Here is a 57,671-nt window from a genome sequence, read left to right on the forward strand (position 1 = left end):
GGACCTGCGCGTGTCATCGCTTATGATATGATGGCCATCAACTATGCCTTGAAGGTTATCAAAAAGCAAGGAATTGCACAGCCGATTTTTTATGTTTTGGGCAATACTATTGGGGCCTTTGTGGCACCCTTTGCGCGTAAGATTCATAAGATGGGTGGTCAATTCTATATCAATCCAGATGGACTGGAGTGGAAGCGGGCCAAGTGGGCTAAACCGATCCAAGCCTATCTCAAGTATTCTGAAAAGATCATGACGCGCCATGCAGATTTGGTGATTTCTGACAACCCAGGAATCGAGTCCTATATCAAAGAAGCCTACCCTTGGTCCAAGACGACCTATATTGCCTATGGGACGGACTTATCTCCGACCAGCCTGACCAGTCAGGATAGGAAGGTCAGAGAACTCTATCAGAAGTGGCAGACACAAGAGAAAAACTATTACTTGATCTTGGGTCGCTTTGTTCCAGAAAATAATTACGAGACTGCCATTCGTGAATTCCTGGCCTCTTCTACCAAGCGGGATTTGGTCATTATTTGTAACCATGAAGGCAATCCCTATTTTGAAGAGCTTCGAACTCGAACAGGCTTTGATCAGGATCCACGTGTAAAATTTGTAGGAACGGTCTATGACCAAGACCTGTTGAAGTATATCCGTAAAGAAGCCTTCGCCTATATTCATGGTCATGAAGTGGGAGGAACCAATCCGGGACTCCTAGAGGCTCTTGCTCAGACGGATCTGAATTTGGTTTTAGGTGTTTCCTTTAACCAAACGGTCGCAAAGGACACAGCTCAATATTGGACCAAAGAAACTGGGAATTTGGCGCATTTAATTGACCAGGTCGATTCTTTAGAAGATGTATCTAAATGGGGTCAATTAGCCAAAGCCAATATGAAACAAAACTTTACCTGGGAAAAAATTGTAGGTGAGTACGAGGAATTATTCTTATCATGAAAGTAAATATCTTGTTGTCCACCTATAATGGTGAACAGTATCTAAAAGAGCAGGTCAAAAGTATCCAAGACCAGACTTATCAAGACTGGCAACTCTTGATCCGGGATGATGGGTCAACAGATGGGACAGTGGAGATCATTCAAGAGCTGGTAGCTCAGGATGAGCGTATTCGCTTTATCAATCAAGGAGCCATCGAAAATCTGGGTGTCATCAAGAGTTTTCACACACTGTTAAAATATGAAAAGGCTGATCTTTATTGCTTTAGTGACCAAGACGATGTTTGGCTACCAGAAAAGATTGCCCTACAAGTGGAAGAAGCAGAGAAACATCTGCAAGAAGAACCTTTGCTGGTCTACACAGATTTAAAAGTGGTCGATGAGAACTTGAATGTGCAGCATGAAAGTATGATTCGCACCCAGTCTGATCATGCAAATACGGAACTCATTCAAGAATTGACGGAAAATACAGTAACTGGTGGAGTAGCCATGATTAACCATGCCCTGGCGGATTTATGGACAGGTCAGGAACAACATGCGCTTCTCATGCATGATTGGTACCTATCATTGTTGGCAACTGCCTTTGGGAAGCTCATCTATATCGATCAGCCGACAGAGTTGTACCGTCAGCACAGTAGCAACGTTCTAGGAGCTCGAACCCTAAGAAAACGGGTTAAAAACTGGGTTCGCCCTCATATTTTGTTTGCTAAATATTGGAATCTCATCGAGTCCAGTCAAGAACAAGCAAAAAATTTATTGGATCTGCCAATCAGTCCCCAAAATAAAGAAATTATTGAAAACTTTGTGACCATCATTGACGTTCCGCTAAGAGAACGTTTGAGACGGATTCGTCAGTATGGTTATCGCAAGAACCGAGCTTTTCATACCTTTGTGTTTACTAGCTTAATTCTGACAAAGTTTGCATATCGAGGTAAAAAATAATGTTTGACGTTTTTAGTCAGAAAAATCGAATTTTATTACGAGAGTTAATTAAAACAGACTTTAAATTACGCTACCAAGGTTCAGCGATCGGTTATCTTTGGTCGATTTTAAAGCCCTTGATGACTTTCACCATCATGTATATTGTCTTCATCCGATTCTTACGCTTGGGTGGAGATGTACCCCATTTCCCAGTTGCCCTCTTGTTGGCCAATGTAATCTGGGGCTTCTTCTCAGAAGCAACTTCTATGGGGATGGTGTCGATCGTTAGTCGAGGCGACCTATTACGGAAGTTGAACTTCTCCAAACACATCATTGTCTTGTCCGCAATTTCAGGAGCAGCGATTAACTTTGTCATTAACCTGATTGTGGTCTTGATTTTTTCATTCTTTAATGGGGTGACATTTTCTTGGACAGCCTTGATGGTGATTCCGCTATTCTTTGAGTTATTCTTGATGGCGACAGGATGTGCATTGATCTTAGCGACATTTTTTGTCCGTTTCCGTGACCTAGGTCAAGTTTGGGAAGTGCTCTTACAAGCAGGCTTGTATGCGACGCCAATTATCTATCCGATTACCTTTATCGCAGACCGCAATCCATGGGCTGCTAAGTTGGTCATGATGAATCCCTTGGCTCAAATTATTCAAGACATGCGTTATTTCTTGATTGATAAGGCCAACACCCCAGTCTGGCTTTTGGTGGAGAATAAGTTCTTGGTACTGATTCCTTATGTCTTGCCAATTCTTATTTTTATCGCTGGCTTTGCTTACTTTAACAAACATGCTAAGAAATTTGCGGAGATCCTCTAATGACAGATAAACAAATTGCAGTAAAAGTAGACCATGTCAGCAAGTACTTTAAGTTGCCAACAGAAGCAACCAATAGTCTTCGGACAGCTATGGTTAATCGCTTCAAAGGCATTAAAGGCTACAAAGAACAGCACGTTCTTAAGGATATTTCTTTTGAAGTAGAAAAAGGAGACTTTTTCGGGATCCTCGGAAGAAATGGTTCTGGAAAATCAACCCTCTTAAAAATTATTTCTGAAATCTATGTGCCGGAAAAAGGCACCGTCACCATCGATGGGAAGTTGGTATCCTTTATCGAGCTTGGAGTGGGCTTTAACCCTGAACTGACAGGTCGTGAAAATGTCTATATGAATGGGGCTATGCTGGGCTTCTCAACAGCTGAAATTGATGCCATGTATGATGACATCGTAGACTTTGCTGAGTTGCATGACTTCATGAACCAAAAACTCAAGAACTACTCATCAGGGATGCAGGTTCGTCTGGCCTTTTCGGTTGCCATCAAGGCCCAAGGTGATATCTTGATTTTGGACGAGGTCCTAGCAGTAGGAGATGAAGCCTTCCAACGCAAATGTAACGATTATTTCCAAGAACGCAAGAAATCAGGTAAAACCACGATTCTAGTTACCCACGATATGGGAGCCGTTAAGAAATATTGTAACAAGGCTGTTTTGATTGAAAATGGTTTGGTGAAAGCCATTGGTGATCCTTTTGACGTTTCTGATCAATATAGTTTTGACAATTTGGAATCGAGCTCCCATCCTAATGGAAATGAAGATGAGGACTTGGTCACAGCGGAAGTTAAAGATTTTACTGCTAGACTGCTTTCTCCTAAGAAAGTAACTCCTGATGATGAGGTTGTTATTGAGTTTTCATTTGATCTATTAGATGATTCTGTGAATCCTCATATAGCCTTTTCATTTGTTGATATTTCTACTGGGAATGGGCTTTATAATGATAATTCCATGGATATTCCATTATCTGGTGTCGGACCTAAAAAAATCACCTATAAGTGTAAACTACCGTACTTTAATCATGTGAAATTAAGATTAGTAGCATTTTTAAGAGACGAAAATCAAGAAAACTTAGCAATATTGTCGACAACGAACCCTCCAGTTTTTTCAATTGATCGGGTTGTGGATCGGACAAATCGTTCAGAGTTGGATTCTTCTACTGGATTGTTAATCCGTCAAGGCAAGTGGGAATAATTTCTTTGGTGTAGGCTATGAAAATTTTATTTGTATCTCCTGTTGGAGCCATGTTTAGTGGAGCGGAAGTATCGATTGTGAACCTAATGAAGTTGTTAGTTCAAGAAGGTCACGAAGTATATAATGTGATCCCGGATAATACTCCACACATCGATAAAGACTATCTCCGTCATATGGATGCAACTGGAATTAAACTATTTCAGTTAAAAACCAATCAGTGGTGGTGGCCTGAGTCTAAAACGCTGGATATTTCGGATTTAGAAATCCAAGCTTCTCAACAAAAGAATATTGATGAAGTAAGAGAAATCATTCAGAATGAACAGATTGAACTGGTTATTTCGAATACAGTAAATGTGTTTCAGGGAGCAATAGCTGCTGCATGTGAAAAGGTGAGACATTTTTATATTATTCATGAATTTCCTTTTGGCGAGTTTGGCTATTATAAAGAGTTAATTCCCTTAATTGATGATCTGTCTGATAAAATTTTTGTAGTCGAAGGGGAATTGTACCACACTCTTACGAATTATTTTACGACTGATAAATTGATTCCGTTTATTCCTTATACAGAAGTTCAAGAGCGTCCGCTCAAGAATTCTACTATTTCTCGTTTTGTATCCATTGGTGGGATTAATGAACGGAAAAATCAGCTTGAATTGCTCGCAGCTTATCATCAATTAGATCGGAAAGATATTGAACTGGTCTTTATCGGAGGATGGGATGAACAGTACAAAAGGTTGATGGATGACTATATTCAAACGCATCATCTAGATCGTGTGACGTTTGTTGGGTTTCACTCGGATCCATGGTCCTTGGTGACAGACAAAGATATCCTCGTTTTGCCTGCTACATTAGAAACATTTTCTTTGGTATTTGTGGAATCAGTCCTAAATGGTGTTCCCGCAATCATTTCCGATAATTTAGGTCATTTATCTTCGAGTAAATTTTTAGAATCTGGGAATTTATATTCACTAGGGGATAGAGATTTGCTAAGTCAACAAATGGCTACAGTGATTGAGAATTTTGATAGCTATAAAGAAAAACAATTACTGGATCAAGAACTTGCTCGAAAAAAATATAATCTAAAGACGATCTATGCCGTTTTTAAAGATAACATTGAAGTAGAAACACCAATTGTGAACCAAAAGCTATCCTCTAAGTATGCTCGATTTTTGGGGATGAAATTCAAGAATCGTGATATCGAAGTGATTGGTAAATCTCAAGTGGTAATTTCAGCTTCTAATGATGGGCTCCATTCAGCCTACCATGAAATAACAAAAGAGAGAATGGAAAATAAGGGCACCATTATCTTTCAGCTTGAAAATGAAAAAAGTCTAAAAATATTACTTTCAGAATTTCCTAGCTCCTATAAAAAATTGTCATTGATAGCATTGGAGGATCAGAGAGAAATTCCTCTTGTAACTTCAAATGGAATTGATTTCGAAGATGTTTTGGTTTTCTTTAATACCCATCCACATATTCTTTTTGATCTTTCGAATAGTTCAGGTAATCAATTTCAATTCTCCTATGAAAAAGAAAGTGACGAAGAATTTAGCAGGCACCTATTCAACTTACATGAGAAACATAAAAAATTATCTCATGAATACAATTCCGTCATCCATTCTCGCCGTTGGACGATTCCAACAAAGATCTTGAAATTCTTAAGAATAAGGAAATAATATGCAACGTTTACTTTTGTACGTTCACTTCAATAAATTTAACTTTATCAGTGGACATGTACTCTATCAATTAGAAAAAATTCGTCCCTTGTATTCACGGGTGGTCTTTATCTCTAATAGTCAACTACCAGAAGATGTGAAGGATCATTTGTCTTCCCAACAGTTGGTGGATGATATTCTTGAACGCCAAAATAGTGGCTTTGACTTCGCTGCTTGGCGGGATGGAATGAAGACAGTCGGCTTTGATCAACTGGCTCACTTTGATTCTGTTACCCTTATGAATGATACCTGCTTTGGACCTCTTTGGGATTTAGAACCCATTTATCAGCAGTTTGAAAATGACCCTGAAGTAGATTTCTGGGGAATGACCAATTACCGGAAAGACAAGGATTTTAACGAGCATATTCAAAGTTATTATCTTAGCTTTAAAAAACAGGTGCTGACATCGAGCGCCTTTCATGAGTTTTGGCAGGGCGTTCAAGACTTTACTAATGTCCAAGATGTAATTGATAACTACGAGACTAGGGTCACAACGAATTTTTTGGATGCTGGTTTTCGCTATAAAACTGTCTTTAATACCATCCATGAAGATACAACTGGGATGCTCTATCCAGACTTTTCTTATTACAATCCTACAGCGATTCTCAAACATAAGGTTCCTTTCATCAAAGTTAAAACCATTGCAAACAATGAAGGAATCATGCCTTATATTTTTGATGAATTGGAGCGTGTATCGGACTATCCATTGGATTTGATTCTTAACCACATGTCTATGATTGACCGTCCGGACTATCCTTATCTCTTATCCCGTAAGTATTTGAAGGATCAAGACTTAGGAGATACATTTGATAAAAAAATTGCGGTTCATCTCCATGTCTTTTATGTGGACCTCTTGGAAGAATTTCTAGATGCTTTCCAAGCTTTTCATTTCACCTATGACTTATGGATTACGACAGATGTAGAAGAGAAGAAGCAGGCTATTGAGGAGATTCTTTCTAATCGGGCCCAAGTTGCGACAGTTGTGGTGACTGGAAACATTGGACGAGATGTGTTACCAATGTTACTCTTAAAAGAGCAACTCTCTCACTATGATTATGTCGGCCATTTTCATACCAAGAAATCCAAAGAAGCAGATTTCTGGGCAGGTGAATCTTGGCGGAATGAATTGATTGAGATGCTGATCAAGCCAGCGGATCAAATCCTTGCCAACATGGAGGCCAATCCAAAAGTTGGAATCGCCATCGCAGATATTCCAACCTTCTTCCGATACAATCGAATAGTGGTTGCCTGGAATGAAGCCCTCATTTCACCAGAGATGAACAAGCTATGGGAACGGATGGGAGCGACCAAGTCGATTGATTTCAAGAATCTCAATACCTTTGTCATGAGTTATGGAACCTTTGTTTGGTTTAAATATGATGCTTTGAAACCACTCTTTGAGTTGAATTTGACAGCAGCAGATGTCCCGGCTGAACCTCTTCCTCAAAATTCGATCCTGCATGCGATTGAACGCTTATTAGTCTACATTGCCTGGGATCAAAAATATGACTTTAGGATCTCCCAAAATCCACACGTTCTCACACCATTTATCGATAATAAGCAGTTGAACAATCGTGAGGATCTCCAACCACATACCTTCGTGGACTTTAATCAAATCGGTGGGATTAAAGGAGCCTTGAAGTATATCGTGATCGGTCCAGCAAGAGCTGTGAAATATATACTAAAAAGAATGATAAAGAAAGTGAAATAATGAAACGGAAAAAAGAGTTTAATATTAAAGAATTTATCCTCTCAGCTTTATCGAAACTTTCAAGAACTCAGTGGTATTACATTGCAACTTTATTTTTATTCTATTTCATTAATGTTTTTCTTTTAAATTGTCGACTAATTGATACCTTAGGATCCACAACTTCTGTTAGGGAATTGAATAATAATTTTGGAATAATTTTTGGAATAGCAATTTTATTTATTGCTTATTTGAGTTCAAAATTTGATTTTAAGTGGTTCTTTCTGTTGAAATGTATTGTAGGGTATTTTATATATACAAGTTTATCGTATTTAGTAGATGTTACTACTAACATTAATAACCCTAAATTTAAATTATGGAATTTTAAAAATAATCCGTTTCTTCAAACAAATGGATTATGGACTTTGTTTTCAATTATTTTAATTTCTAGTCTTTGTTTCTTTTTTAGAAAATATTATGAAAATAAAACTCATCGTGGAAGAGTTACTGTTGCAATTAATAAAGAGTTTGAATATTTACTATTAGGACAATTTTTGACTTTATTAATATTTTTGGATAGTAAAATTCCATCATTTATTTCAAAAACAACTACTTTTATAAAGATTGGGGATAAATATAATTTAGGAAAGTATTCAGAAGCTCAATTTTGGTCTCTCTTTCCAACTACTTTTGGTTTGTTTATTTTATTAAGTTTTGTCACGTTTTTGTTTATGAAAGGTCAAAGTGATTTTATAAAAAACAAACCATCCTTCTCTTTATCTGTATTCTTTAGTGCTGTATTTGCTATAGTATTCAATTTTACTTTGCAAATTGGGATGGGAAATAGTGAAAAATTTTTAGGTTATTCATTTCTACCAGGAGCTTTGTTATTTCAATTTATAACACTATTTCTTTTATTTATTTCAGTTTTTTTGGTAACTAATAAGGTTGTTTTAAGTACTTTAATCATTCTTTCCTTTGGTACAGTCTTTTCTATTGCTAATGCAATTAAATTTTCAATGAGGAATGAACCAGTTTTGCCAAGTGATTTATCTTGGTTGTCATCTGTTGATCAATTATTTGGTTTTGTAGATCCGTCTATTGTATTTTACAGCATTTTATGTTTGGTATTATTACCATTGCTATATATTATTTTAAGAAAACTTTTCTTTCAAGGTCGAATCTTGAGAAGTTTCCTTTTTAGAATTCTGCTATTATTAACCATTATAATAGTTTATGTTAATGTTTTTGATATATTGAGTAATAAAGAACAAAATGGTCAAGTTAGAGATGGTGTTCCGATTGTTTCACAATTAAATAACTTTCAAAATATTGTTTGGATGGGAAATACTGTTAATGCTAGATATAAATCAATTTCATATGTTTGGTTTAATCAAATGGCGACGGAAGTGGTTCCTATCCCCGAGGGATACTCTAAAGCACGGATAAATAAAATAAAAGAAAAGTATGCATCAATAGCTTCGGAATTGAATAAGACAAGAAATTCAAATATACAAGATAATACAATTATTTATATTTTGAGTGAGAGCTTTTCAGATCCGTCACGAATTGATACTGTTAAGTTAAATAAAGATGTTATTCCGAATATAAGATCCATAAAGAATAATACAACAAGTGGTTTAATGCAATCAGATGGTTACGGGGGTGGAACTGCAAATATGGAGTTTCAGACTTTGTTTGGACTTCCATATTACAATATGTCTCAAAGTGTTGCTGTATTACATACAGAGGTATTTCCTAAGTTAATAGAAAAACCATCGATAAGCAACAGTTTTAATGAGAAAGATAGAATTGCTATTCATTTTAATGATCCTAGAAATTACTCTAGAAATGTTGTATATAAAGATTTAAAATTTAATAAATTTATTACTTCTCCTGCAAAAGGGGTAGAACATGAAAAACAAGGTGCGTATTTAAGTGATAGGACTCTTTATAATACGATTCTACGAAATATCTCAGCTAATAAAAATGAAAATCAATTTTTTTCAATTATTACAATGCAGAACCACGCTCCTTGGTCTGAGTCTACTCCAGAGGATTTAACTGCTATTGGAGAAAAATTTTCAGATGAAGAGAATGCAAAATTATTAAATTATTCTAGATTGTTAACACATACTGATAGTGATACCCAATCCTTCCTGGAAAGTCTTTCTAAAATAGATAAGAAGATTACAGTGGTCTTCTATGGAGATCACTTGCCTGGTCTCTATCCGGAGTCGGCCTTTAAGAACAACCCAGAAGGTCAGTACCAGACAGATTATTTCATTTGGAGTAATTTTGATGCACCGAAATTGAATTATCCTTTGGTCAATTCAAGTGATTTCTCTGCTATGGTCTTTGAACAGACCAATTCAAAAGTTTCACCTTACTATGCTTTGTTGACGGAAGTATTGAAAAAAGCAAGTGTCGATAAAAAGGCCTTAGAAGGGGAAGCACAAGAGATTGCAGAGGATTTGAAAATGGTTGAATACGACCTGATTAGTGGGAAAGGTTACCTTTCTAAAGACTTCTTTAAAGTCCCAACCAACAAATCCAATTAAAAGGAGAGCTAGCAGTTAAAAATCTTTGTGATTTTGGCTGTCTGGCTCCCTTTTTTTTGTTTTTTATGCTAAACTATTAGATGGGGGTACGCTCATGATTAAGATATTTGGAAAGGTCCATTATCATTGGCAACCGGACTTATCTGTTCTTGTGACTTATTGGTCCATTGCAGTGATTCCGGTCTTTATTGGACTGGCCTTGATGTATGAGAGCTCTAGTGTGCCAACGCTAGTTTTGTTTTCTTTCTTTTTATTTATGGCCTTGCTCGCGATTGGGGTCCATCGTTACTTCACGATTTATGAGGATGGGATCTTGCGGATTATTACTGCCAATCCTTTTACTCCAATCAAGGTGAAGATTGACTCGATCGAAAAGGTCGAAGTAAATAAGAAGTCGATCAAGCTCATTTTTAATGATGGTTCGCGCAGTCGGACATTCTGTATGCGCAAATGGCCGAAAAAATACTTTATCAATGCACTTGCCTTAAATCCCTATTTTAAGGGAGAAGTAATCTTGACGGATAATTTCATCCATGTGGATTACTATGAGATGTATTATGCAGACAAATAAAAAGCCCTCTTAATCTTTTAAGAGAGCATGAGTGGGGCATTCTTTAATAGCCTCGAGAACATCGTTTGTGACAGGGACTTCCTTTTCAAGGAGGTCGTCGTCTTCAGTAGCAAATTTAACGATGCCATTGTCATGGTAATCAAATAATTCAGAATAGGTCTGACAGAGACCACAAGCGATGCAACGATCTGGTATTAACGTAACTTTCATACTTCTATTGTAATGATTTTTACGAGAAAAAACAAGGAGGAAGTCATGGCAAAAGAACCATGGGAAGAAGATATTTACGATGATGGAGAAGAAACATTGAAAAGAACGAGTAAGTTAAACGGAATCAAGGCAGATCGTCTATTGACGATTTTAGCCATTATTTTCTTTGTAATAGTAGTGGCGATGGTTTGTTTGTTGATTTTCCTTTCAACAGGTGGCAGCAATAAATCCAAACAAATGTCTGGTTTCTACAATGGTGAGACCAAGGTTGAACAGAAATCATCGGCTCCTGCAGCACAAACTGACCAAGCAGCTACTGAAGATAGTTCAAAAGATGAGAAATCTGAAGAAGGTACGATCACTGTTCAAGCAGGTGAAGGGGAAGCAGCGATCGCTGCGCGTGCTGGTATTTCCATTGCCCAATTGGAACAGTTAAATCCTTCTCATATGTCTACAGGATCATGGTATGCGAATCCTGGAGATGTCGTTAAGATTCAGTAGGAGTTGAGGTTAGCATGAAACAAATTCAAATTGCCATTGATGGACCGGCTTCTAGTGGAAAGTCCACGGTTGCAAAGATCATTGCCAAGGATCTAGGCTATACGTATCTAGATACGGGGGCTATGTATCGAGCAGCGACCTATTTAGCGTTGCAAAACAACTTTTCTGCGGAGCAAGTGGAGGACTTGTTGGCTCTGTTGGATCAGTATCCGATCAGCTTTGGTCGTTCGGAAGAAGGAGAGCAGCTTGTTTTTGTAGCAGACGTGGATATTACCCATCCAATTCGTGATAACCAAGTGACCAACAATGTTTCATGGGTTGCGGCGCTTGCGCCTGTCCGTGAAAAGTTAGTGGCTCTTCAGCAAGTGATTGCAGAGAAGGGTGGAATCGTCATGGACGGTCGCGATATTGGGACAGTTGTCTTGCCAAATGCAGAGTTGAAGATCTTCTTAGTGGCATCCGTGGAAGAACGTGCAGAACGTCGCTACAAGGAAAATGTTGAAAAGGGCATCACAGCGGATCTTGAATTGTTAAAAAAAGAAATCGCTGAACGTGACTATAAGGACAGCCACCGTGCTGTGTCTCCTTTGAAACCTGCAGCAGATGCCATTCATTTTGACACAACGGGTGTTGGAATTGCAGACGTTGTGGCCTTTATTGAAGAAAAAGCGAAAAAACTTCTTGACAAAGAATAAAAAACTTGATATCATATAAAAGTTGAGAAAAGCAGAAGTGAGAACTTCTCGCCTTGTGACGCAAGTTGCCTGGCCCCTACGGATCAAGTTTCAGTAATGAAATACATCATGTAGTTCGGGCCTGTATTGCAGGTCCGTTCTTTGTTTTTCTCGAATAATAAAAAAGAGGTGAAAACCATAGCAAAGCAAGACTTATTCATCAATGATGAAATTCGTGTACGTGAAGTTCGCTTAATCGGTCTTGAAGGTGAGCAATTGGGTATCAAACCACTTAGCGAAGCGCAAGCACTTGCGGACGACGCTAATGTTGACTTGGTTCTCATTCAACCTCAAGCTAAACCTCCTGTTGCGAAAATTATGGACTACGGTAAGTTCAAATTTGAGTACCAGAAGAAGCAAAAAGAACAACGCAAAAAACAAAGCGTTGTGACCGTGAAAGAAGTTCGTTTGAGCCCAGTGATTGACAAGGGTGATTTCGATACAAAACTTCGCAATGCTCGCAAATTCCTTGAAAAAGGAAATAAAGTGAAGGTATCCATTCGCTTTAAGGGTCGTATGATTACCCACAAAGAGATTGGTGCTAAAGTTTTAGCCGACTTCGCTGAAGCGACACAAGATGTGGCGATCATCGAACAACGTGCTAAGATGGATGGACGTCAAATGTTCATGCAATTGGCGCCAGCAACTGACAAGAAATAATCTGTCAGAAAGTTAAAAAAAGGAGAAAATATCATGCCAAAACAAAAAACACACCGCGCATCAGCTAAACGTTTCAAACGTACAGGTTCTGGTGGACTTAAACGTTTCCGTGCTTACACTTCTCACCGTTTCCACGGAAAAACTAAGAAACAACGTCGTCATCTTCGTAAAGCATCTATGGTGCATGCAGGAGATTTCAAACGTATCAAAGCAATGCTTACTCGCTTGAAATAATCGCGTATTTGTAAGTAAAGAATTCTAGGAAATATTGGAGGAAATATAAATGGCACGTGTTAAAGGTGGCGTTGTATCACGCAAACGTCGTAAACGTATTCTTAAATTAGCTAAAGGTTACTATGGAGCTAAACATATCTTGTTCCGTACTGCAAAAGAACAAGTAATGAACTCTTACTACTATGCATACCGTGACCGTCGTCAAAAGAAACGTGACTTCCGTAAATTGTGGATCACACGTATCAATGCGGCAGCTCGTTTGAACGGACTTTCATACTCACAATTGATGCATGGTTTGAAATTGGCTGAAATCGAAGTGAACCGTAAAATGCTTGCTGACTTGGCTGTTAACGATGCAGCAGCTTTCACAGCTCTTGCAGATGCAGCGAAAGCAAAACTTGGTAAATAATGTTTATAAGACTGGGAAGATTTTCTCAGTCTTTTTTTCTTGCTGATTTCATGCTATAATGAAATCAATTATAGGAGTAATTATATTAGATGGAGGACCGAAAGGTGACACACAATCGACTAGCATGGGATGAGTATTTTGCAGCTCAGGCCTTACTGATTTCGAATCGGGCGACCTGTAATCGGGCGAAAGTAGGGGCTGTTCTGGTTAAGGATAATAAGGTCATTGCAACCGGCTATAATGGATCTGTTTCTGGAACAGATCATTGTTTAGAGGATGGTTGTTTGATGGTCGAGGGACACTGTGTCCGGACCATTCATGCAGAAGTTAATGCGATCTTGCAGGGAGCTGAAAGAGGAATTCCCAAAGGTTTCACAGCTTATGTCACGCATTTTCCTTGTCTCAATTGCACCAAGCAATTGCTTCAAGTCGGCTGTAAGCGGGTGGTATACATCCATCAATACCGCATCGATGAATATGCAGAATACCTCTACCGTGAAAAAGAGGTAGAACTGGTTCATCTGCCGATTGAAGAAGTCAAAAAGGCTATTGCAGAGGCAGACTTCATTTAAAAAAGAAATCCTGACCAACAACTTGATATAGAACTAATAGCAAGCTTGTTTTTGAAATCACGCTTGGCTGATTCGTGTAGAGGAAGGAGAGTGTGATGATACGTAAAATTTGTTATCTAATTTTCTTATTCGCTCAGAGACCTGGGCTTGTTGTTATATGAAAGGTAGGAAACCGTGATGACAGACCAAGAGAAACATTTTGAAGAAAATAAGGAACCTAGTAAGATCAGTGAAGATCATCCCAATTCTGTATTTGTTCAGAATCCTCCAAAAGAAAATAGCTTACATTCTATTCTTCTTTCAGTGACCTTTTACTTATCCATTATCTATCTTGTATTGTTTGTCTCTCTCTTTGCACTTTCGGGTTATGGATGGGGATTTGTCGTTTTGATTTTCCTTGGTCCAAACTTATTAAGTCTTGCGATTGGGGCCTTTCTAATTCGACTAGGGATGAAGAAGGGGAATAAAAGCCTTCTTTATGCGAGTATTGGACTCTATCTGCTGTCTATCATCTTGGCTTTTGATCCAGACTGGGAAATATTTCGAATTGCTCCCTTATGTTTAGGTGTTTTGGATTTAATTGGAACACTCCTTGTTAAAGAAGAGAAAAGCTTTTAATTAAAAGATAGGTATGGGCCACTTTACTTAATAAAAAGTATTCGCGTCGATCAAAGCGATAGTTAAATCAATTCTTTTTGTCGATTTTTGAGTACTATTATTTTAAAGGATAACTAAGAACTTTAGGAGGAAATGAAATATTAGATCAACCAAAACATTCTGAAGTAAAAAAAGAAAAAGAGGAAAGGATTACAGATGAAGTTCGTTCACCTGTTGGTGAATTTGATTCAGAAAAGAGAATTTGGAAATCTGGAATCCTTGCTTTTGCCTCGGTCCTAGCCATTGCTTATATCGTTTTGCTTTTATTAGGTCTCTTTTCACTAGGATCATGGGTTGGTGGTTTTTTGTACCTTTTGGGAATCCATATGATTAGCTTTATGATTGCAACTATATTACTCTTCATAGGTATGAGAAAAGGAAGTAAAGGACTCCTAAATGCGGCAGCTATCTTATTTATTATTTCCATTATAGGTACGCCAGATACTTATTGGATAGGTCCAAATAGTTTATCCTTTATTCTGGGAGTTTTAGTATTTATTGGAACTATATTATTTAAAAATGGAGACTGATCAAAGTAGATAGGGTTGAAAATTTTTAAAGATATATTATCATTTAAGTAGATGGTAGGTCATCGTGCACCCATAGGTGCGCGGTTACCTACCATTTGTGAAGATAAAAAAGCATCGTGTGAGGGTGCTAGATCTTACCTGCTGAACTCGTAAATTGATAGATACCCCACGGGGTATTTTTTTGTGAACTTTTTAGGAACTTTGAGGACTGTTTAAGTTTGTTTAATTGGGTAGTGCATAGCCCAAAAAACTGATCTAATGGGTTACTTGAAAAATAATTTTTCATATCATTGGTATTGTGTTATAATGAAGTGTTATATGGTCCCGATAAGATGATAGACTGTCTATCAGTACTTTGTAACTCTATAACAATATTTTTTTAAGGGGGGACATTTTTATGTCAGAACGTAAACTTTTCACGTCTGAATCAGTATCTGAGGGGCATCCAGATAAGATTGCAGACCAAATTTCAGATGCTATTTTAGATGCTATTTTAGAGCAAGATCCAGAAGCACACGTGGCTGCTGAAACAGCTGTTTATACAGGTTCAGTCCATGTTTTTGGTGAAATTTCAACAAATGCCTATGTCGATATTAACCGTGTTGTTCGCGATACCATTGCAGAAATTGGCTATACCAATACAGAATATGGTTTCTCTGCTGAAACTGTTGGAGTACACCCATCATTGGTGGAACAATCTCCTGATATCGCTCAAGGGGTAAACGAAGCCCTAGAAGTTCGTGGAAATGCGGATCAAGATCCACTCGATTTGATCGGTGCAGGAGACCAAGGTCTCATGTTTGGTTTTGCGGTGGATGAAACAGAAGAACTCATGCCATTGCCAATTTCATTGAGCCACAAGTTGGTTCGTCGCTTGGCAGAATTGCGTAAGTCAGGTGAAATCAGCTACCTTCGTCCAGATGCGAAATCGCAGGTCACTGTTGAGTACGATGAAAACGACCGCCCAGTGCGCGTGGATACGGTTGTTATTTCAACCCAACACGATCCAGATGTCAGCAACGAACAAATCCACGAAGATGTGATTAACAAGGTCATCAAAGAAGTGATTCCAGCTTCTTACCTAGATGATGAGACTAAATTCTTCATCAACCCAACAGGACGCTTTGTTATCGGTGGACCTCAAGGGGACTCAGGTTTGACGGGTCGTAAGATCATCGTGGATACCTATGGTGGTTACTCACGTCACGGTGGAGGCGCCTTCTCTGGTAAAGATGCGACTAAGGTTGACCGTTCAGCTTCTTATGCAGCTCGCTACATTGCCAAAAACATCGTTGCAGCTGGTCTTGCTAAGAAAGCAGAAGTGCAGCTTGCCTATGCCATCGGTGTTGCACAACCTGTATCTGTTCGTATTGATACCTTTGGTACTGGAACAGTCGCTGAGAGCAAATTAGAAGCAGCAACACGTCAAATTTTTGACCTTCGTCCTGCAGGAATCATCCAAATGTTGGACCTCAAACGTCCGATTTACCGTCAAACAGCAGCTTATGGCCATATGGGACGGACAGATATCGATCTTCCATGGGAACATTTGGACAAGGTAGAAGCCTTGAAAGAAGCTGTAAAATAGTTAGTTAAAATGGAAAAGTTAGGGTCAAGATGATCCTAGCTTTTTTTCGTATTGAAAATTCCTACAGATGGAAAAATAGGGCGATCTGTGGTATAATAGATGCAGTATTTTGAATACATTGTCCCTTTTATTTCCGTTGAAAAAACGATAGTAAAAGGAAAAAGACTTGAAAGAGCTAATGAATGATTGAGATGAAAAAAATTGTAATAAATGGTGGTCGCCCTCTAAAAGGAGAGGTGACCATTAGTGGTGCAAAAAACAGCGTAGTAGCCCTGATTCCGGCGACCATTCTGGCGGACGATATCGTGACCCTTGATGGGGTACCGGATATCTCAGATGTTGCAAGTTTGATTGACATCATGACCATCATGGGGGCCAAGATCGAGCGCAAAGAAGACAGTTTGATCATTGATCCACGTGGGGTGAAGAATATGCCCATGCCATTCGGAAAAATCAATAGTCTGCGGGCTTCCTATTATTTCTATGGCAGTTTATTAGGGCGCTACGGTCAAGCAACGGTTGGGCTTCCTGGCGGGTGTGACCTTGGCCCACGTCCGATCGATTTGCATTTGAAAGCTTTTGAAGCCATGGGGGCTGCCATGACGCAGGATGGCTCCAGTATGAAACTTGCGACCGATGGTAAGCCACTAAAGGGTGCCAATATCTTTATGGATACCGTAAGCGTTGGTGCAACGATCAATACGATTTTGGCAGCTGTAAAGGCTGAAGGACGTACCGTCATTGAAAATGCGGCGCGAGAGCCTGAAATTATCGATGTGGTCACCTTACTGAACAATATGGGAGCCCACATTCGTGGTGCAGGGACAGATATCATAACCATTGATGGCGTTGCTCATCTGCATGGGACGAGACACCAGGTGATTCCTGACCGCATTGAAGCAGGAACCTATATTGCTTTAGCTGCGGCTATCGGTGAAGGAATTCAGATTAACAATGTCTTGTATGAGCATTTGGAAAGTTACATTGCCAAGTTAGAAGAAATGGGAGTGCGTATGACCATTTCTGAAGATAGCATCTTTGTAGAAAAGCAAACAGGCTTGAAGGCGATCCAGATCAAAACGTCCCCTTATCCTGGTTTTGCGACGGATTTGCAACAACCGATCACACCTTTGCTCTTAACGGCTGCAGGTCGTGGGCGAATTGTGGACACGATTTATGAAAAACGGGTAAATCATGTTCCGGAATTAGCCAAGATGGGGGCTACAATTTCGACATTGAACAACCATATTATCTATGAGGGTCCGAATCAACTAACAGGATCAAGTGTAAAAGCAACAGATCTTCGTGCAGGGGCTGCCTTGGTGATTGCTGGGCTAATGGCCTCTGGAACAACAGAAATTACAAATGTGGAATACATCCTTCGCGGGTATTCAGATATTATTCAAAAATTGACCCAACTTGGAGCAGATATCCAGTTGGTAGAGGAATAGTGACAGAACTAGGGATCTGATAGTGGTGGCTAGTTACACGAACAATGGAGTTTGAGATGAATATTTGGACGCACTTAGCTGCCTATTCACTAATTGAAACACAAAGGTTGTATTTACGACCTTTTCTCTTTGAGGATGCGGAAGATTTTTATAAGATTGCTTCGAATCCTGATAATCTACAATTTATCTTTCCTGCACAAGCTGATCTTGCTGAAACTCAATATGTACTAGCCAACTATTTCATGAAAAATCCTTTGGGGGTTTGGGCCATCTGTGATAAGGAAACCAAGCAGATGATCGGCTCCATCAAGTTTGAAAAGTTGGATGAAATCAAAGGTGAGGCTGAGTTAGGATACTTTTTGCGCAAAGATTTTTGGGGAAAGGGCCTGATGACTGAAGCGGTCAAAGAGTTGGTTTATCTCTCATTTGAGAAATTTCAACTGAAGGAGCTTAAGATTGTCACCCATGTTGAAAATGCAGGGAGTCAAAAGGTCGCTTTAAAGGCTGGCTTTCGTCTCTTTCGTCAATTTAAAGGGAGTGACCGTTATACGCGTAAAATGCGCGATTATTATGATTTCCGCCTAGGTAGAGGGGACTTCTATGAGTAAACACCAAGAGATTTTAGACTATCTCGAAAAATTACCGATTGGAAAACGGGTCAGTGTTCGGAGTATTTCCAACTTTTTGAATGTCAGTGATGGGACAGCCTATCGTGCCATTAAAGAAGCTGAAAATCAAGGAATTGTCGAAACGCGTCCTAGAAGTGGGACCATCCGTGTGAAATCGCAAAAGGCTGTACTAGAGCATTTGACGTATCGGGAAATCCAGGAAATTACCGGTTCGGAAATTTTAGCTGGTAAAGAGGGACTCGAAAAAGAATTTAATAAATTTTACATCGGTGCCATGACGGAGAAGCACGTCCTAGACTATGTGTCTGAAGGTGGGCTTTTGATCGTGGGTGACCGCACTAGCATCCAACGATTGGCTCTTAAGCATGACAATGCAGTCTTGGTGACAGGTGGCTTTGAGGTGAGTGAAGATGTGATTGATCTGGCCAATCAGGTGCAAATCCCGGTCATCCGAACTTCACACGATACCTATACCGTTGCGACCATGATCAATAAGGCTTTGTCTAACATGCAGATCAAGACAGATATCTTGACAGTCGAGCAGGTCTATCGTCCCTTCCATGAATACGGCTATCTTTCTGAAACGGATACGGTAAGGGATTATTTAGATTTGGTTCGAAAAAATCGTTTTAGTCGTTTTCCGGTTGTCAATCAGCACCAGATGGTGGTGGGCGTCGTGACCATGAGAGATGCTGGAGATAAGGCGCCTCAGACGACCCTTGATAAGGTGATGTCACGGACCATTTTTACCACCAATCTATCCACCAGCATTGCGACCATTAGCCAACGGATGATTGCTGAAGATTATGAGATGATTCCTGTTGTTCGCACTAACCAGACCTTGCTGGGGGTTATTACGCGGCGGGATGTCATGGATCGAATTAGCAAGGTGCAATTTTCAAGCTTGCCAACCTTTAGTGACCAAATTGGTCAAAAGATTCAAACAGAGAACGACCATTACCAATTCACGGTAGAACCAAGTATGCTGGAGAAAAGTGGTGTTTTGGCCAATGGAGTCATGATCGAAGTGCTGATGAAGGTTGTTCGCAAGATGATGCAACACAGTGGGCGTAGCCTGATCGTAGAACAGCTGATCATCAATTTTTTACAGGCTGTGCAGGTGGATGATGGGATCCGCATTGAACCACAGCTGGTTCGGCGAACCAGACGTTCGGCCTTGGTTGATTTTAGCTTGTATTTAGATTTGCAGCTGGTCGCGAAAGCAACCATTACGATTAAGATTAATTAAACAAAAAGAAATGAGGAGACAATGATTACATTAAAATCACAACGTGAAATTGAAGCAATGGATCGTGCAGGAGATTTCCTTGCCAGTATCCATATTGGATTACGTGACTTGATCAAGCCAGGGCTTGACCTTTGGGAAGTAGAAGAATATGTCCGTCGTCGCTGTAAAGAAGCTAATGTCTTGCCACTTCAGATCGGTGTAGAAGGTAGTCTCATGGACTATCCTTATGCGACTTGTTGTGGCTTAAATGACGAAGTAGCCCATGCTTTTCCACGTCACGTCATTCTCAAAGATGGTGATCTCCTCAAGGTAGACATGGTCTTATCAGAACCACTCGACAAGTCTGTTTTAGATGTTTCAAAATTGGATTTTGATAATGTTGCGCAAGTCAAGAAATACACTGAGTCTTATACTGGTGGCTTGGCGGACTCTTGCTGGGCTTATGCGGTCGGCAATGTTTCTCAAGAAGTCAAAGATTTGATGGACGTGACTAAAGAATGTCTCTATAAAGGAATTGAGAAAGCAGTCGTAGGCAATCGCTTGGGAGATATTGGCGCAGCGATTCAAGAGTATGCAGAAAGCAAAGGCTATGGGGTGGTGCGTGACTTAGTCGGCCACGGTGTCGGGCCTACCATGCATGAAGAGCCAATGGTCCCACATTATGGTCGTGCTGGACGCGGTCTTCGCTTACGTGAAGGCATGGTCTTGACGATTGAGCCAATGATCAATACTGGTACTTGGGAGATTGATACTGATATGGAAACTGGTTGGGCCCATAAGACGCTCGACGGTGGCCTTTCTTGTCAATACGAGCATCAATTTGTGATTACAAAAGATGGTCCAGTGATCCTAACTAGTCAAGGTGAAGAAGGAACTTACTAAAAGATAGAGAGGAAAGAATGGAGCTGAAGGCACGTGTCTGGTTTCGCTCTTTGCTCTTTTTTAGTAAAATGGGGAGGTGACGAATGAAAAAGGTCCTACAAAAAGTGTTCGATCAACCATTTATAAAGGGCTTCGTGCGGTTTTATCAGAGTGCTGAGTCTGATATCACTAGCATTGCTGTAGCCTATTATTTGTTGATCTCTATTTTCCCTTTGATGCTGATTGCAGCCAATATTTTACCTTACTTTCACATTCGTCCCACTCAGATTCTTTTGAGTCTAGAAGAAGTCCTGCCCGCTTCCTTGTATCGGACGGTGGCGCAGATGATCTCGAGTGTGTTGACCAAGCCTTCGACAGGCTTACTGAGTTTCTCGATTATTTCTGCCTTGTGGATCTTCTCACAGAGCATTGCCTACCTTCAAAAAGCCTATAATAAGAGTTATGGGGTGGAAAAGGAGCGTGGTATTATATGGGGGCGACTCTTTAGCTTTCTGATCAGTTTTGCCTTGCAGGGCTTGTTTGGACTTTCGCTCATCCTTTCCATGTTTGGAAAAATGATCGTTCGCTATCTCTATCAGATCTTTTCATTTGATCGGACGATCTATGTGCGCTTACTGAAATTGACAGAGCCGACCATCTACCTCTTGCTCTTTGTCAGCTTGGTTTTGCTCTATTACACCCTTCCAAATGTCAAAATCCCAAAATTTAGATATGTATTGCCAGGGGCGACTTTTGTGGTTGTTGTCCTGTATGCAATCTTGAATATCTTTTGGAAATATGTGGATCGCTATGTGAGTCATTTCTTAGATGCTCGTTTCTTCGGTTCGGTCGTCCTAGCGGTTATCATGTTCTGGTTCATCTTGGTGGCAAAAATCATGATTATTGGTTGTATTTTAAATGCCAGTGTCCAATTTGCCAGAGAAGCCAAATTCCAAACACGCAGTGGAGAAATTGTCTCCAAATTAAACTCAGAAGAAGTGGCCTTTCGGCATAAAAAAGTTTCACAAAAATTAAAGCGTCGCTTACGCTTGATAAAAAAAGATAAAACGGAATAAGGGAGAGTGGGACAGAAATCGGTAATTCGTTAGAATTCGATTTCGTCGTCCCACCTCCGCACAGTTGAGTAGGGCTGTAAAAGCTGATGAAATCAGCGTAGTAGAGCCCACTCAACCACTGCGTCTTGCTCGACAATTCAAAAATAATTGAGAGGCTAGGACTTTTGTCCCAGCCTCTTTTTTGTCATCTATTTTATTGCATTTGCAACAAAAATATGTTACTCTATTTCTAACAAGAAAGGAGGAGTGGGATGAGTATTTTGCGTGAGATTGGTATCATTGCGCGCGCTCTGGATTCTATTGCAAATATCGAATTTAGAGATTTAGATTTAGCACGTGGTCAATATCTCTACCTGGTGCGAATTGCAGAGCAACCTGGAATGATTCAGGAAGAACTCTCTGAAGTCTTGAAAGTAGATCGATCCACCGTTGCAAGGTCCGTAAAAAAACTAGAAGAGCGTGGCTTGATTCAGCAACGTCCGAGAGGGGAAAATCTCAAAACAAAGGAATGGGAGTTAACTGAAAAAGGTAAGCAGATTTACCCCTTTATTTTAGGGGAGCATCTTTACTCTGAGAGAACTGCTTTAAAAGGATTTTCCAAAAAAGAAGTCGCACAGTTAGAAGAGTATCTCATCCGAGTTCGTGAGAATATCACCTTGGATTGGGAACTGGTTAAGAAAGGTAAAAAAAGAAATTATAGTGAGGTAAAGCAATGAAAGTAACAGTCGATCAAGCATTTTGGTATTTGTTCCCAACAGCTAGAATTAAAGTGATGTCCTTGTATGGCATTGATAATACAGTAGATGAAGCCAAGGATCCGTATTTCAAAAAATTGTTATATGAGGGTGCTAAGCGCGCTTGGGAATTTATTGATGAAGACAACTATACCCAGAGTGAATTTGTCCAAGAGTGGCGTCAGGCTTTTAGCAAGTTTAAAACAAAAAAAGGAGCGCGATCTTCGATCGAAGCCCTCTTAAAAAGAGTACACCAAGGACGTGAATTCTACCCGATTAATCCCTTAGTCGATTTATACAATAGTGTATCTATGGCTTACGCCCTTCCTTGTGGAGGTGAAGACATGAGCAAATTGGTTGGAGGACTCTCTCTGGGACAAGCAAAAGGAGGCGAACCGTTCTTCCCACTAGGGGCTGAAGAGGATGCTCCGGCTTTGGAAGGGGAGATCATTTACTATGACCAAGAAGGTGCCGTTTGTCGTTGTTTGAATTGGCGTGAGGCCCAAAGAACCATGCTAACAGAAGATACCAAGGACGCTATTTTGGTGATTGAAGCTATCAATGAAGAGCAGGCCAAACGAGCACAAACAGCCATGCAGGAATTGAAAGATCTAGCCAAGGATTATTTTGGGGTTGAAGGAACGATCTATCAATTAAGTGCAGAACAAGCAAGTATAGAAGTTTAAATTAACAAGGCTTGAAACAATCGTTTCAAGCCTTGTTTTTATTTTTAAAGACAAAGAGTTTACTAAAGACATAATTGAGGACTACAATAGCCACTTGCGCAAAGAGGGTTTCAATCAGATTGATCTGGCTCTTGTTATTGTGGACAAATTGGCCGATAATTCCTGGGAATTGCTTGACAAAGATCTCGGTCAAGGCCATGTCTAGTATAAAGGTCCCAGAGCGCGCAATTGCAAATCGGATCAAGCGCTGAAACCAACCCTTTCTTTCTTGTTTAAAGACAATGGTATCGTTGGTCGCAAAGGCAAAGAGGATCCCAGCTATGTTTCCTATCGCAGTTGCTAAACGTTCATCGCTAGTCATTTGGTAGACGAAAAGGCGCGTGATGACGGAAACAAGAGTCGTTGCCACACCAAAGAAGAGATAGGATAAAATTTCATTATCAAAAAATTTTTTAATGAGTGTTTTCATAAATTCAGTCTACCATAAAACCTCAAAATATGCTATACTTGAAAGGTTGAAGAAATCAAACCTTCAACCCTTGGTGCTTAAGATCCTTTCGCCAAGCATATTACACGCGGAAAAACCGCTAAAGGAGAATAGATGAAACAGTTAACTGCTCGTGATATGGCGCAAATTGCCATTGTTGCTGCGATTTATATCGTATTAACCATAACCCCACCTCTCAATGCCATGGCCTACTATGGCTATCAATTCCGTGTTTCGGAGATGATGAATTTCTTAGCTTTCTACAATAAGAAGTACTTGATTGCGGTAACCATCGGTTGTATGATTGCTAACTTATTTAGTTTTGGATGGATCGATGTCTTTGTCGGTGGAGGTTCAACCTTTGTCTTCTTAGGACTTGGACTCATTCTATTTGGTCGTTTCAAAAACAAGTTCTTATTCGACGGTCTTATTCGCTTAGACCATTTCTTGTTTGCGATTTTCTTTTCCATTTCCATGTTTACGATTGCCTTGGAACTTTATTACCTTCAAGGCCAACCATTCTTCTATAACTGGTTGACCATGGGAGTGGGTGAATTTGCATCCTTGATTTTTGGAGCGATTGTGATCAATCAACTTTCTAAACGGATTGATTTTACAAAATAAGAAAAGGGAGCTTTGTCTCCCCTCAAATGAAGGAAATTACTTCTTTGAAACTTTCCTTAATCGAGTACGGACGTCAGCGAACTTCGGAGAAGTTCCATGACTAATGATTGAGTCTAAGGTCTCAATCATCCGAGTGCCTGAAACAATTGTGTTTCAGGCACTTTTCTCACAGCGGAAAGTTTCAGTATAAGTTTGAAAAACTCAAAATTAGAATCGTTATTTTTCAGATTTGATTTTTCATAGGTTATATTTGAATGGCTGATTTGTCTACGTTTTTAGAAGGAGCTTTGGCTCTTTTTTTAATACTAAGAATGCACTAAATTCAAGGCTAAATTAAGATTTTATGATAAAATAAGAACATGGAAACCAGAATGAAAGAATTAGTGGAATTACTCAATCGTTATGCTTATGAGTATTACACAAAAGACGCTCCATCTGTTTCAGATAGTGAATATGATCAATTATATCGGGAGTTGGTAGAACTAGAAACTGCTCATCCAGATGAGGTCTTACCAGAGAGTCCAACTCACCGTGTAGGCGGTGTAGTTTTAAAAGGCTTTACTAAATACCAGCACCAGTATCCCCTTTATAGTTTGCAGGATGCTTTTTCGCGCGAAGAATTAGAAGCTTTTGATCAGCGTGTCCGTAAGGAATTTCCTTCCATCAGCTATGTATGCGAGTTGAAGATCGATGGCTTGTCCATTTCCCTCACCTATGAAAACGGTGTCCTTGTAACAGGAGCGACACGTGGGGATGGTTCTGTTGGTGAGGATATTACAGAGAATCTCAAGCGGGTCAAGGACATTCCTTTGGTGTTACCAGAGCCAGTGAACATTACAGTTCGAGGCGAGTGCTACATGCCACGGGCTTCCTTTGATCGGGTCAATCAGATCCGTCAAGAAAATGGCGAGCCTGAGTTTGCTAATCCACGAAATGCTGCTGCAGGAACACTTCGCCAATTGGATACGAAAATCGTGGCCAAGCGAAATCTTGCGACCTTCTTGTATCAAGAAGTGAGTCCGACTGATCAAAACAGTCAGGAAGGGGTGCTTGAGAAATTAGCTCGCTTAGGGTTTGTCGTGAACCAAGAGCGAGTGTTGGCAGAGGATATGGAGCAAATTTGGGACTTTATCCAGAAGGTAGCTCAGTTTCGAGAGGATCTTCCCTATGATATCGATGGGATCGTCATCAAGGTCAATGATCTAGCTGTTCAAGAAGAACTAGGCTTTACCGTAAAAGCTCCTAAATGGGCTGTCGCGTATAAGTTTCCAGCTGAAGAAAAAGAAGCGAAAATCCTATCAGTGGATTGGACGGTTGGACGGACCGGTGTCGTGACGCCAACTGCCAACCTAACTCCAGTCCAGCTAGCAGGAACCACTGTTAGTCGGGCAACCTTGCACAATGTGGACTATATTGCTGAAAAGGATATTCATCAAGAAGATACGGTGATTGTCTATAAGGCTGGAGATATCATTCCTGCTGTTTTACGAGTTGTCACGGATAAGCGAGTATCTGATCTACCACTTGCAATTCCGACCAATTGTCCGAGCTGTCAAAGTCAACTCCTCCATTTCGAGGATGAGGTGGCCCTACGTTGTATCAATCCACTCTGTCCAGCTCAAATCAAGGAAGGCCTGATCCACTTTGCTAGTCGAGATGCTATGAATATTACAGGCTTGGGGCCTGCTGTTGTAGAGAAACTCTTCGTAGCTCAGTTGGTAGAGGATGTGGCTGGGATCTACCGACTCACTGTAGAGGATCTATTGACCTTAGAAGGCTTTAAAGAAAAGTCAGCAGAGAAGCTCTATGACGCCATTCAAGCTTCCAAAGAAAATTCGGCAGAGAAGTTACTCTTTGGTTTGGGAATCCGACATGTCGGAAGCAAGGTCAGTCAAATCTTGCTCCAAGAATTCCATGACCTCGATCAACTGGCTACCGCTGATCCAGAACGGATTGCCAGCATTGATAGTCTCGGTATGGTCGTGGCTGAAAGTCTCAAGTCTTATTTCGCACAAGAGGGATCCAAGCGTCTCCTGCATGAATTGAAAGAAGCTGGCGTCAATCTGACCTACCTTGGTGAAAAAGTTGCTGCTGATGCGGCCCTTTCAGGAATGACAGTCGTTTTGACTGGGAAACTAGAGCGACTCACGCGTTCAGAAGCAAAGGCAAAATTAGAGAGTCTGGGTGCCAAGGTAACTGGATCAGTTTCCAAAAAAACAGATTTGGTTGTAGCAGGTAGTGACGCTGGTAGCAAATTAACCAAAGCACAAGAATTAGGAATCCAGGTAGAAGATGAGGCCTGGCTTGAAAGTTTGTAGAGGATCCTTATGGTAGAACGAATCAAAAAAGCCCGTTTAATTTATAATCCGACCTCTGGGCAAGAAATTATCAAGAAAAATATTGCGGAAGTCTTGGATGTACTCGAAGATGTGGGCTACGAAACCAGTGCCTATCAAACGACTCCAGAACCATTTTCTGCTCAAAATGAAGCAGAAAGAGCCGCCAAAGCAGGCTTTGATCTCATCATTGCTGCTGGTGGAGATGGCACGATTAATGAAGTGGTTAATGGAGTTGCAGGTCTGGAAAATCGTCCGCAGATGGCCTTTATCCCAACCGGTACAACCAATGACTATGCGCGTGCCTTGAAGATCCCGATGGGAGATCCTGTGGCAGCTGCCCGCATTATTGAAAAGAATCAAACCATTCAAATGGATATTGGTCGTGCCTATGGGACCAAGTATTTTATCAATATTGCTGCAGCAGGAACCATGACAGAATTGACTTTCAGTGTACCAAGTAGTGTCAAATCTCGCTTGGGTTACTTTGCTTATGTTGCTGAAGCAGCCAAAATGTTGCCGCGAAACAAGGCTCGGAAGGTGCGGATTGAGCACGATAATGGCGTTTTTGAAGGTCCAGCTTCGATGATTTTTGTGGCTTTGACCAACTCTATTGCGGGCTTTGAAAGCGTGGCACCCGATGCCAAGCTTGATGATGGGAATTTTACCTTGATTATCGTAAAAACTGCTAACCTCTTTAACATGTTGTCCTTGATGATTCAGGCCATTAATGGAGGCAAGCATGTGCACGATGAAAATGTAGAATATCTCAAGACCAAGAAGTTGTCGATCGAAATGTTAGGGAAAAATGCTCAACCATTCCGCATCAATCTAGATGGCGAATATGGGGGAGATACTCCGGTAGAATTGGAAGTTTTCCATAATCATTTGGAATTTTTTGCAAATATTGATGAAATCAATAATGACGCCTTGGTTCACAATTCGGAATCATAAGGCCAACTAGTTGAAGGACCATTCGCCATAGACAAGAGCGAGTGGTTCCTTTGTAATCATAATGGAAATAGGAAATTGAAATGCGTGAATACTATGTGAAGATCCATTTTCACAGACGAAAAGGAAATTATTTTGCATATGACCTCTGGCAGTGGCAGGATTACGTTGAGGGGAAATCTGTCCCCTTCTCAAAATTGGATTATTTTGGAGTGGAGGGCAATCTAGTCTTTCAGAGTGAAGTGCCTCTTAATCGTGGTCATGTCTTGGTAAAAGAAGCCAATTGGTCCACCAAAACACGTGACTTTGAAATTGAACTCTTACCAGAGGGCTTGGTTCGTGAAGTATGGATTCTGGATGGGGATGATACGGTTTATTATTCGCTTCAAGCAGCGGTGACCAGCCATTCTTATTCACACCGTCAGCCACATGCCTATGATATGGCGACCCATGCCAAGGATTTCGATGCCAAGTGGGCCTACCAGGGCTGGCTAGGGTATCGCGAGGAAGATGGGGAATTTTGCTTTAAATTGTGGGCTCCAACAGCTAAAAAGGTGGAGTTGCTACTCTATCAATCAACAGAGGTAGATGCCCCTATTTGGAAAACTATTCCAATGATGCGTGGCAAGCAGGAGTCGAGCTATCACCCTGAGAATACACAAGGTGTATGGATTCTCGATTTTCTGGGAACCTTGAGCGGTATGGCCTACCAGTACCGGGTTCATTTTGAGCATCATACTCAAGTGACGCGCGATCCTTATAGCATTGCAACGACAGCCGATGGGATGCGCTCAGCCATTCTTTCACGAGTAGATCGTCAGTTTGATTGGGGTCCTAAAAAAGGCGCCGATGCGACTCCCTGGCGCTTGGACAATCCTTGTCAAGCAGTGATCTATGAGATGCACCTTCGGGATTTGACCAAGTCACCGACATCAGGTGTGGACGAGTCTTTACGTGGGACCTATCTGGGGGCTTGCCAAGAAGGAACCGTCAATAGCCATGGCGATGCGACTGCCTTTGATTATATCCGTCAGTTAGGGGTCAATGTCGTGCAATTGCAGCCGATATCTGATCGCTATAAACAGTATGATGAAGAAGGTCGTGTGACCTACAATTGGGGTTACGACGTTCAGAATTATTCTGCACCAGAAACCAGTTTTTCAACGGATCCATCCAATCCCAAACAAACCATGAAAGAGCTTAAAACGATGATCCGGGCTTATCATGACGCTGGGATTTCTGTAGTCATAGATGTGGTCTACAATCATATCTACTCAACTGAGCATGGTCCTTTCCAAAATATAGTTCCGGATTATTATTACCGGATGGAACCAGATGGGCGCTTCCAAAATGGGACAGGTGTCGGTAATGAAACGGCGAGTGAGCATGAAATGTACCGCAAGTACATGATTGATTCCCTCACGCACTGGGTCAAAGAGTACCAGATTGATGGCTTCCGCTTTGATTTGATGGGCATTCACGATGTGACGACAATGAATGCTATTCGGGAGGCGATGGATGCTCTGGATCCTCGCATTCTCCTTTATGGAGAAGGTTGGGACATGGGAACCGGTCTCGCACCAGAGGATAAGGCTAAGAAAGACAATGCGGCCCAATTGCCACGTATTGGATTCTTTAATGACACGGAGCGCGATGCTATTAAAGGGGCTGAGGTTTATGGTTCCATCAAACGTGGCTTTGTCAGCCGAAAATCAACAGAGAATATCGTTGCGCGTGCTGTTCTAGGTAGTGCGGAGCTGGGTCATTATTTAAGTCCGAATCAGGTCTTGAATTATGTGGAGGCTCATGACAATTATAATCTCTATGACTTGCTTCAGACCCTCCATCCAAATGAAGAAGTAGCAGGCTTGGTCAAGCGCTCAGAGTTGGCTACGGCCATGAACCTGCTCTTCCAGGGTATGACCTTTATGCAATTGGGTCAAGAGTTTATGCGGACTAAATTGGTAGCGACAGGTCCTGATGGAGAGATCACACCTTTGGATCGTGAGCGGGCCATGAATTCCTACAATGCTCCAGATTTTGTGAATCAGGTCAATTGGGATCTGGTCAGTCAGAACAAGGAATCAATTGCCTATATCCGAAGCTTGATCGCCTTGAAGACAAGTCTTCCTGTCTTAGCGCTTGAAAGCTATGATAACATCTACCAACAAGTCTTTATCCAATCTGCGACAGATACCAGTGGTCTTGTCATCTATGAACTAACAGGAGACAAGAAGTACTTGGTAATATTTAACGCCAGCGGGCTTCCATATTACCTCCAAAATTCAGATAAATTGAAATTAATGGTTGGTAATAGTCGCCATAAACGTCCCTTCTATGTGGAGAATTTAACAGCTTCTATTTTTGAAGTCTTAGATAAAAGTAAGGTATAATACTTCTTTAAGAAATCGCAAAACCCCTGAGTTTTTACTCAGGGGTTGCTTTTATTTAGAAGAACTGCTGCTCGTCTCAGTTGAGGAAGAACTATCATCTTCTGGGTGCAATTCTTTATAAGTTGGTGCCTTGAAGAGATCGACAGTGGACTGGTTGCCACGTTGGTTATAAAGGCTGGTTGATTTGTCACCTTTTTCCTTTTCAATCTTCTTCAATGCCTTGAAGGAATTGGTATAGGAATAATCATCTGGATTGACTTTTCCAAGATCATTGCCCTTGAAGAAGCGGAGGAGGTCACCGGTCTGGATGCTATCGCTGATCTTTAATTGAAGGTTAGCGGCTTCCCTAATTTTGTCCAATTCTTCCTTGGTTTTTTCATCAGGATTAGTGATTTCCTCACCTGTTTTTGTGTAATAGGTCCGGCCACTATAGCTCGTATACTCAGGAGTTACAAAGTAGTTAGCGGAGCGGAAGGCTACGATTTGATCATGTTCTGGTGAGAGCATGTCTTGACCAACTTGGAGAAATTTGTTGGACTCAATGCCCAGCAAATGTTCCAAGGTTGGGAGCATATCGATCTCACCACCATAGGTATCGATGATTCCTCCCTTATTCATACCCGGAATGACTACCATATAGGGTACTCGTTGCAACATGGCATTGTCATAACTAGACCAGGTCTCAGAGTTCTTGCCAAGCAGTGGGGCGAGAGCTGGGTTGCGAGAGTTTGAAATTCCGTAGTGGTCCCCATAGAGGACGATGATGGAATTTTTGTAAAGACCAGATTCTTTCAAGTAATCAAAGAAAGCCTTGATGGATGAATCGAGGTAGTTAGCGGTCGCAAAGTAGCCATTGATGGTTTCGTCCTGTGTCTTAGCTAGAGGGAAGCCAAGATCATCTCCTGACAAGCTGGTCGTATAAGGGTAGTGGTTGGAAACCGTAATGAACTTGGTATAGAAAGGCTGTTGCAAGCGTTCGAGGTATTTGATGGAATCCTTGAGCATGTATTTGTCATTAAGACCATACTGGAAGGAGTTGCTGCTGTTTTGTTTGGTGAAGTAGCTGGCATCAAAGAAGTAATTGTAGCCCCATTGTTTATAGGCGGTATTTCGATTCCAGAAACTTCCAGCATTCCCGTGGAAAACAGCGCTCGAGTTGTAACCATTTTTTGAAAGAATAAATGGTGCAGCCTGTTGGGTATTGGTTCCACCATAGTTCACCATAAAGGAACCTTGGTTGAGTCCAAAGAGCCCTGTTTCAATCATGGTCTCAGCATCGGAGGTTTTCCCTGCCTTGACTTGGTTAAAGACATTTGAAAAGGCAAAGGTTTCCTTCGAGTGGTAGAGTGAGTTTAAGAAAGGTGTCACCTCATATTCTTTATCGTCTACTTTCAACTTGTAATCGATCAAGAATTGTTGGAAACTTTCCAAGTGAATGTAAATGACGTTACGGCCTTTAGCCATTCCAAAGTATTCAGGATTAGGCTTGGCATAATGCTGTTGGATATATTCTTCCACCGGTTTTAGATCTGCTTCGGAGGCTTTGGAACGTTCTTTGTTAGCCGCATAGGTCTGATTAGCACTGTAACCCAGAAAGGCCGGTAAGCCTAGGGCACGAACGACATAGTAGTTTGAGAACCCACGAGTCAGGAGCTCAGGTCGGTCAATTTCTGCAAGGAAAAGGTTGGCCGAAAAGAGCATAGCTGATAAGGACGTAACCGCAAAACTAGCTCGTTTATTGAAGGGACGATTGTCCATTCGAATCCATTTCTTAAAGAAGAAGAAAGCTAGAATGGGAAAATCTAGAATGTAAATCACATCCCAAGGGCGGAACAATTCTAAAGCAGCAGCTCCGAGACCGGCAGAAACCTTGCTGGAAGCCAACATGGTATTAACTGTTACAAAGTCTGTAAATTCGCGATAATAGATGGAATTGGAAATCAACCAAACAAATAAGAGAAGGTAGATCCCAAAGGCCAAACTATAGAAGAGCTTGGTTCGTTTGATATAAAGTGCAAGACCAATGAAGAGCAGACTAATCGGTAATGGGTTGATGACTGCTAGAAAAATCTGATACGGTCCCTGAATGTCTAAATTAAAATCTACTGAATAGGCCCACATGGTTTTGAACCAGTAGAGCAACAGAAGGGTCAAGACAAATCCTAGTCTGGTACTCATGAAATTGAGTATCGAATTCGTAATTTTTTTCACAAAATGTTACTTCCTTGTCTTATTTCCTAAAAATTTTCATATATAAGTATACCACATTTTTATGGAGAAAGAAAAAAATGACTGTAAAGGAAAGGAAAGAAATAGGAAAGATCCGGTATTTTTTATCGTTTAAATCTAAATGATGAGAGCTACGATAAAATGGTAAAAAAAGTTCCAGTAAATAAAGCCTCCCTTTGTGAAAACTGCAGACTTTTGCTATAATAGAGGGTATGAAAAAACTCACAGTCAGTCGGCAAGTAGCTCGAAAATTAAAACAAGGACAATCCCTTCTTGAAAAGCAAGATTTTGACTCGCTTCCTGTCTTAGATCAAGTGGTTCAATTGCTTTCAGGAGATGGACAATCCTTAGGAGTCGGATACTTATCTGAACAAAATAAAGGGATTGGATGGTTTGTTTCGCAAGAGTTAGTCGCTTTTGATAAAGACTTTTTTAAAAAGCTTTTCATCAAATCCAAGCAATATCGTCGTTCTTATTATGCGGATGCAATGACAACAGCCTTTCGCCTCTTTAACCAAGAGGGAGATGGTTTTGGTGGCTTTACGGTTGACTTATATGATGAGTTTGTTGTCTTTTCTTGGTACAATCCCTTCGTATTTCAAATCAGGGAAACCATTCTGGTGGCCTTTCAAGAGGTTTTTCCAGAAGTCCGAGGCGGTTATGAAAAGATTCGCTTTAAAGGCTTGGACTATGAATCGGCCCATGTGTATGGTGAAGAAGCTCCGCAAGAATTTTTAATTCTGGAAAATGGGGTCTCTTACCAAGTCTTTCTCAATGATGGCTTGATGACGGGAATCTTTTTGGATCAGCATGAAGTTCGAGGTAGCTTGGTAGAGGGCTTAGCAGCTGGCCAGTCCTTGCTCAATATGTTCTCTTATACGGCGGCCTTCTCTGTAGCTGCGGCAATGGGTGGAGCAATTGAAACAACTTCGGTTGATCTAGCTAAGAGAAGTAAAGAATTATCAGAAGCGCATTTTGTGGCAAATGGCTTGGCGCTGGATGCTCATCGTTTTGTCGTGATGGATGTCTTTGACTATTACAAATATGCCAAACGCCATGACCTAAGCTATGATGTGATCGTACTCGATCCGCCTAGCTTTGCGCGGAATAAAAAACGGACCTTTTCAGTCGCTAAAGACTATCATCGGTTGGTGAGCGAGGCCCTCGAGATTTTAAATCCAGGTGGGACCTTGATTCTCAGTACCAATGCGGCAAATGTGTCCAAAGAAAAATTTAAAAAACAAATCGAAAAGGGATTTCAAGGGCGTAAGCATCGCTATGTAGCGGAATACGGCCTTCCGGGAGATTTTCGATGGAACAAGAAAGAAGAAAGTAGTAATTACTTAAAAGTATTTACGATTAGGGTGGATGTATGAAGTTAGTTGTTTCGATTATGCCTCGCTCCTTAGAAGAGGCGCAACAACTAGATGGTTTGCGTTACGAGGATGCGGATGTCATTGAGTGGCGTGCGGACTTTTTAGAAAAAAACGAGATCTTAACCGTTGCTCCAGCAGTATTTGAAAAATTTGCTGGACGCGAAATTTTATTCACCTTACGGACTCGAGCTGAAGGTGGGGAGATGGAGCTGACCAATGAGGAATATGTTGGGATCCTGAAAGATATTCAATCTATCTATCATCCGGATTATATCGATTTCGAGTTTTATAGCCATCGTGACGTCTTTGAAGAGATGTTGGAATTTTCAAATCTTGTGCTCAGCTACCATAATTTCCAAGAGACACCGGAAAATATGATGGAGATCTTATCGGAATTAACTAGCTTTTCTCCAAAATTGGTCAAGGTATCCGTCATGGCCCACAATGAACAAGATGTTCTTGATTTGATGAATTATACGCGCGGTTTCAAGACGCTGAATCCTGAGCAAGAATATGTAACGATTTCCATGGGTAAGGTCGGGAAGATTTCGCGCTTGACAGCTGATTTGACAGGCTCTTCTTGGTCTTATGCTAGAGTCGGAGAAGGAAGTGCGCCAGGTCAAATCCCTCTTGAAAATATGAGAAGAATTCGGGAGTTATTAAATGAAGATTGACGGCTATACTCGGATGGCAGCGGTTATTGCCCATCCGATTCGTCATAGTATCTCTCCTTTCATCCATAATCTAGCCTATGAACTAACAGCGACCAATGCGGTTTATTTAGCCTGGGATATAGCAGAAGAAAACCTAGAAAGTACCATCTCTCAAATCCGGACCTTAGATATGATTGGGGCCAACATCTCTATGCCTTTTAAGCAGAAGGTCTTTCCTTATCTAGATGAGGTTGATGAGATGGCCCTAAAGATCGGCTCTGTCAATACCATCGTTCACCGTGATGGCAAGCTTAAGGGCTATAATACAGATGGGATTGGTTTTTTTCGTAGTCTACATCCAGCTTTCTCCATTAAGGGAAAAACAATGGTTGTCTTAGGGGCAGGTGGTGCAGCTTTAGCGATTATTGCACAGGCCATCAAGCTCGGGGTCAAACAAATCACGGTTTTTGTTAGAAAAGAGCGTTTGACATACTACCAGGCTACTCTTGAGGGCCTCGAAAAGGCTTTTGGTGTTTCAATTCAGCTTGGGGCGATCGAAAATGATCAAGACCTACAAGCATCTTTTGATCAGGCAGACCTGATCTTAAATGCAACAGGCGTAGGGATGGATGGTCACTCGCTTCCGATAGGGCCTCATCTTAGCTTTCCATCTCATGCCTTCATCGCAGATATGGCTTATTATCCTGCGGCTACCCCCTTTCTCAAGCTTGGGAGGGAGCAGGGAAATCGTACCTTGAATGGCTTGGGAATGCTCTTTTATCAAGCTGAAGCAGCCTTTGAATTGATGACTGGGAAAGTATTTCCTACAGAGTCTGTATGGGAAGCATTGACAACAGAATATCGCCAACTTGTATGTGACTAAGAGAGGGTTTTACCTTTTCCTATTGAAAAAGCTTTATGAGATTAGAACAAGAACTGATTTTTAAAAAAACAGTCTTGCTCTAGTCTCTTTTTCATTTTGTTTGAGACATGTGCCTTATTTCATGATAAGATAGTTACAAAGAGAAAGCAGAAAGGAGATTCCCATGAAGGTAACAGTAGCCATTCCAGGACATCCCTATGAGATTGTGATTGAAAAAGGTGGCCTCAAGCGAGTTGGGACTTGGCTCCGCTCTCTTTGGGGAGAGAAAAAGGTAGCGATCATTTCAGATAACCACGTGGCCAAGCTCTATGCTTCTACTGTTGAGGCGAGTATCAAGGAGGCTGGTTTTCAAGTGGTGCGCTTTGAATTTCTTAAAGGTGAGGAGCGGAAAAATCTGACCACTGTATCCAAGGTCTATGAATTTCTAGCCACTGAGGGCATGACGCGCAGTGATGGAATCGTCGCTCTTGGTGGTGGCGTAGTCGGTGATTTGGCTGGCTTTGCGGCTTCTACCTATATGCGGGGAATTTCCTTTGTTCAGATCCCGACTAGCTTAACGGCTCAGGTGGATTCCTCTATCGGTGGAAAGACTGGGGTCAACACAGCCTTTGCCAAAAACATGGTGGGCACCTTTGCCCAACCGGACGGTGTGTTCATTGATCCTGATGTGTTGAGTACCTTAGGTCGGCGCGAATTGATCGAGGGGATGGGCGAAGTGATCAAGTACGGTCTCATCCAAGATACGGAACTTTGGCAAGAGTTGGAAACGATGGATGGCTCTGTCGAAAGTATTTTAGAGCATGCAGAGAGTATCATTTCTCATTCTTGTCTGGTCAAGCGCGACCATGTGGTGGCTGATGAGCTGGACAATGGGATTCGACTCTATCTCAATTTTGGTCATACCATTGGGCATGCCATTGAAGCAACAGCTGGCTATGGACAGGTCATGCACGGAGAAGCTGTTAGTATGGGTATGGTGCAGCTCTCACGAGTCGCTGAAGAAAAGGGCTTGATGCCAAAGGGAATCAGCCAACAAATCGAAGAAATGTGTCGGAAATTTGGACTTCCGGTGGCCTATGAGCACTGGGATCCAGAAACCCTTTATCAAGCCTTGACTCATGACAAAAAAGCGCGTGGGAATAGCTTAAAACTAGTGATTGTGCCAGAATTAGGTCAAGCAGCGATTCATCAAATTCCTCTTCAGGAAATGAAGGAATTCTTAGAAAGAAAGGAATAAGGTCGATATGAGATATTTGACAGCAGGTGAGTCCCATGGACCTCGGCTAACCGCCATTATTGAGGGCGTTCCAGCAGGACTTCCCTTATCAGAAGAAGATATTAATAAAGAACTCAAACGCCGCCAAGGGGGCTATGGTCGGGGAGCACGGATGAAAATCGAGAGTGACCGGGTCGAGATTACATCGGGAGTCCGTCATGGCTTGACTATGGGTGGTCCGATTACCCTAAATGTGACCAATTTGGACCACCAAAAATGGTTGGAGATTATGAATGTGGCACCGGTCGAAGAGAAAAAGAAAAATCTGCGAAAGATTACCAAGCCGCGTCCTGGTCATGCCGATCTAGTCGGAGGGATGAAATACCGTTTTTCAGATCTTCGTAATTCTCTAGAGCGTTCTTCCGCCCGTGAGACGACCATGCGCGTCGCTGTTGGTGCCGTGGCCAAACGGATTTTAGAAGAGATTGGTGTGGATGTAGCGAGTCACATTGTCAATTTTGGAGGAATCGAGATTGCCGTTCCTGAAAATCTAACTGTTTCCGAAATCAAGGAAAAGGCAGCGAAGTCGGAAGTTTCGATTGTTGTGCCAGAACAAGAAGAAGCCATTAAGTCTTACATTGACCAAGTGAAAAAAGATGGTGATACCATCGGTGGAATCGTGGAAACCATTGTTGGTGGTGTCCCAGTTGGACTAGGATCTTATGTGCAATGGGACAAGAAATTAGATGCAAAAATTGCTCAAGGAGTGGTTTCTATCAATGCCTTTAAGGGAGTGGAGTTTGGTCTAGGGTTTGAGGCGGGTCGCCTAAAAGGAAGTCAAGTCATGGATGAAATCATCTGGTCTAAAGAAACCGGCTATACCCGTCGGACCAATAATTTAGGTGGCTTTGAAGGGGGCATGACTAACGGAGAGCCCCTTCTAGTTCGTGGCGTCATGAAGCCTATTCCGACTCTTTACAAACCCTTGATGAGTGTAGATATTGAAACCCATGAGCCTTATAAGGCAACAGTTGAGCGTAGCGACCCAACAGCTCTGCCAGCTGCAGGTGTGGTGATGGAAGCAGTGGTGGCAACGGTCCTTGCTACAGAAGTGCTCGAAAAATTCTCATCCGATAACATGGAAGAATTGAAAGGAGCTGTTGCCAAGCACCGGGACTTTACTAAGAATTTTTAAGAGAAAGAGTTTTCCATTGGAAAAGAAAGTTGTTTATATAGCAGGTCTGGGCCTGATTGGTGCTTCCCTCGCACTAGGAATTAAGAGAGCCCACCCAAACCTGACCATTCTTGGCTATAATCGAAGTGAAGCGTCCCGAAACATCGCCCTTGAAAGAGGAATGGTGGACCAAGTAACAGATGATTTTGCCTTCTTTGCCCCTATAGCAGATGTGATTATCTTGGCCCTTCCCATCAAGCAAACCAAGTCTTATCTGGATATTCTGTCCCGATTGCCATTGAAAGACCAAGTGCTGGTGACTGATGTGGGCTCTACCAAAGCTGAAATTGTGGCCCATGCAGACCAAGTCTTTCAGGATCAGGCTGTTCGCTTTGTCGGAGGTCACCCTATGGCTGGTAGTCACAAGACAGGTGCTGCTGCAGCGGATGCGACCTTATTTGAAAATGCCTATTATATTTTTACCCCATCAAGTCAAACCAAAGCCGGCTCAATAGAGAATTTAAAAGAGTTGCTGAGTGGACTGGGATCTCGCTTTATCGAAATTGATGCGGAGGAACACGACCGGGTCACCTCCCAGATCAGCCATTTCCCGCATCTTTTGGCGACCACTTTGGTCGAGCAAGCAGTGGCTTATGGAGAGGAGCATCCCCTGGCAAACCGTTTTGCGGCTGGTGGTTTTCGGGATATGACTCGGATTGCAGAAAGTGAGCCAGGCATGTGGACCTCTATTCTCTTGTCCAACCCTCATGCGATTTTAGAGCGGATCACTGATTTCAAAGATCGCTTGGATCAGGTGGCTGAGACCATTCAAGCAGATAATCAAGAGGCCATTTGGACATTTTTCCAAGAAGGGCGAAAGCACCGACAAGAAATGCAGATCCATCAGCCTGCTGGGCGCGATAGCGCCTATCATCTCTTTATCGATGTACCAGATAAGGAAGGTGTCATTCTTGAGATTTTGCAACTTCTACAAGGGATTTCCTTGGTCAATATCCATATCAATGAAGAAAATCGCGAAGATATCCACGGGATTTTACAGCTAACCTTTCGACATGCGGAGGATCAAAAGCGCGCCCAAGACTTGATCCAAAAAGCAACGTCTTATACCGTACTGGCTCGCTAGGCCTTCAGAAGGATTGGAATTAGATGCTAGCTTCATTTAAGGAAAATAAAGGAAAAAACGGTATAATAGAGGTATCTTATCAGTAAAGGAGCCAACGAAATGGCAAATATTTATGATCTAGCAAATGAACTCTCGCGGACTCTGCGAGACCTGCCTGAATACAAGGCTGTTGTAGCAAGCAAACAAGCGATCGAAACAGACCCAGAAGCAAAGACTTTGTTTGATGAATACCTAGCTTTTCAAAAACAATTGCAAGGTTTGATGCAGTCTGGACAAGTACCAACAGAAGCTGTCCAACAGGAAATGAAGGACTATATGGATAAGATTCAATCAAGTCCTCTTGTGACTGAATTCTTTACCAAACAGCAACAATTGTCCATTTATCTTGGAGATCTTGAAAAGATCATCTTTGAACCGATTGATGATTTATTTCAATAAAACTGTCTAGCCAGAGCGATTTCCCAGCTTTGGCTTTTTGTTCGGAATCATTTTAAAGTCCCTCCAGTAGGCTATTTTTTCATTCGGATTTTCTTGAAAATTTTAGACAAAAATTGAATAACTGCCATATTTATGATAGAATATGAGGAAAAGCGCTCTGGAGAATGGAATGAAATTAGCAACCGGCAGCAAAGGGTTAAATGGAACCATCCGTGTACCGGGTGACAAGTCTATTAGCCATCGTTCGATTATTTTTGGAAGTATTGCCAAAGGGCAAACGATCGTTCAGGATATCTTGCGTGGAGAAGACGTTCTTTCTACGATTCAGGTCTTTCGAGATTTAGGCGTTTCTATTGTGGATGATGGAGAAGTGATCAGGATTCAAGGCCGTGGCTTTCATGGGCTGTCTGCTCCAGAAAATCCCCTAGATATGGGGAATTCTGGCACTTCCATGCGTCTGATTTCTGGAGTGCTAGCTGGACAGGACTTCTCGGCTACTATGATTGGAGACGATAGCTTGTCCAAGCGTCCCATGGACCGGATCGCCCAGCCTTTGCGTCAAATGGGGGTTGTTCTGGCTGGGCAAGGTGAGCGAGACCTCCCGCCTCTAACCATTCAGGGAAATCCGCAGCTACAGCCTATTTCTTATCGCTTACCAGTGGCTTCTGCTCAAGTCAAGTCTGCTTTGATTTTTGCAGCCCTACAGGCAGATGGCCAATCGACAATTATCGAAAAGGAAAAAACGCGTGACCATACAGAAGATATGATTCGTCAGTTTGGCGGACAGATTGATGTAGACGGGAAAACCATCACGATTCAAGGTGGTCAAGAGTTTACAGCTCAGACAGTTGTCGTTCCAGGTGATATTTCAAGTGCAGCCTTTTGGCTGGTGGCAGGTTTGATCGTTCCCAATAGTCGAATTGTTCTAGAAAATGTTGGGATGAACCAAACCCGTACAGGGATTTTAGATGTGATCGCGCAGATGGGTGGACGGGTGACGATAGAAAACCAGGATGATCTCGCCAAATCTGCGACCTTGGTGGTCGAAACATCCAGTTTGACCGCTACGGTGATCAAAGGTGAGCTGATTCCACGTTTGATTGATGAATTGCCGATTATTGCCCTACTAGCGACACAGGCCAATGGCCAGACCATCATTGCCGATGCTGAAGAACTTCGGGTGAAAGAGACAGACCGTATTCAAGTCGTTGCGGATAGTTTAAACGCGATGGGGGCGACTGTTCAACCGACCCCAGATGGGATGGTGATCACAGGGCCAACTCCTTTACACGGTGCCCAGTTAGCAACTTATGGCGATCACCGGATTGGGATGATGGCTGCTATTGCAGCGCTTCTTGTGCAAGATGGCGATGTATATTTAGACCGTGCGGAAGCCATCAATACCAGTTACCCAAGTTTCTTCAATGATTTGGAGGCCTTGCAAGATGTCTAAAATCTTACTAGGATTTATGGGGGCTGGTAAAACAACGATTGGCCGATTACTGGACCCAAATTTTCATGATATGGACGCTGAATTGGTGCTTGAGCTAGGCATGCCTGTGGCTCAGTATTTTGCTATTTATGGCGAGGAAAGCTTTCGTTCTCAAGAAACGGCTCTCTTAAAGCGCCTACTGCAAGAAGAAGGTGGAGTTATTTCAACGGGGGGTGGCTTGGTCATGCGTCAGGAAAATCTGGAACTTTTAAAAACCAATCCATCTAATATTTTTTTAAAACTTGATTTTGAGGCCTTGTATCAGCGCTTGCAGGCGGATAAGACCCATCAAAGGCCCTTATTTTTGAACCAATCTAAAACTGAATTAAAAGCATTATATGATTACCGTCTTCCCTTGTATGAGTCTTGTGCGACCCATACGATCGAGACGGGTGATCTGACACCAGAAGAAATTGCGGAGAAGATTCGATGTTTGTAGGATACTTAGGACCTAAAGGCTCATTTACCCATGGCGTAGCCAGTCATGCCTTTCTAAATGATGAATTGATCCCCTATGAAAGCTTGACCGAGCTCTTAAAAGCCTTTGAACAAGAAGCAGTGAGTGCTGCGGTTGTCCCAGTGGAGAATTCCATCGAGGGCAGTGTACACGAAACCATCGATTATCTCTTCCACCACGGAGACATTCAGGCTGTTGCGGAGATCGTCTATCCCATCCAACAGCAACTACTCGTGGCTAAAAAAGACCGCCCCATTCACGAGATTTATTCCCATCCCCAGGCCTTGGCCCAAGGTAAGGCGTTTATTGACCGACATTATCCAACAGCCAAGCTTGAAATGACTGCCTCGACGGCTTATGCAGCCCGCTATGTTTCCCTTCATCCGGAGAAAAACATCGCAGCCATCGCGCCTCTGAGTGCAGCCCACGAGTACCAACTGTATGTGCAGCACAAGGACATCCAAGAGATGGCGGCGAATTACACTCGGTTTTGGATCCTAGGAAAAAAAGCTGTAGAAATGCCTACAAGCTTGCATCATACAGAGGACAAGGTCAGTCTTGCCTTGACCCTACCGAGCAATCAACCAGGAGCCCTCTATAAGGCCTTATCCACTTTTTCCTGGCGGAATATCAATATGACAAAAATTGAGAGTCGACCGCTAAAAACAGCGCTTGGGGAGTATTTTTTTATTATTGATCTCCTCATGGAAAAAGAAGAATGGATTCATTTTGCCTTTGAGGAACTTTCGGCTATGGAGATTGCGGTCAAAGTATTTGGCCAGTATCCAGTATATACAGTAAATGAGAAGGAAATAGAACAGTAATGAGTAGAGATTTGGAATATTTAACCTATCATGAAAAACGACGATTAGACTATTTACACTCCAATTATCATTATCTAAATGAACGTGAACAACTAGAATACAATTACCTTCTCAAAAAAAGCCAAGGTGCTTTCGTAGAGGAGACCGATACACCACGTACCTTTGAGGAAGAGGAAGTTCCAGATGAGCTGGAAGAAGTGGTCGAAGACCTTCCTGTCTACCAATCGCGCTCACAAAAGTCAAAGAAAAAGGCAACTGTCCCTCCTCAAAATCGGCAAAAAAGACCTCGGAAAAAGGTCCGTGTCAAGCGGATCCTCAAGTGGATTGCTCTCTTTTTCCTGCTCATTATCGGTGGCATGGTCTTCATGTTTGTGAAAGGACTCAACAGTAAGCCGACAGGTCCAGATGCCAAACCGGCTGTCGTTGAGAAATTTAACGGCAAGAAGTCACGAGACGGGGTCAATATCCTCATCTTGGGGACAGATGGTCGGATCGGTGAGAAATCTGATGAGACCCGGACAGACTCCATCATGGTGATCAATGTCAACAACAAGGAAGGCAAGATCAAGATGGTCAGCTTCATGCGGGATACACTGGTCCATATTGATGGGGTCAGCCAGCAAAATATTCCTGAATATGATGGTTACTATGACCAGAAGCTCAATACAGCCTTCACCATTGGGGAGCAAAACAATAACCAAGGCGCTGAATTGGTCCGTCAGATGCTCAAGGACAACTTTGACATTGACATCCAATATTACGCCATGGTTGATTTCAAAACCTTTGCGACAGCCATTGATACCCTCTTTCCAAATGGGGTTGAGATGGATGCCAAATTCTCAACGATTAATGGTGAAAAGGTCAGTGAGGTGGAAGTGCCTGACGATTTGAACATGAAAGACGGTGTCGTTCCGCAGCAAACCATCAAGGTTGGCAAACAACGGATGGATGGCCGGACCCTTCTCAATTACTCGCGTTTCCGTAAGGACGATGAAGGAGACTTTGGTCGGACCCGTCGCCAGCAAGAGGTCATGTCTGCTATCATGCATCAGATCAAGGATCCAACCAAACTCTTTACGGGATCAGAAGCTCTTGGGAAAGTCTTTGCTATGACGTCTACCAATGTACCTTTCTCCTTCCTATTGACAAATGGGATTGGACTGGTCGGTAGTGCCGGTAAAGGAATGGAACGCGTGACCATCCCAGAAAATGGGGATTGGGTCGATGCCTACGATATGTATGGCGGCCAAGGTCTACTAGTCGATTTCGATGCTTATAAAAAGAAATTGTACCAAATGGGACTGAGATGATATAATAAGGGGATAGGAGTTTTGGACTCCATCCCTTTTAATTTGTAGAAAGATAGAGAATCATGTTGAAGAAAAATGAGATTGTAACCGTTGAAATTGTCGATCTGACCCACGAAGGAGCAGGAGTAGCCAAGGTAGACGGCCTGGTCTTTTTTGTGGAGAATGCCCTACCTGGAGAAGTTATCCGCATGCGCGTGCTCAAGGTCAACAAAAAGATCGGCTACGGGAAAGTAGAAGAGTACTTAGAAAAATCCCCTCATCGTAATGAAGAACTAGACCTGGCTTACTTGCGAAGTGGCATTGCCGACTTGGGGCACCTAGCTTATCCGGAGCAATTAAAATTCAAGGCTAAACAGGTCAAGGATAGTCTATATAAAATGGCAGGGATCACTGATATCGAGGTGCCCTTAACCTTGGGGATGGACCATCCTGTCCACTACCGCAACAAGGCCCAAGTTCCTGTTCGTCGTGTCAATGGTCAGGTCGAGACAGGCTTCTTTCGGAAGAACTCTCATGATTTGATGCCGATTGAAGACTTTTATATCCAAGATCCCGTCATTGACCAAGTGGTCTTGGCGCTTCGGGAGTTGATTCGTCGTTTCGATCTCAAACCTTATGATGAGAAGGAACAGTCTGGCTTGATTCGTAACCTTGTGGTTCGTCGTGGTCACCATTCAGGACAAATAATGGTTATTTTGGTCACCACTCGTCCTAAGGTGTTCCGTGTGGACCAGTTGATCGAGCAGTTGATTAAGCAATTCCCAGAGATTATGTCTGTCATGCAAAATATTAATGACCAGAATACCAATGCCATTTTTGGGAAAGAATGGCGGGTTCTCTATGGTCAAGATTACATTACGGACCAAATGTTGGGCAATAGCTTCCAAATCTCTGGACCAGCCTTTTACCAGGTCAATACCGAAATGGCAGAGAAGCTCTACCAGACAGCTATTGACTTTGCGGAGTTAAGAGAAGACGATGTAGTTATCGATGCCTATTCCGGAATCGGGACCATTGGCTTGTCAGTTGCCAAGCATGTCAAGGAAGTCTATGGGGTCGAAGTCATCCCCGAAGCAGTAGAAAATAGTCAGAAGAATGCTAGTATAAATGGCATCACCAATGCCCACTATGTCTGTGACACAGCTGAAAATGCCATGAAGAATTGGCTCAAGGAAGGCATCCAACCAACCGCCATCCTGGTCGATCCACCACGCAAGGGCTTGACCGAAAGCTTTATCAAAGCAAGCGCCCAAACAGGAGCTGACCGCATCGCCTATATATCCTGTAATGTCGCTACCATGGCGCGGGATATCAAACTCTATCAAGAGTTGGGCTATGAATTGAAGAAAGTACAGCCGGTGGATCTTTTTCCGCAGACGCATCATGTCGAATGTGTAAGCTTGTTAGTGAAACGTAGCTAATCCTCAAAAGGTTCACTGAACCTTTTGAGTCCCACAAACGCACCATGTTGAGGCAGTATCACTACTTGTACGAGCTGAGGTATCAGCGAAGTAGAAGCAGATGTTCGGCCCATGCGATAGGACTCGTAGAATGAGGAGGGGCACCGACGAGATAATACGGGAAGATCGAACCGCTGAGTGCGTGGCTCTGCTCTTCCTATCTGAGATAGCGAAAAGTAGAAGGGGATGGTATTGGTGTCAATCAATGAGTAACAAAGTAACAGCATGATTCGAAACATTTGCCTGTAATTTGCGGAGGAACATCAATATGGATGGAATAACAAAAGATTCTATAAAAACGGCTAAACTAATGAAACAATTATGGCCCCAATTAACCGATAAAGAAGCTATTGATGAAGTAAAAAGATATACGAATGGCAAAAATACTGCAATCTTTACTGAAGTTGAAGGTGACACAATTGTAGGTCTAGCACTATGTTCACTCAGATTTGATTATGTTGAAGGTTGTAAATATAGTCCTGTTGGATTCTTAGAAGGGATTATTGTCGACGAGGAATATCGTTTAAAGGATATTGCTAAAAATCTCTGTACAAAATGTGAGGAATGGGCGAAAAATAGAGGATGTAAGGAATTTGCAAGTGACTGTACTTTAACGAATACGGATTCTATAAGATTTCATCTCAATATTGGATTTCTGGAGGCAAATAGAATTATTCATTTTAAGAAGAAATTATAATTTCAGAACGTGGTCAAAATTTATGTATCTTTAGAAAGTGTGAAAGATTGGACGAACAAATTTTTTTAATGGGTGGAAATCCGCCGATAAAGAACCATACGATTGTTAATAAAATTGTGTCATCAAGGAAGATCGAAAGAATTATCATTTTTACAGTTTTTCGAGAAAATTGGCAACCCTATATGAAAAAGTACACGGAAGTTTTCCAAAGTCAATTTCCTAATCTAAACATTGCTTACTTACTCTTGGATACTGAGCAGATTGATTTTGATAGCTATCTTGATGCTGATCTAATTATCATTGGTGGTGGAAATACGGAAAAATATATAGCTACTTATGTCAATCAGGAGTTCAAAAATTATATCGATCATATGCTTAATAAAGGGACGAAAGTTATAGGTTTTTCTGCAGGAGCCCTATTATTAGGAGAAAAAGTCTATGTCTCACCTAATGATAATTCAGATCATCAGATAAAGATAAAAAATGGATTAGGACTCTTTAGTCAGTTTTTAATTAGTGTCCATTATGATTCCTGGAATGATAAAGCTAACAAGGATAGAGCTGAAGAACTCGTTAATGTTCCCATAATTCCACTAAATGATCACTCCTATCTTGCATTGGATAAACTTGGAAACATTATTGAGAAAATTGACTAGTTTTCATTCTCTAAATCTTGATTTAGGTAACTAAAGTGTAGACGAACTGTTTAATGAAAAGCCTTGATTGTAAGGCTTTTTTGCATTTTCCAATAAAGAACTTGACATTATTAGTTACTTCCACTACAATAGAATTACATACCATCGGTATGATAGAAAGGGACTAAAATGGCAAGGAATAGAAACTCACATGAAACTAGAAAAAAAATACTAGAGGTCTCTAAAAATTTATTTTTAGAAAAAGGATTTGATAATACGTCAATACAAGATATCATTGATGGCTTAGGTGGATTAACAAAAGGTGTTATCTATCATCATTTTGAGTCTAAATATGATATACTGCAAACAATCATTAGCGAAAATAATCAAGAAATTTTAAATTATAATTGGAGAGGAAATACTGGATTAGAAAAGATACAAAATTCTTTGATGGACTCTTTCTCTAATTTTGAACACCAAAGGCTCGTTTACTCTGCCTCAATCATGCTAAGAAGCCCACGTTTGTTAGGAGAGCAGTATCTAGGTCTATTTTCTGATTTTTTACCCGAAATTAGAGAAAAAGTTTACGAAGGTGTTGAAGATGGGTCTATTAAAACAGAATATCCAGAAGAGCTAGCAGATTTAATTGTTTTAACACTAAATATTTGGATTGGTTTTCAAATTTCCGTTTTTTCATTAGTAGAATTAAAGCGTAAAATGAATTTCATTAAACTTACTTTTGAAGGTCTAGGGGTACAGTTAATTTCTGATGAAATGATGGAGGTGATTTTCAACTTATTTGATCACTTAAAAAAATAGTAAATAAGTAGTCGCATGACATTCATGTTAATACTAATTTCTATTTATGTGTTATCAATTCAATAAATTATCTTACATAATTTATAGTTAAAAAATAACATACTTTAAGTGTGTTATTAAAAATCTATTATACATACCAAAGGTATGTTTGTTTTTAGTATATACATACCGATAGTATGTATAGTGTCATTGTCTGAAAAATAAGTTAATTTTTAAATATTTGTTGAGATTAGTTTGAATAGTTTACTCTTTATTTACACTTTGGAGGAAAGAATCTATGTTGTCGCTTATTAAAATTGAATTAAATAAAGTTTCTAAATCTAAATTATTTTTAGCCTGGTTGTGTACTATATTTATAGTGCTAGGTATAACAGCAATCATTATTATGGGATTAGGTACTGACAATAAACTAGGGGAATTCACTGGACAGGATTCTAATGTTATTAGAGTTACTGGTAAATGGGAAGGTTGGGCAATTGTAGCTTCATTGTTTTCATCTTTATTTACAAAAGCAGCATTTTTGATTTTCGAATCTTATTTATTGTCTACGATTATTATTGACGAATTTAAACGAAGAACAATTTTTCAGTTGTTTTCTTACCCTATTTCTAAAATAAAATTACTATGGGGAAAAATTATTTCAGTCATTCTAATAGCATTTATTGCCCATTTTTCTGCACATTTAGTGATTCAATTATTCATTAAATTCATGGCTGTTGTAACTGAATCTAGTTATATCCCTGTAGCTAGTCAATTAATTAACTTAGCTGGAATAACGTTTGCAACAGTACTAATAGGGTTGCTACCATTTGTTTTTGGTATGATTAAGCATTCAACAGCTATAACAATGCTTACAGGACTTGGTTTAGCAGCATTACTTTCAAATGTAAGTCCAGGAAGTTTATCTAATAATATTGCTGATAACTTATTCTTTTTGATATTTGCAAGTTTCATAAGTTTAATGATTACTTCATTTTCAATTTTTAATATTTCAAGACAAGATATTAGTATCAAGTAGCATACCTAAGTTTAATTGAAGGAAAGTGATAATTCCTTAATGATTTCTATAAAAAAAGAGACTGTATAAATTAGTATTTATGCTCTGGGAGAAAAATTCTTGCATTTAAAACTGGATATAGAAAGAGAGATAGAAATGAGAAATATTGTTGAAATAAAAGAAGTTTTTAAAACAATTGATAAAGAAGAAATTTTAAGTGGTATCAACCTTCAAATTGCTGAAGGAGAAATCTATGGTTTTTTAGGACCGAATGGTGCTGGAAAAACAACGTTAATGAAATGTATGTTATCCTTATCAACAATTACATCAGGTAGTATTGAAATTTTTGGGAAAAATCTACAAGAACACAGAGAAGAAATATTAAGTCAGATTGGAAGTATTATTGAATCACCAATTTTTTATGATAATTACACTGCAAAAGAAATTTTGGAAATTCACGCTCAGTATATGGGGAAAAATATTATTGAATCAGATATAATAAGAGTCTTAAGAATGGTCGGATTAAAGAATACGACTAAAAAAGTAAAAGATTTTTCGTTAGGAATGAGGCAAAGGCTTGGTTTAGCTCGTGCCTTTCTAACAAAACCTAAATTGTTAATTTTAGATGAGCCAATCAATGGTTTAGATCCAATAGGAATTCAAGAAATTCGAAATCTTTTGTTGTCGCTTTCTAAGGAGCATGGAATTACAATACTAATATCGAGTCATATATTATCGGAAATTTCACAGATAGCAGATAAAATTGGTTTTATCAAAAATGGAGAAATTGTAGAACAGGTCTCTATGAAAGAGATTAGGAGAGAGAATATTAACTTAGAAGAATATTTTATGTCTCATTTTCTAAATGAAATTAAGAATTATGAGGTAGATTAAGGATGAAACAATTGATAAAGAATCATCAGAAGGCTTTTTATGCTTTCATGATATTTAATATACTGGTCCCTTTAACTAATATTGCTTTTGCTTATTCTATTAAAGGTATTATTGATAGTGGTATGTCCCAAAATGAAGATGCCTTAACTCAAGCGGTACTAGTAGGAGCTAGTGTTATTTTCATATATGCAGGGCTCAACTTTATATCTCTTCGATTGAAAAATAGACTTGTTAGGCAAATCATGTCAAGATACAAAAATAAGGTGTTCCAATCTATTTTAGATAGGGATTATAGAGACTTTTCTAAAGAAAAATCAGGGAAATTTATTTCTGTATTAACCGAAAATATGAAGAAAATTGAGCAAGATTATCTACACCAGTATTTTAATATTTCAAAAAACCTTTCCTTAATGATTTTTTCGCTCCTAGCTATGTTTATAGGTAATTGGTATTTGACCTTATTGGTTATCATTGCTAGCATTATTCCAATGATGATTTCTGGATTCATTGGACAAAAATCAGCTTATCTTCAAAAGAGTGCCATGATTGCCGATCAGAAGTATTTAGCTAAGGTTAAAGATATTTTAGCAGGGTTTCTAGTTATTAAAAGTTTTAATGTGAAAGAGGCTATCCGTCAAGATTACAGAAATGAAAGCGAAAAATTGGATGAGATATATTTTATGAAAGGAAAATTTGATGTCTTAGCTAATGTTATTTCGCAGCTTTCGGGGATGATTGTTTTTTTAGTAGCCTTTGGTGGAGGAATGTATCTTGTTTTTAATGGCTATACCACAATTGGAAGTGTAACAGCTATTGTTCAACTGGTCAATTTTGTAGTAATGCCACTAAATGAAGTTGGTATGGGAATGAGTAAATTCCGTGAAGGTCAGGCAACACTAGATGCATTTGAGGTAAAAGATGTAATCGAACTTCAAACTGGTAAAATGAAAGAATATTTCGATGATGTTATTTCTTTTTCAAATATAGATTTTTCTTATCCTAATACTGAAGAAAAGATTTTTAATCATTTATCTTTGAAGATTCAAAAAGGGGAAAAAATTGCAATTGTAGGAATGTCAGGGAGTGGAAAATCAACTTTGCTCAATCTATTGCTGCGTTTTTATGATGTAACAAGTGGACGTATTTCAATTGATAATCAAGATATACAAGCTATTTCAGCAGAGAGTCTTTATAACTTGATGACGATTGTTCAGCAAGATGTTTATATCTTTGATGATACTTTAAGAGCAAATATTACTCTTAATCAATCCTTCACTGATGAGGAAATAAAGAAAGCTGTACAGCAGTCAGGTTTAGAAAGTTATGTTTTAGAAAATGAATTAGGTCTACAAGCTTTATGTGGAGAGAATGGCTCAAATCTATCTGGTGGACAAAAACAAAGAGTTAGTATTGCGCGCGCCTTGATTCGAAAAACACCAATCTTATTATTGGATGAGGCTACTTCATCTTTGGATAATCAAGTAACTACTGAAATTGAAAGTTCAATCTTGGATATTCAAAATTTGACTGCACTTGTAGTAACCCACAAGATGAATGAGAACATTTTGAAAAAATACGATAGAATTCTCTTTATGAAAGATGGCGTTATTGTTGAAGATGGTTCTTTCAGTGATTTGATGGATAGGAGAGGTGAGTTTTATAAATTGTTTGAGTTGAGTGTGTAATTCTCTTTCGTTTTATAGTATAATTTTATAAAACACACTATCACTTTCGTTCTATAATATAGAAGTTTACTATCACGACACGTCGAATGTGTAAGCTTGTTGGTAAAATGCAGATAATCCTCAAAAGGTTCACGTTGATGAGGCATCACTGCTTGTTCAAACTGATTTAACAAGTATTTATACAGTGAAAGTCTTACAGTAAGGAGTTTAAATATGAAATTTCATGAATTTGGTGATAAGAATTTGCCTTCTATCTTGCTGATACATGGCGGTGGCAGTTCTTGGTGGAATTATCTTCGTCAAGCACGAATCTTGTCGAAAAAATACCGTGTCATTCTACCCACCTTGAATGGCCACGGTGAAGAATATCAACTCGATTATGTTTCTACGGAAGATTCTGCTTTGGAGATTCTAGACTATATCAAAGCAAACTGTGGTGGGAAATTGTTTGCGATCGGTGGTGTTTCGCTTGGCGGTCAAATTGCTATGGAGCTTTTGTCCTTAGACAGCGAGATAGCAGAGAAAGCCATCATAGACGGAAGCCTCTGTATTCCTCAACCAAGGTTGGCTAAAATCAGCATTTTTCTAGTGTCTCTATTTGGTAAACTAATGTTCAATAAATTCTCTTGCAAACTTCAGTTAAGCATGATGAACAAACTTTATCCTAAACTGGCTTATCCAGAGGAAATAAAAGCTTATTATTTGGAGGATCTGCCAAGGATGCCGATCAAAACATTAGTGACTATTTACAAAACCTATATGGGGCGTTACAAGCTCAAGGACACGATTTCTGCTAGCAAGGCTCAGGTTCTGTATATCTATGGTGAAAAAGAATTGAACTGTGTGAAAGAATCAGCGAAATTATTTCATCAGCTACATTCAAATACAATTTTGTATGAAGCAAAGGGCTACAATCATGGCTATTTGTCAGCTTACCTACCTCAAGAGTGGCTTGATTTGGTGGAGCCATTTTTAAAGAGTGATTCATTGGAAATGTGTAATGAATCTGATATGTAATAAGGAGGAATCTTATGCTTGGAGCACTAGTTGGAGATATTGTCGGTTCTGTTTATGAATGGGACAATATAAAGACAAAGGATTTTCCTTTATTTCGTGAGGATTGTTTTTTCACGGACGATACGGTAAGTCCGAACCGCTGAATGTGTAAGCTTGTTAGCGAAACGTAGCTAATCCTCATAATAAAGAATCTAAAACTCCATTATTTAGAAATGAAAACCTAAACTGTTTTTAAGGAGGTGTTATATTGATAGAAAGCAGACCTGAGTTTGATAAAATCGTATCACTCGATGAGTTTAATAAATATTATTGGTATCGTGATGAACTTTCACAACTATGTAAGTCATTAGGATTAGAATATAGAGGTACTAAACAAGAACTCAATCATATTATTGAGCAGTACTTTAAGGGGAAGTTGATTAAAAAATCATCAATAAAAAGGAAAAAGAAACAAGTAGAAGTCGTTACCTTAAATACGCCCTTACTTGAATGTGGATTCTCCTTTAATGCACACTTTAGAGAATATTTCTCAACTTTAACAGATGTTTCGCCCTTTAAGTTTACTGCCGATATGGCTACTGCTTGGAGAAAAGTAAAAAGCGACAATGATTTGAGTTTCACAATCCAAGATATGCTAAAAGTTTATTATGGAAATTCAGATTATGCCAAGTATGATCATTCGGTTTGTCAATGGAACCAATTTTTAAAGGACTTCTGTGCAGACGAAAATAGTGGCAACTACTCTAATAAACTAAAAGTAGCTTCTATTCTTTGGAAAGAAGTTAGAAATTCAAAGGCTGAAAAAATTTATTCAAAGAATCTTTTGACTGAATATGCTGATAAAATAAACGAGTATGGGAAATAGGAAAATCAGTCTAAACCAAGAGTTCACAAGGAGGAATCTTATGCTAGGAGCAATTATTGGAGATATTGTCGGTTCTGTTTACGAATGGAACAATATCAAAACGAAAGACTTTCCATTATTTCGTGACGATTGTTTTTTCACTGATGATACGGTTATGACCTGTGCTGTGGCTAGTAAAAACATTAAAACTTTGTAGCAAAAAATTATAAAAGCCTTAATTGTAAGGCTTTTTGTTATATTAAAAATTGCAACCGAAAAGTAATCAATTTAAACTATAATATAGCTCATAAAGATTGTTAAATATTGAACTAATATAACTGTTATGGTATAATATAAACAGGTAGAACAGATGGATAGTTAGGAGGATATGGAGGGTGAATATACAAATTGATAATTCAAGTGATAGTCCGATTTATTTACAGATAAAAAATCAAATAAAGGCTCAGATTATTTCGGGAGAATTAAAGGTTGGCGAGCAATTGCCATCAATCAGATTCTTAGCTAAAGAACTTCGAGTGAGCATGATAACTGTTAAAAGAGCTTTTGATGAACTGGAACTTGATGGTTTCATTAATTCAGTTCAAGGTAAAGGTAATTTTGTTGCAGCTCAAAATAAAGAGCTTATTCGAGAAGAATATTTGAAACAAATCGAATCAAAGATGCAAGATATTGTTGAGCTTTCAGCGATTGCAGGTGTAACCAATGATGAGTTGGTAGAGATGTTTAGTAGTTATATGGAGGGAAAATATGAGTGATTATGCTATCGAAATTAAAAACTTGGTTAAAAAGTTTGATGACTTTACATTAGGGCCAATAGATTTTTCTATTCCTAAAGGGACTATCATCGGATACATTGGTCAAAACGGTGCAGGTAAAAGTACAACCATAAAATTATTGTTAGGGTTACTTAAGAAAGATTCAGGAGAAATTAAAATTTTAGGTTATGATAATCCTAACAGTCTTGAATTGAAAGATAAAATCGGAGTAGTGTTTGATGATTTATTAGTGCCGGAAGAAATGACACTTGTTGATTTGGAAAAATTTTGTTCGAGGGTATATTCAAAATGGGACAGAGAATTTTTCTATCAATTAAAAAAGAAATTTAATCTATCTGAAAAACAAACTATTAAAAGTTATTCTCGTGGAATGAGAATGAAATTATCGATGGCAGTAGCGTTATCTCATAATGCAGAAATTCTTATATTGGATGAAGCTACGAGTGGGTTGGATCCGATTGTAAGGGAGGAAATTTTAGATTTTCTTCTTGACTTTATGCAAAATGAAAATCATACAATTTTAATTTCATCACATATTCTATCAGATTTAGAGAAGGTAGCAGATTATATTGCTTTTATCAATGATGGTAAAGTTCTTTTTGTTGAACCAAAGGATGAACTCAAAGAAAACTATGGCATCTGCACTTTATCTAATGAAGAAGTTGAAAATCTTGAGGAGGAAGCCATAATTGGAAGAAGGATACACTCATTTGGACAAGAGTTACTTGTTAAAAGAAATCTTGTTCCAGATGGAATCAAATTACAAAAACCGTCTATCGAAGATATTATGATATATTTTGTGAAAGGAGGTAAAAGATAATGACTGCATTGATATTAAAAGATATAGCTACTTTAAAGAAAACACTACTATTAACAATTACTCTCAGTATTGCACTCATTGTGTATGGGGTATATGAAAATGAAATTTTTATGATACCGCTTATTTGTACAATGATACCGTTAATTTTAACTGCAATCGCTTTTGGTTATGATACGAAATCGAAATTTGAACAATTTGCCTTTTCAATGCCAGTTAAAAAGAGTAGCTTTGTACTAAGTAAATTGTTTTTTGCATTTGTTTTTGGGTTAGTCGGTTCAGTATGTTTATTTGTTCAATTGGTAATAAAAAATGAGATGTTAATAGACAGCATCATATTTATCTCACTAATTACATTAGTTGCAAGTATTTTAATATCAGCTATTCAACTTCCGTTTATCCTTAAGTACGGTGCTGAAAAAGGTAGGCTGATCATGGTTATAACATACCTTACAGTATTTTCTCTATCTAGTCTTTTTAAAGCAAAATCAGATTTACTGACTAATGTTGTGGAGTTTTTCTTAAAGAATTCAAGGGTAATGATTTTTCTCGGAATAGTCTTTGTTAGTATTGTTTTCATAGGAATTGCTATAAAAATATCTATTTTAATTATGGAGAAAAAAGAATATTAGAGAAGTTGAGAGTGCATTATAAAAACTTAGAAGGAGGAATCTCATGCTAGGAGCAATAGTTGGAGATATTGTAGGTTCTGTTTATGAATGGGACAACATTAAAACGAAAGACTTTCCATTATTTCGGGAGGATTGTTTTTTCACTGATGATACGGTTATGACCTGTGCTGTGGCAGAAGCCATCATGAATGGCGGCCAGAAGGATGACTTTATTGATGCCATGAAGAAGTATGGTAGGATGTATCCTGATGCTGGTTATGGTGCTAGGTTTGATACATGGATTCATAGCAATGACCGCGCCCCTTATAATAGCTTTGGCAATGGGTCTGCCATGCGTGTTTCTCCATGTGCCTGGGCCATGGATTGTAGTTTCTGTGCAAGAACAGGAGCCTGGCCGTCCAGAAGAGCTCTTGCGCGACTTTCTGCAGAAGTGACGCACAACCATCCAGAAGGGATTAAGGGAGCTATGGCAACGTCTGATGCTATCTTTATGTGTAGGTATTACTTTGGAGGCTACTGTGGGGATTACCAGCAACCAATCAATAATAATCCTACAGAGTGTAAGAGACTCATCAAGGAACACATAGAACAAGAGTGTGGATATAATCTTTCTCAAACACTAGATGAAATTCGTCCTACTTATCGTTTTAATGAAACTTGCCAGAATACGGTACCTCAGGCCATCATTGCCTTTCTTGAAAGTACAGATTTTGAAGATGCAATTCGAAATGCGATTTCTCTTGGTGGAGATAGTGATACTCTTGCTGCCATCACCGGGAGTATAGCAGAGGCCGCATATGGTATCCCTGATTGGATTAAGGATAAAGCCTATACCTATCTAGATGAGCCTTTAAAAGATGTGCTCAGACGATGGGAAACTGAGGTCTTAATAGGATAATGGAACTTCATAATCTATAGAACTTTTTATTGTATTACAATGGGAATGAATTCTGAGAAGAGAGTAAAAACTAGGAGGGTACCCCTATGTTAAAATCCAATAAATTGATTATTTTTTTAATTTCCCTACCTTTCTTGATGGTTATTATTTTCTATTCGCTCAATGGACATCCTGGATATAGTGATGATAGTAATTTCATCAGAAATCACGAATCTGCTATTAAGAGTGAGATAATTGCATACTTAGCTCAGGAAAAGCAAGGCATAAAGTCCGTGACCTTATTGCCAAATACTGCTAGAGGAGAGTATGATAATGGTGGTGATGTGAGTGGCAATTACCATATCTATTTTACAGCCTATGCTGATGATAACCCTGAGAGGACGTTAAGAGTAGAATTATCCTTCCCCGATGCCAGCATTCCTCCTTTTACCTTGTTTCCTCCCAACCCTTATAAAAGCAAGAGCCAAAAGATGGCCAACTGGTATGTGGAAAGAATTGAAGAATCGGAAGAAGCGTCGAAATAGAATTAAGGAAAAGCAAGGATGAATAGAATAGTAGACGATCAGATAACGCTTATTCCTTATTATAGGAATGATGACATCTCCCTTCTTTGGTATCAAGATAGTGAGGTTTGCAAACAAGTGGATAATACTGATCAGATTTACAGTCTAACAAAACTTCATAAAATGTATGATTACCTAACTTCACATGGTTCATGCTATTATATCCAATATAAAGGAGTGTTAGTTGGAGATGTGACACTTCAAGATAACTCAGAACTTTCTATAGTGATCAGCAAAGAGTATCAAAATTTACAGATCGGAAGACGATGTATTTCTGAAATGATACAGCTGGCGAAAGAGCAAAATATGGTAAAGGTCTCTGCACAAATTTATCCATTTAATACTCAAAGTCAAAGAATGTTTTTGGCCTTGGGATTTCAGAAAGTAGACGAAGAGTGGTATGAATATAAATTGATTTAGAAAAGTTGTGTATCATTTTATGTATTTAAATAATAGTCCTTATTTTATACACTAAAGAAATCTAAAGTAAAAATAAACTCATTATAAAATCTCATTGAAATAGGAGAAGAAATTGCCCATCTTCTATGTCTGTAACCGCTTTTTTCTGTTATAATAATACTAGATAGTAATGCGGGAGTTTATTATGCTTACAAAACGATTTTTGAAGAATGTCATTGTTGGGATAGTCGCGGTTTTCATGTCCTTAACCTTTGTTCAAGGGGTTCAAGCTCAGCAAACTGGACTCGATTACCAGAGTCTTCATCTACTGCCTTTTAATGGCAATAAGCAGCTCGTTCTAGGTGAGTTTGATCATTTGGGTCGTGCGACGTCCGCTCATATTCAGCTGCAGGACAAGGATGAGCCAAAGAAAAAAAGAGAACCACGTCTCAGCTACAATCCGGTTGGCTGGCACAATTATAAGATTGCTTATGGAAACAAGGGAAAGAAGGCCTGGTTGTTCCATAGAGGGCATTTGATCGGCTATCAGTTTAGTGGACTGACCAATGAAGGGAAAAATCTGGTTCCTCTAACTGCCTGGACCAATACGGGGAATTATAAGGGGACAGCAGATAGCAATGTGGAGGGCATGCTCTACTACGAGAAACGACTCGATAGCTGGCTGGCTACCCACCCCAATTATTGGTTGGACTACAAGGTGACACCTGTCTACACAGGGGATGAATTAATTCCTCGGCAGGTGACCTTGCAATATGTAGGAATTGATCGAGATGGCAACCTTCTACCAATCAATTTAAGTAGTCCCAAAGAGTCAGTAGATGCTTATGGGATTACCACTGTTACCTTGGACAACTACTCTAAGAATGCAACCATTGACTATCTGAAGGGAACTGCCAAGCCATCTTTAGTGCCGACAGAACCAAGTAGTCAACCTCAACCTGCTAGTCCTTCTGTAGAGACGCAACCAAGTCAAGCCCCTCAACCGAGTCAAGCAGTAGAGCCAGCTCAGCCAGTCCAACCTGTCGAGCCTGCAGCACCAACTCCTCAACTAGCTCCAGTTGTTTATGTGGCCAGAAATGGGAGTGCGGATGTTTATTGGTATTCTTTGGACAGTATGCCTCGCAATACTAATTTTTCTAAGGTTGTTCAAATGTCAGAAGAGCAAGCGCTAAGTCTTGGAAAAAGGCATACAAGTAAGGAATGAGGATCAGTTATTCTGCAACACAAAAAGCCCAATTGTTGGGCTTTTTTGTTGCATTACATTCTTAAAAAGTTAGTAATCTAAAATGATCTCTCA

Annotated in this window: 59 protein-coding genes, 1 pseudogene, 1 riboswitch and 1 other annotated feature (1 of these 62 only partly in view); of the genes and pseudogenes, 57 read left to right on the forward strand and 3 right to left on the reverse strand. The window is 40.1% G+C overall.

From position 1 onward, the window contains the following. The 8 genes from cps2T to JX304_RS04095 form a co-directional block, all read left to right on the forward strand. A protein-coding gene (gene cps2T, locus JX304_RS04060; protein ID WP_205011373.1) for a beta 1-4 rhamnosyltransferase Cps2T crosses the window boundary here: on the forward strand, positions 1 to 951 show its 3' portion. The gene continues 198 nt to the left of window position 1, outside the view; the window shows 951 of its 1,149 coding nt (coding positions 199-1,149); its start codon lies off the left edge, out of view; its stop codon occupies positions 949 to 951. Then, on the forward strand, positions 948 to 1,889 hold the full coding sequence (locus tag JX304_RS04065; RefSeq protein WP_205011374.1) for a glycosyltransferase family 2 protein: 942 nt from the start codon (positions 948 to 950) through the stop codon (positions 1,887 to 1,889). The genes cps2T and JX304_RS04065 overlap by 4 nt, the downstream gene beginning before the upstream one ends. Further along, positions 1,889 to 2,695, forward strand: a complete 807-nt coding sequence (locus tag JX304_RS04070; RefSeq protein ID WP_205011375.1) for an ABC transporter permease — start codon at positions 1,889 to 1,891, stop codon at positions 2,693 to 2,695. The genes JX304_RS04065 and JX304_RS04070 overlap by 1 nt, the downstream gene beginning before the upstream one ends. Further along, positions 2,695 to 3,897 (forward strand): ABC transporter ATP-binding protein, encoded by a 1,203-nt coding sequence (locus JX304_RS04075; RefSeq protein WP_205011376.1) that lies wholly within the window; start codon positions 2,695 to 2,697, stop codon positions 3,895 to 3,897. Before JX304_RS04070 ends, JX304_RS04075 begins: the two co-directional genes overlap by 1 nt. Before the next feature lie 17 nt (positions 3,898 to 3,914). After that, positions 3,915 to 5,573, forward strand: a complete 1,659-nt coding sequence (locus tag JX304_RS04080) for a glycosyltransferase family 4 protein (protein ID WP_205011377.1) — start codon at positions 3,915 to 3,917, stop codon at positions 5,571 to 5,573. A gap of 1 nt (position 5,574) precedes the next feature. Then, a complete protein-coding gene (locus JX304_RS04085) occupies positions 5,575 to 7,323 on the forward strand; it encodes a rhamnan synthesis F family protein (protein WP_205011378.1) in 1,749 nt (582 codons plus the stop codon). Beyond that, positions 7,323 to 9,860, forward strand: a complete 2,538-nt coding sequence (locus JX304_RS04090) for an LTA synthase family protein (RefSeq protein ID WP_205011379.1) — start codon at positions 7,323 to 7,325, stop codon at positions 9,858 to 9,860. The genes JX304_RS04085 and JX304_RS04090 overlap by 1 nt, the downstream gene beginning before the upstream one ends. Positions 9,861 to 9,954: 94 nt before the next feature. Beyond that, on the forward strand, positions 9,955 to 10,431 hold the full coding sequence (locus JX304_RS04095) for an EbsA family protein (protein ID WP_156671638.1): 477 nt from the start codon (positions 9,955 to 9,957) through the stop codon (positions 10,429 to 10,431). Positions 10,432 to 10,440: 9 nt separating this feature from the next. On the opposite strand, the gene JX304_RS04100 is transcribed toward JX304_RS04095, so the two are convergent. Continuing rightward, entirely contained in the window at positions 10,441 to 10,641 is a 201-nt protein-coding gene (locus JX304_RS04100) for a ferredoxin (RefSeq protein WP_155169015.1), read from the reverse strand. A 45-nt stretch (positions 10,642 to 10,686) separates the two neighbouring features. On the opposite strand from JX304_RS04100, the gene JX304_RS04105 reads away from it, so the two are divergent. The 16 genes from JX304_RS04105 to JX304_RS04180 all read left to right on the forward strand — a co-directional run bounded on the left by JX304_RS04105 (position 10,687) and on the right by JX304_RS04180 (position 23,212). Beyond that, on the forward strand, positions 10,687 to 11,142 hold the full coding sequence (locus JX304_RS04105; RefSeq protein WP_205011380.1) for an SAG1386/EF1546 family surface-associated protein: 456 nt from the start codon (positions 10,687 to 10,689) through the stop codon (positions 11,140 to 11,142). 14 nt (positions 11,143 to 11,156) lie between these two features. Beyond that, on the forward strand, positions 11,157 to 11,837 hold the full coding sequence (cmk, locus tag JX304_RS04110) for a (d)CMP kinase (RefSeq protein WP_205011381.1): 681 nt from the start codon (positions 11,157 to 11,159) through the stop codon (positions 11,835 to 11,837). Positions 11,838 to 11,860: 23 nt separating this feature from the next. After that, positions 11,861 to 11,989: a sequence feature (ribosomal protein L20 leader region), on the forward strand. 16 nt (positions 11,990 to 12,005) lie between these two features. Beyond that, positions 12,006 to 12,536: a translation initiation factor IF-3 gene (infC, locus tag JX304_RS04115; RefSeq protein ID WP_003003721.1), complete on the forward strand. Its 531-nt coding sequence runs from the start codon at positions 12,006 to 12,008 to the stop codon at positions 12,534 to 12,536. A 33-nt stretch (positions 12,537 to 12,569) separates the two neighbouring features. Next, complete coding sequence (gene rpmI / locus JX304_RS04120) at positions 12,570 to 12,770, forward strand: 50S ribosomal protein L35 (protein ID WP_003003453.1); 201 nt, start codon at positions 12,570 to 12,572, stop codon at positions 12,768 to 12,770. Between the two features lie 49 nt (positions 12,771 to 12,819). Then, positions 12,820 to 13,179: a 50S ribosomal protein L20 gene (gene rplT / locus JX304_RS04125; protein WP_000124830.1), complete on the forward strand. Its 360-nt coding sequence runs from the start codon at positions 12,820 to 12,822 to the stop codon at positions 13,177 to 13,179. A 104-nt stretch (positions 13,180 to 13,283) separates the two neighbouring features. Beyond that, on the forward strand, positions 13,284 to 13,751 hold the full coding sequence (locus JX304_RS04130) for a deoxycytidylate deaminase (RefSeq protein WP_129824413.1): 468 nt from the start codon (positions 13,284 to 13,286) through the stop codon (positions 13,749 to 13,751). Positions 13,752 to 13,928: 177 nt separating this feature from the next. Then, positions 13,929 to 14,369, forward strand: a complete 441-nt coding sequence (locus tag JX304_RS04135) for a hypothetical protein (RefSeq protein WP_205011382.1) — start codon at positions 13,929 to 13,931, stop codon at positions 14,367 to 14,369. A gap of 365 nt (positions 14,370 to 14,734) precedes the next feature. After that, positions 14,735 to 14,938 carry a hypothetical protein gene (locus tag JX304_RS10735; RefSeq protein WP_239649400.1) on the forward strand — a complete coding sequence of 68 codons (204 nt, stop codon included), beginning with the start codon at positions 14,735 to 14,737 and terminating at the stop codon, positions 14,936 to 14,938. A 397-nt stretch (positions 14,939 to 15,335) separates the two neighbouring features. Further along, complete coding sequence (gene metK, locus JX304_RS04145) at positions 15,336 to 16,526, forward strand: methionine adenosyltransferase (RefSeq protein WP_205011383.1); 1,191 nt, start codon at positions 15,336 to 15,338, stop codon at positions 16,524 to 16,526. A gap of 191 nt (positions 16,527 to 16,717) precedes the next feature. Beyond that, positions 16,718 to 17,977 (forward strand): UDP-N-acetylglucosamine 1-carboxyvinyltransferase, encoded by a 1,260-nt coding sequence (locus tag JX304_RS04150; RefSeq protein WP_205011435.1) that lies wholly within the window; start codon positions 16,718 to 16,720, stop codon positions 17,975 to 17,977. 56 nt (positions 17,978 to 18,033) lie between these two features. Further along, positions 18,034 to 18,585 (forward strand): GNAT family N-acetyltransferase, encoded by a 552-nt coding sequence (locus JX304_RS04155; protein WP_205011384.1) that lies wholly within the window; start codon positions 18,034 to 18,036, stop codon positions 18,583 to 18,585. Continuing rightward, the gene (gene spxR / locus JX304_RS04160; protein WP_205011385.1) at positions 18,578 to 19,855 is read left to right on the forward strand and encodes a CBS-HotDog domain-containing transcription factor SpxR; all 1,278 of its coding nucleotides are present in this window, start codon (positions 18,578 to 18,580) and stop codon (positions 19,853 to 19,855) included. Before JX304_RS04155 ends, spxR begins: the two co-directional genes overlap by 8 nt. 21 nt (positions 19,856 to 19,876) lie before the next feature. Continuing rightward, positions 19,877 to 20,737 carry a methionyl aminopeptidase gene (locus tag JX304_RS04165; RefSeq protein ID WP_003015764.1) on the forward strand — a complete coding sequence of 287 codons (861 nt, stop codon included), beginning with the start codon at positions 19,877 to 19,879 and terminating at the stop codon, positions 20,735 to 20,737. Between the two features lie 83 nt (positions 20,738 to 20,820). Then, the gene (locus JX304_RS04170) at positions 20,821 to 21,792 is read left to right on the forward strand and encodes a YihY/virulence factor BrkB family protein (protein WP_205011386.1); all 972 of its coding nucleotides are present in this window, start codon (positions 20,821 to 20,823) and stop codon (positions 21,790 to 21,792) included. A 251-nt stretch (positions 21,793 to 22,043) separates the two neighbouring features. Further along, positions 22,044 to 22,508 (forward strand): MarR family winged helix-turn-helix transcriptional regulator, encoded by a 465-nt coding sequence (locus JX304_RS04175; protein WP_205011387.1) that lies wholly within the window; start codon positions 22,044 to 22,046, stop codon positions 22,506 to 22,508. Next, entirely contained in the window at positions 22,505 to 23,212 is a 708-nt protein-coding gene (locus JX304_RS04180; protein ID WP_205011388.1) for a B3/B4 domain-containing protein, read from the forward strand. The genes JX304_RS04175 and JX304_RS04180 overlap by 4 nt, the downstream gene beginning before the upstream one ends. A gap of 25 nt (positions 23,213 to 23,237) precedes the next feature. On the opposite strand, the gene JX304_RS04185 is transcribed toward JX304_RS04180, so the two are convergent. Next, the gene (locus JX304_RS04185) at positions 23,238 to 23,681 is read right to left on the reverse strand and encodes a GtrA family protein (protein ID WP_205011389.1); all 444 of its coding nucleotides are present in this window, start codon (positions 23,679 to 23,681) and stop codon (positions 23,238 to 23,240) included. Between the two features lie 28 nt (positions 23,682 to 23,709). After that, positions 23,710 to 23,816: riboswitch (PreQ1 riboswitch) on the forward strand. Here JX304_RS04185 and JX304_RS04190 point away from each other — a divergent pair. The 4 genes from JX304_RS04190 (at position 23,814) to pulA (ending at position 30,003) form a co-directional block, all read left to right on the forward strand. Next, positions 23,814 to 24,323, forward strand: coding sequence for a QueT transporter family protein (locus JX304_RS04190; RefSeq protein WP_205011390.1), 510 nt, complete (start codon positions 23,814 to 23,816; stop codon positions 24,321 to 24,323). Its footprint overlaps the riboswitch before it by 3 nt. Positions 24,324 to 24,682: 359 nt before the next feature. After that, the gene (gene ligA / locus JX304_RS04195) at positions 24,683 to 26,641 is read left to right on the forward strand and encodes an NAD-dependent DNA ligase LigA (RefSeq protein ID WP_205011391.1); all 1,959 of its coding nucleotides are present in this window, start codon (positions 24,683 to 24,685) and stop codon (positions 26,639 to 26,641) included. A 9-nt stretch (positions 26,642 to 26,650) separates the two neighbouring features. Next, positions 26,651 to 27,613, forward strand: coding sequence for a diacylglycerol kinase family lipid kinase (locus JX304_RS04200; protein WP_205011392.1), 963 nt, complete (start codon positions 26,651 to 26,653; stop codon positions 27,611 to 27,613). 80 nt (positions 27,614 to 27,693) lie between these two features. Then, positions 27,694 to 30,003 (forward strand): type I pullulanase, encoded by a 2,310-nt coding sequence (pulA, locus tag JX304_RS04205; RefSeq protein WP_205011393.1) that lies wholly within the window; start codon positions 27,694 to 27,696, stop codon positions 30,001 to 30,003. 51 nt (positions 30,004 to 30,054) lie between these two features. Here pulA and JX304_RS04210 read toward each other — a convergent pair whose 3' ends face one another. Continuing rightward, positions 30,055 to 32,214, reverse strand: coding sequence for an LTA synthase family protein (locus JX304_RS04210; protein ID WP_205011394.1), 2,160 nt, complete (start codon positions 32,212 to 32,214; stop codon positions 30,055 to 30,057). A gap of 230 nt (positions 32,215 to 32,444) precedes the next feature. On the opposite strand from JX304_RS04210, the gene JX304_RS04215 reads away from it, so the two are divergent. The 29 genes and pseudogenes from JX304_RS04215 to JX304_RS04355 all read left to right on the forward strand — a co-directional run bounded on the left by JX304_RS04215 (position 32,445) and on the right by JX304_RS04355 (position 57,578). Then, the gene (locus tag JX304_RS04215) at positions 32,445 to 33,608 is read left to right on the forward strand and encodes a class I SAM-dependent rRNA methyltransferase (RefSeq protein ID WP_205011395.1); all 1,164 of its coding nucleotides are present in this window, start codon (positions 32,445 to 32,447) and stop codon (positions 33,606 to 33,608) included. Then, on the forward strand, positions 33,605 to 34,282 hold the full coding sequence (gene aroD, locus JX304_RS04220) for a type I 3-dehydroquinate dehydratase (protein WP_205011396.1): 678 nt from the start codon (positions 33,605 to 33,607) through the stop codon (positions 34,280 to 34,282). Before JX304_RS04215 ends, aroD begins: the two co-directional genes overlap by 4 nt. Next, complete coding sequence (gene aroE / locus JX304_RS04225) at positions 34,272 to 35,144, forward strand: shikimate dehydrogenase (protein WP_205011397.1); 873 nt, start codon at positions 34,272 to 34,274, stop codon at positions 35,142 to 35,144. The genes aroD and aroE overlap by 11 nt, the downstream gene beginning before the upstream one ends. Before the next feature lie 163 nt (positions 35,145 to 35,307). Continuing rightward, the gene (gene aroB, locus JX304_RS04230; RefSeq protein ID WP_205011398.1) at positions 35,308 to 36,381 is read left to right on the forward strand and encodes a 3-dehydroquinate synthase; all 1,074 of its coding nucleotides are present in this window, start codon (positions 35,308 to 35,310) and stop codon (positions 36,379 to 36,381) included. A gap of 7 nt (positions 36,382 to 36,388) precedes the next feature. After that, positions 36,389 to 37,555, forward strand: a complete 1,167-nt coding sequence (aroC, locus tag JX304_RS04235) for a chorismate synthase (RefSeq protein ID WP_205011399.1) — start codon at positions 36,389 to 36,391, stop codon at positions 37,553 to 37,555. A 16-nt stretch (positions 37,556 to 37,571) separates the two neighbouring features. After that, a complete protein-coding gene (locus JX304_RS04240; protein ID WP_205011400.1) occupies positions 37,572 to 38,678 on the forward strand; it encodes a prephenate dehydrogenase in 1,107 nt (368 codons plus the stop codon). Positions 38,679 to 38,777: 99 nt separating this feature from the next. Beyond that, positions 38,778 to 39,116: a YlbF/YmcA family competence regulator gene (locus tag JX304_RS04245; protein WP_205011401.1), complete on the forward strand. Its 339-nt coding sequence runs from the start codon at positions 38,778 to 38,780 to the stop codon at positions 39,114 to 39,116. 169 nt (positions 39,117 to 39,285) lie between these two features. Continuing rightward, on the forward strand, positions 39,286 to 40,569 hold the full coding sequence (gene aroA / locus JX304_RS04250) for a 3-phosphoshikimate 1-carboxyvinyltransferase (protein WP_205011402.1): 1,284 nt from the start codon (positions 39,286 to 39,288) through the stop codon (positions 40,567 to 40,569). Then, entirely contained in the window at positions 40,562 to 41,047 is a 486-nt protein-coding gene (locus JX304_RS04255; protein WP_205011403.1) for a shikimate kinase, read from the forward strand. The genes aroA and JX304_RS04255 overlap by 8 nt, the downstream gene beginning before the upstream one ends. Then, positions 41,038 to 41,889 carry a prephenate dehydratase gene (pheA, locus tag JX304_RS04260; protein ID WP_205011404.1) on the forward strand — a complete coding sequence of 284 codons (852 nt, stop codon included), beginning with the start codon at positions 41,038 to 41,040 and terminating at the stop codon, positions 41,887 to 41,889. The genes JX304_RS04255 and pheA overlap by 10 nt, the downstream gene beginning before the upstream one ends. Beyond that, positions 41,889 to 43,199, forward strand: coding sequence for an LCP family protein (locus JX304_RS04265; protein WP_205011405.1), 1,311 nt, complete (start codon positions 41,889 to 41,891; stop codon positions 43,197 to 43,199). Before pheA ends, JX304_RS04265 begins: the two co-directional genes overlap by 1 nt. A gap of 62 nt (positions 43,200 to 43,261) precedes the next feature. Next, positions 43,262 to 44,620 (forward strand): 23S rRNA (uracil(1939)-C(5))-methyltransferase RlmD, encoded by a 1,359-nt coding sequence (rlmD, locus tag JX304_RS04270; protein WP_205011406.1) that lies wholly within the window; start codon positions 43,262 to 43,264, stop codon positions 44,618 to 44,620. A 307-nt stretch (positions 44,621 to 44,927) separates the two neighbouring features. Continuing rightward, on the forward strand, positions 44,928 to 45,356 hold the full coding sequence (aac(6'), locus tag JX304_RS04275; RefSeq protein ID WP_205011407.1) for an aminoglycoside 6'-N-acetyltransferase: 429 nt from the start codon (positions 44,928 to 44,930) through the stop codon (positions 45,354 to 45,356). A 47-nt stretch (positions 45,357 to 45,403) separates the two neighbouring features. Then, on the forward strand, positions 45,404 to 46,012 hold the full coding sequence (locus tag JX304_RS04280; RefSeq protein ID WP_239649401.1) for a Type 1 glutamine amidotransferase-like domain-containing protein: 609 nt from the start codon (positions 45,404 to 45,406) through the stop codon (positions 46,010 to 46,012). Between the two features lie 168 nt (positions 46,013 to 46,180). After that, positions 46,181 to 46,810, forward strand: a complete 630-nt coding sequence (locus JX304_RS04285) for a TetR/AcrR family transcriptional regulator (protein ID WP_002890498.1) — start codon at positions 46,181 to 46,183, stop codon at positions 46,808 to 46,810. Between the two features lie 277 nt (positions 46,811 to 47,087). Then, on the forward strand, positions 47,088 to 47,828 hold the full coding sequence (locus JX304_RS04290) for an ABC transporter permease (protein ID WP_205011408.1): 741 nt from the start codon (positions 47,088 to 47,090) through the stop codon (positions 47,826 to 47,828). A gap of 135 nt (positions 47,829 to 47,963) precedes the next feature. After that, positions 47,964 to 48,701, forward strand: coding sequence for an ABC transporter ATP-binding protein (locus JX304_RS04295; protein ID WP_205011437.1), 738 nt, complete (start codon positions 47,964 to 47,966; stop codon positions 48,699 to 48,701). Between the two features lie 2 nt (positions 48,702 to 48,703). Next, on the forward strand, positions 48,704 to 50,386 hold the full coding sequence (locus JX304_RS04300) for an ABC transporter ATP-binding protein (protein ID WP_205011409.1): 1,683 nt from the start codon (positions 48,704 to 48,706) through the stop codon (positions 50,384 to 50,386). A gap of 213 nt (positions 50,387 to 50,599) precedes the next feature. After that, positions 50,600 to 51,403, forward strand: a complete 804-nt coding sequence (locus JX304_RS04305) for an alpha/beta fold hydrolase (protein WP_205011410.1) — start codon at positions 50,600 to 50,602, stop codon at positions 51,401 to 51,403. 14 nt (positions 51,404 to 51,417) lie between these two features. Further along, entirely contained in the window at positions 51,418 to 51,546 is a 129-nt protein-coding gene (locus JX304_RS04310) for an ADP-ribosylglycohydrolase (protein ID WP_205011411.1), read from the forward strand. A 104-nt stretch (positions 51,547 to 51,650) separates the two neighbouring features. Beyond that, positions 51,651 to 52,268 carry an SAP domain-containing protein gene (locus tag JX304_RS04315; RefSeq protein ID WP_205011412.1) on the forward strand — a complete coding sequence of 206 codons (618 nt, stop codon included), beginning with the start codon at positions 51,651 to 51,653 and terminating at the stop codon, positions 52,266 to 52,268. A gap of 40 nt (positions 52,269 to 52,308) precedes the next feature. Then, positions 52,309 to 52,440: pseudogene (locus tag JX304_RS04320) on the forward strand (ADP-ribosylglycohydrolase family protein); the annotation flags it as partial. 202 nt (positions 52,441 to 52,642) lie between these two features. Beyond that, positions 52,643 to 53,023, forward strand: a complete 381-nt coding sequence (locus JX304_RS04325) for a GntR family transcriptional regulator (protein ID WP_205011414.1) — start codon at positions 52,643 to 52,645, stop codon at positions 53,021 to 53,023. Further along, a complete protein-coding gene (locus JX304_RS04330) occupies positions 53,016 to 53,864 on the forward strand; it encodes an ABC transporter ATP-binding protein (RefSeq protein ID WP_205011415.1) in 849 nt (282 codons plus the stop codon). Before JX304_RS04325 ends, JX304_RS04330 begins: the two co-directional genes overlap by 8 nt. Continuing rightward, on the forward strand, positions 53,864 to 54,493 hold the full coding sequence (locus JX304_RS04335) for an ABC-2 transporter permease (RefSeq protein ID WP_205011416.1): 630 nt from the start codon (positions 53,864 to 53,866) through the stop codon (positions 54,491 to 54,493). Before JX304_RS04330 ends, JX304_RS04335 begins: the two co-directional genes overlap by 1 nt. 43 nt (positions 54,494 to 54,536) lie before the next feature. Continuing rightward, positions 54,537 to 55,391, forward strand: a complete 855-nt coding sequence (locus JX304_RS04340; protein WP_205011417.1) for an ADP-ribosylglycohydrolase family protein — start codon at positions 54,537 to 54,539, stop codon at positions 55,389 to 55,391. A gap of 86 nt (positions 55,392 to 55,477) precedes the next feature. Next, the gene (locus JX304_RS04345; RefSeq protein ID WP_205011418.1) at positions 55,478 to 55,915 is read left to right on the forward strand and encodes a hypothetical protein; all 438 of its coding nucleotides are present in this window, start codon (positions 55,478 to 55,480) and stop codon (positions 55,913 to 55,915) included. 18 nt (positions 55,916 to 55,933) lie between these two features. After that, positions 55,934 to 56,374, forward strand: a complete 441-nt coding sequence (locus JX304_RS04350) for a GNAT family N-acetyltransferase (protein WP_205011419.1) — start codon at positions 55,934 to 55,936, stop codon at positions 56,372 to 56,374. Positions 56,375 to 56,558: 184 nt separating this feature from the next. Further along, positions 56,559 to 57,578, forward strand: a complete 1,020-nt coding sequence (locus JX304_RS04355; protein ID WP_205011420.1) for a DNA/RNA non-specific endonuclease — start codon at positions 56,559 to 56,561, stop codon at positions 57,576 to 57,578. Positions 57,579 to 57,671: the final 93 nt, after the last annotated feature.

The organism is Streptococcus parasanguinis, assembly GCF_901875555.1.
Taxonomy (GTDB): domain Bacteria; phylum Bacillota; class Bacilli; order Lactobacillales; family Streptococcaceae; genus Streptococcus; species Streptococcus parasanguinis_H.

Bases quoted from the DNA above. Each gene is read 5' to 3' on its own strand.
- JX304_RS04065 (WP_205011374.1), top strand. From the start codon at position 948: ATGAAAGTAAATATCTTGTTGTCCACCTATAATGGTGAACAGTATCTA.
- JX304_RS04070 (WP_205011375.1), top strand. From the start codon at position 1,889: ATGTTTGACGTTTTTAGTCAGAAAAATCGAATTTTATTACGAGAGTTA.
- JX304_RS04075 (WP_205011376.1), top strand. From the start codon at position 2,695: ATGACAGATAAACAAATTGCAGTAAAAGTAGACCATGTCAGCAAGTAC.
- JX304_RS04080 (WP_205011377.1), top strand. From the start codon at position 3,915: ATGAAAATTTTATTTGTATCTCCTGTTGGAGCCATGTTTAGTGGAGCG.
- JX304_RS04085 (WP_205011378.1), top strand. From the start codon at position 5,575: ATGCAACGTTTACTTTTGTACGTTCACTTCAATAAATTTAACTTTATC.
- JX304_RS04090 (WP_205011379.1), top strand. From the start codon at position 7,323: ATGAAACGGAAAAAAGAGTTTAATATTAAAGAATTTATCCTCTCAGCT.
- JX304_RS04095 (WP_156671638.1), top strand. From the start codon at position 9,955: ATGATTAAGATATTTGGAAAGGTCCATTATCATTGGCAACCGGACTTA.
- JX304_RS04100 (WP_155169015.1), bottom strand. From the start codon at position 10,641: ATGAAAGTTACGTTAATACCAGATCGTTGCATCGCTTGTGGTCTCTGT.
- JX304_RS04105 (WP_205011380.1), top strand. From the start codon at position 10,687: ATGGCAAAAGAACCATGGGAAGAAGATATTTACGATGATGGAGAAGAA.
- cmk (WP_205011381.1), top strand. From the start codon at position 11,157: ATGAAACAAATTCAAATTGCCATTGATGGACCGGCTTCTAGTGGAAAG.
- rpmI (WP_003003453.1), top strand. From the start codon at position 12,570: ATGCCAAAACAAAAAACACACCGCGCATCAGCTAAACGTTTCAAACGT.
- rplT (WP_000124830.1), top strand. From the start codon at position 12,820: ATGGCACGTGTTAAAGGTGGCGTTGTATCACGCAAACGTCGTAAACGT.
- JX304_RS04135 (WP_205011382.1), top strand. From the start codon at position 13,929: ATGACAGACCAAGAGAAACATTTTGAAGAAAATAAGGAACCTAGTAAG.
- JX304_RS10735 (WP_239649400.1), top strand. From the start codon at position 14,735: ATGATTAGCTTTATGATTGCAACTATATTACTCTTCATAGGTATGAGA.
- metK (WP_205011383.1), top strand. From the start codon at position 15,336: ATGTCAGAACGTAAACTTTTCACGTCTGAATCAGTATCTGAGGGGCAT.
- JX304_RS04150 (WP_205011435.1), top strand. From the start codon at position 16,718: ATGAAAAAAATTGTAATAAATGGTGGTCGCCCTCTAAAAGGAGAGGTG.
- JX304_RS04155 (WP_205011384.1), top strand. From the start codon at position 18,034: ATGAATATTTGGACGCACTTAGCTGCCTATTCACTAATTGAAACACAA.
- spxR (WP_205011385.1), top strand. From the start codon at position 18,578: ATGAGTAAACACCAAGAGATTTTAGACTATCTCGAAAAATTACCGATT.
- JX304_RS04165 (WP_003015764.1), top strand. From the start codon at position 19,877: ATGATTACATTAAAATCACAACGTGAAATTGAAGCAATGGATCGTGCA.
- JX304_RS04170 (WP_205011386.1), top strand. From the start codon at position 20,821: ATGAAAAAGGTCCTACAAAAAGTGTTCGATCAACCATTTATAAAGGGC.
- JX304_RS04175 (WP_205011387.1), top strand. From the start codon at position 22,044: ATGAGTATTTTGCGTGAGATTGGTATCATTGCGCGCGCTCTGGATTCT.
- JX304_RS04180 (WP_205011388.1), top strand. From the start codon at position 22,505: ATGAAAGTAACAGTCGATCAAGCATTTTGGTATTTGTTCCCAACAGCT.
- JX304_RS04185 (WP_205011389.1), bottom strand. From the start codon at position 23,681: ATGAAAACACTCATTAAAAAATTTTTTGATAATGAAATTTTATCCTAT.
- JX304_RS04190 (WP_205011390.1), top strand. From the start codon at position 23,814: ATGAAACAGTTAACTGCTCGTGATATGGCGCAAATTGCCATTGTTGCT.
- ligA (WP_205011391.1), top strand. From the start codon at position 24,683: ATGGAAACCAGAATGAAAGAATTAGTGGAATTACTCAATCGTTATGCT.
- JX304_RS04200 (WP_205011392.1), top strand. From the start codon at position 26,651: ATGGTAGAACGAATCAAAAAAGCCCGTTTAATTTATAATCCGACCTCT.
- pulA (WP_205011393.1), top strand. From the start codon at position 27,694: ATGCGTGAATACTATGTGAAGATCCATTTTCACAGACGAAAAGGAAAT.
- JX304_RS04215 (WP_205011395.1), top strand. From the start codon at position 32,445: ATGAAAAAACTCACAGTCAGTCGGCAAGTAGCTCGAAAATTAAAACAA.
- aroD (WP_205011396.1), top strand. From the start codon at position 33,605: ATGAAGTTAGTTGTTTCGATTATGCCTCGCTCCTTAGAAGAGGCGCAA.
- aroE (WP_205011397.1), top strand. From the start codon at position 34,272: ATGAAGATTGACGGCTATACTCGGATGGCAGCGGTTATTGCCCATCCG.
- aroB (WP_205011398.1), top strand. From the start codon at position 35,308: ATGAAGGTAACAGTAGCCATTCCAGGACATCCCTATGAGATTGTGATT.
- aroC (WP_205011399.1), top strand. From the start codon at position 36,389: ATGAGATATTTGACAGCAGGTGAGTCCCATGGACCTCGGCTAACCGCC.
- JX304_RS04245 (WP_205011401.1), top strand. From the start codon at position 38,778: ATGGCAAATATTTATGATCTAGCAAATGAACTCTCGCGGACTCTGCGA.
- aroA (WP_205011402.1), top strand. From the start codon at position 39,286: ATGAAATTAGCAACCGGCAGCAAAGGGTTAAATGGAACCATCCGTGTA.
- JX304_RS04255 (WP_205011403.1), top strand. From the start codon at position 40,562: ATGTCTAAAATCTTACTAGGATTTATGGGGGCTGGTAAAACAACGATT.
- pheA (WP_205011404.1), top strand. From the start codon at position 41,038: ATGTTTGTAGGATACTTAGGACCTAAAGGCTCATTTACCCATGGCGTA.
- JX304_RS04265 (WP_205011405.1), top strand. From the start codon at position 41,889: ATGAGTAGAGATTTGGAATATTTAACCTATCATGAAAAACGACGATTA.
- rlmD (WP_205011406.1), top strand. From the start codon at position 43,262: ATGTTGAAGAAAAATGAGATTGTAACCGTTGAAATTGTCGATCTGACC.
- JX304_RS04285 (WP_002890498.1), top strand. From the start codon at position 46,181: ATGGCAAGGAATAGAAACTCACATGAAACTAGAAAAAAAATACTAGAG.
- JX304_RS04290 (WP_205011408.1), top strand. From the start codon at position 47,088: ATGTTGTCGCTTATTAAAATTGAATTAAATAAAGTTTCTAAATCTAAA.
- JX304_RS04295 (WP_205011437.1), top strand. From the start codon at position 47,964: ATGAGAAATATTGTTGAAATAAAAGAAGTTTTTAAAACAATTGATAAA.
- JX304_RS04300 (WP_205011409.1), top strand. From the start codon at position 48,704: ATGAAACAATTGATAAAGAATCATCAGAAGGCTTTTTATGCTTTCATG.
- JX304_RS04305 (WP_205011410.1), top strand. From the start codon at position 50,600: ATGAAATTTCATGAATTTGGTGATAAGAATTTGCCTTCTATCTTGCTG.
- JX304_RS04310 (WP_205011411.1), top strand. From the start codon at position 51,418: ATGCTTGGAGCACTAGTTGGAGATATTGTCGGTTCTGTTTATGAATGG.
- JX304_RS04330 (WP_205011415.1), top strand. From the start codon at position 53,016: ATGAGTGATTATGCTATCGAAATTAAAAACTTGGTTAAAAAGTTTGAT.
- JX304_RS04335 (WP_205011416.1), top strand. From the start codon at position 53,864: ATGACTGCATTGATATTAAAAGATATAGCTACTTTAAAGAAAACACTA.
- JX304_RS04340 (WP_205011417.1), top strand. From the start codon at position 54,537: ATGCTAGGAGCAATAGTTGGAGATATTGTAGGTTCTGTTTATGAATGG.
- JX304_RS04345 (WP_205011418.1), top strand. From the start codon at position 55,478: ATGTTAAAATCCAATAAATTGATTATTTTTTTAATTTCCCTACCTTTC.
- JX304_RS04350 (WP_205011419.1), top strand. From the start codon at position 55,934: ATGAATAGAATAGTAGACGATCAGATAACGCTTATTCCTTATTATAGG.
- JX304_RS04355 (WP_205011420.1), top strand. From the start codon at position 56,559: ATGCTTACAAAACGATTTTTGAAGAATGTCATTGTTGGGATAGTCGCG.